The organism is Streptomyces sp. NPDC088794, from assembly GCF_044750545.1.
In the GTDB taxonomy this organism is placed as follows: domain Bacteria; phylum Actinomycetota; class Actinomycetes; order Streptomycetales; family Streptomycetaceae; genus Streptomyces.
This window is the reverse complement of record NZ_JBIVKB010000021.1, coordinates 113,562-171,232: the sequence shown is the minus strand read 5'-3', so window position 1 is coordinate 171,232 and position 57,671 is coordinate 113,562. Positions and strand designations below refer to the sequence as shown.

The window sequence follows — 57,671 nt, the reverse complement described above, 5'->3', positions numbered from 1 at the left end:
CGCCACCGCACTCGCGGAGCGGCTCGGGGTGACTCCCGAGTCGCTCCAGTCGGAGTACACGGACGTCCCGGAGCACGGAGCCGAGGGCAATGGCACCAGCAACGGGAGCACCGGCGCCGACGAGCGGATCGGCCTCATGGAACTGCTGCTCAGGGCACGCAGAGAGGAGGAGGAAGGCACCTCCGACATGGCCGCCGAGCTGCTCACCTCGATCCTCGACAGGGACGGCGGGAGCTCACACCGTGACGTGCTCTGGGAGGTCCGCTGGTCGCTGGCGCGCATCCACGAAAGCAACGGCCGCGTCGACGAGAGCCGGCTCCTGTTGCGGAGGCTCCTCGACGACGACTACACCCGCTCCTCGGCGGAGAGACTGGAACGGGTCGCCCGGCACCTCGCCGAGCTCAGCCTGAACAACGGCGGCCTCGTCGACGGCCTGCGGTTCGCCCATCTCGCATGGACTCTGGCCGAGCCCCGGCAGGACACCGCCGGCGCCGTGCGCGCGGGCACCGTGCTGGTGAACGCCTGCGCGTGGAGCGGACACGAACGCTGGGGACGCGAGGTGGCCGACGCGCTCGTCGCGCGGCTCTCGGACAAGATTCCCTGGCCGCAACGGAGTGCCGCGTACCGGGAGTCGGCCCGGCTGTGCCTGCTGACCGACGACTACCCCCAGGCGCGGACCTGGTTTGCGAAGGCCCTGGAACAGATCGACCCGCGGAAGGACATCAACGCCTGGGCGGAGGCGGAGTACTACCTGGCGATCGCCGAGTTCCTGGTCGACCAAGACCTCGACGACCAGGCGGTCGAGCGGGTGGGCAGGGCCCGGCCGGTGATCAATGTGCTGGGCCACACCAGCATGCTGGTCCACCTGGCCGTGCTCGAAGGGCATCTGGCCCTGAGGCGGGGTGAGTACGACCGGGCCCGGCTGATGGCCGACGCGTCGGTGGCGGCCGGGTCGTGGCCCGCGACACACGAGGTCGGCGTGAACCAGCTGTGGACGGCGCGGCTCTACCGCGCGCTGGGCGACACGGCCACCGCGACCGGGGTATACCGGCGGGCGGCCGAGCTGTGCGAGCAGGGCGGAGCGGCGTACTTCTGCGCGTACGCGTGGCGGGAACTCGCCGAACTCCTGGCCTCGGGATCCGGCGACGGCTGAAGCGGCGGTCGTGGCCACCCGCCCGGGACCCCGACGCCTTGACTTCTGACGGCATGCATGACTCAAACTGTCACATGTATGACTTCGAGCGCCGAGTGCTGTCACGGTCACCGCGTGGCCCCCGGGCTGTGTGGTCGACGGCTTCCGGACAGGCGTCGTAGACCGTGTCGCCCGGCTTGAGGAACCGGCCGCCCATCGCCTTGTGCCACCGGCCACCGGCCACCGGCCACCGGCCACCGGCACGAGCCGTCTCGATGGCCATGCGGACCGCACCGTTGCAGAAGAGCAGGGCATGCTGCTCCCGTTCGGCCTGCTCGCCGAGAACCCGGCCACGGCGGTTGGCGCGGAATGGGCTACGTCGTCCGTGTCCGCGTCCCCGCCGACGTGATCGGCCCGAGCGGCAGGTCGACGCGGTCGCCACATCATGCCGCCACGTACATCACCTCCTTCGTCATCGCCGGCGTCGTTGCCGCGCAGGGGACGCAGATCGTCGGGCAGGTCGGGAAAGTGGAACAAGTGGCGGCCCTGCATGGTGATGCCGCCGCACAGCGTGGCGGCCCGCCCCCTCATCCAGAGGGCGTCAGCTGTCAGACCGGCCACGGACCGCATCCGCACCAGCTGCCGTCCGTGCCGCGCAGGGCGTGACCGCGCCATGGGATGCCCCAGGTCCAGCGCCCTTATGCGGAATCGAGACCGTCGTACGCCCCTTCTTCCCGCAACCCCAGGGCTGCGCTGTGTGTCCAGGAACATGGCGTCTGGCGGGCGCCGGCGATCGCACTCTCTGTCGCAGGTCGTGGCAGAGGATTCAGCAGTCGAGAAGAGGAGGAGCCATGCTCGATCTCAGGGGTGTGCCGGTGACGGCGGTGATGGTCGGGATCCTGGTTCTGACAGGGTGCGAGAATTCCGCGGCTTCGCACGCCGACTCAGGTGCACGCTCCTCGTCACCTACTGAGACTCCTTCTGCACCGGCAGACCCGCCTCCGCCCGTCCCCGCCGACACCATGCCCACACCCCCGCCGTCGCGCAGCTCCGCTACCCCGACCGGGGCCACGGCATCTTCCACTCCCGCCGGGACGGCTACCTCCGGCTGCCACAACCTGACCGCCACCAGCACGGTGAAGGCCGCGGTGACCGCGGCGTACCAGCGCAGCTTCCCCCGCTTCACCCACATCCGGCCGGTGCCGCAGCAGTTCTTCTACGGTCGGTGCGGCGGTGTCCGCTACGCAGCCACCCGATTCGAGCCCACCCCCGGCGCCACCAACGAGCAACTCGTGGGCATGCAGGACGAGGGCAGCGCCACCAAGTACTTCCGCGGTACGCCCACGGGCGTGTGGAGCTACCTCGCCACTGACGGCTTTCCCCGTGCGCCGCACGGCTGCGGCGATGTCCCACAGATTCCCGAGTCCCTGGCCGCGGCCTGGGGGAACTGCTCAGTCGGGTAGCCGACCCCCGAGATCAGGGCCCCGTCACGCCGGGCCCGGTGACGGGCTGCGGTACCCGTGCAGCCCGGCCGCACGGAGACTGCCGGATTCAGGCAGTGACGACGGACCGTGCGCGGGGGCAGACTGCGCGCCGAGGAAGCGCGGAAAGGGCGTGGGACGTGGTGGTTTTCCTGTGGTGCTGGATCGGCCTGTTCACAGTGGTGCTGCTTCCTCTCGGCATCGCCATGCTCCGTGGCTGGGCGCCGAAGAGGGCCCGCGTGCGGTGGTCCCCCGCGCGGATCCGGGTGCAGGGTGTCTCCGCGCTCGTGCTGTACGTCGGCGCCCTGGTGCCGCCGGTGGCCGAACTGGCGGGCATGCCCGCTGAGGCAGCCGACATCCTGCGCTCCGCGACCTCACCCCATCTGCTGTTCCTGAGCCTGGGACTGCAGGGCGGCGCGGCCCTGACCGACTGGTTCGGACGGCGGGCCCAGCCGTGGACGCCCGCGCCCATGGCGCAGCCCCGGGAGTGCGGCTGACCGGCATCCGAAAGGCGAGGGCATACGGTGCTGAAGAGCCGGGTCAGAGCGAAGTACGCACACCTGTTCACGTCTCCCGCGCAGGCCCGGCGACGGGCGCGCCACTGGACCGCCTTCGCCGGCGCGCTCGTCGCGTCGCCCTTCGCCATGCTCGCCGTGGCGGCCACCGGCCTGATCCCCGCGGAGGCGGCGATCGCCCCGGCGCTGGTCGCCGGACCGGCCGGAATGATGCTGTTCACCGAGGTGAACACGGAGAAGCGGCAACAGCACCACTCCGGAACCCTGCTGACCGCGCGGACACTCGCCGGCGAGCGCACCGTGGACCTGTCCCGGATCGAGCGGGTACGGCTGCTGACCTACTTCTCCCGCAGCGGTGTCTCGCAACGCGTCCTGCTGGTCCGCGACGCCTGGGGCATGTCCCTCGGTCTCACCAGTCCGGCCTCCCACAGGGCGCTGCGCCAAGCCCTCGAACTCCTGCCCAGGCGCGGACCCCGGCCCCGGGTGAGCAGGGCGGCGCTGGCCCATCTCGACATGCCCTCCGCCCCTGGCCGCCTCGCCGTCCACACCGCCACCGTCTGGCTCGCCACGGTGCTCGGAATCTGCGGCTACATGGGCGCCATACTTGCACTCTCCGACTGAACCCCGAACCCTGAGCGCTGTGGATCGGTCACCGGTGCGGCTTCCCCAGGCCGGCCTCTTGCTGGCCGCGGGTCGGCGGCGGTGACCCGCCGCCGACCGGCACCCCGATGCGGGACTTCCCGCTGTCACCGTGCAGGTGAGAGGCGTTCAGGACTGCCGGGGTCCGGCATGGTGGCCGCCGCTGTGTGGCTCTGTCGTTCACGGCGTCGCACGGTGGTCGCGCCGTGCGACCGGACGAAAGACAGGGAGCGAGTTCGTGAACGGCAACCCGCAGTACCACTGGCTCGCGCTGGGGCCGTCAGCGTGCTCCTGCTCCCGCTGTCGACAGCGATGCCCCTCGGATGGGTTCCGCCGTGGATGCGCAAGCGCACCGGCGGCCTCCGACTGCGCGCCTTCGGACTGTTGCGCCTGGACGCGGGCGCGCTGGCCAACGGCGTACCCCGGCTCGCGAACGCCTCGTACGACACGATCATGGTCGGCATCACTGCCGGTCTCGGCTGCTCCGTGCTCGCGGGCCTCCTGTTCATCCTGGCCAGAAGCAGGGACGCCCGAGCCCGGGCGGATTCCGCGCTGCCAGAGCAGGCGGCGGTACTTGTCGTGGTCGTAGCCGCGGTCGGCCAGGAGGGCGTCCGGGCGTCGGCGCGGTCTGCCGACCCGGCCCCCGATCGACGGGATTTGTCGAGCAGCGGCAGGAGTTGGGTGACGTAGTTGCGGTTCCCGCCGGTCAGCGAAACTGCGAGCGGGATGCCCTGGCCGTCGACGATGAGGTGGTGTTTGCTGCCCGGACGTGCTCGGTCGACCGGGCTGGGCCCGCTTTGGGGCCCCTGCGAGCCGTGCGGACGTGCGAGGAGTCGATCACCGCCCGGGACCAGTCCAGCTTGCCCTTCGAGCGCAGCTTCTCCAGCAGCAGCACATGGAGTTGGTCCCAGACGCCGGCCTCGTTCCAGGCCGCCAGTCGCCGCCAACAGGTCATGCCGGATCCGAAGCCCAGTTCTTGGGGCAGGTACTCCCACTGGATGCCTGTATCCAGGACAAAGAGGATCCCGCACAGGGCCTGCCGGTCCGGCACCCGAGGTCTGCCCTCGACCAGCTTCAGACCTGGTCCGGGCAGCAACGGCTCGATCAGCCACCACAGTTCATCCGACACGATCCACGACTGCGACTGATGTTTCGCCACCACCAGACCAGCGAGCAGACAAGCCAACAGTTACATGATCAAGTGCTTTTGTTAGAGCCAGTACGTCCGTCTCCTGTGACGATGACGGTGAAAGCAACGGCGCCTTCGGCACGCCCGAAGATTTTACGGTTGACTATGTTGTGTCCGCCATTGCGAACAACCAGTGCGGGCGGCACAACACCGCTAAGCAGAGCCTCAAGCTCACTGGTCGAGGGGCTGCAGATTCCGCCGGACGCTTAACCCAAATACCTGGCTCCGACGGAGGCCGCGTTTGGTTGAAGTGACGTCCCCAGTCACACAAGAAGCAATGTGTCGGCGCGCCTCGACGGAGCGTCAGGACCCGGCCGTTCGCGCCTTGACCAGATGTGGGAAGGTCACCCTCGGCGGACGGGTGCAGCAGCTCACAGGGAGGCACACGCACCGGTCCTACAGGGAGGGAAGCCATGGGGTTGGCCATGTGCCCGCTGTGCAGCGAGGACGAGGACATCGAAGTGGTCCGGACGCTCGACGACGGGCGCCGGATCGTGAAGCACCGGTGCGGCTACGAATGGGCACACGGGGAGCCCATTGCCGCGCGGAAGGAGCAGTCGGACTCCTTTACAGACCTCAAGGCCCGCTTCCCGAAGCCCGAAGACCTGGAGCCTCAGTGGCTGGAGCGCGCGGCCCGGCTCAAGGAGCAGTACCTCGCCACCAAACCCGGCTTCGACCCCGAGGTGGCGGCCTACTGGGCCAGGTACCAGAAGATCTTCTCCCCCGACGGGCTGCTGACCTGCGACCCGAGAAGCCTCAAGGACTTCGCCAACTCCGATGTCGGCGCCCACCCGGGCAACCAGGCCACCTTCAACTCCGCCTGGAATGCCATGGGCGACACCGCAGCCGGTGAGTCGACCCGCCAGACGATCGAACACCTCCTGTACGGACCCGCCGAAGTACCCCTCGAAGACCGGCTGCAGGAGCTGCTCGCCGGCACCAGGCCATTCGCCATGACGGGTTTCAAGGAAGCCCTGCTCACCAGGGTGCTCTGCGTGGTGCAGCCCGACCGCTTCCTGTCGATCCTCAAGTACACGACGCAGGCGGGCGGCAAGCGCGAGATCGCACGGATGGTCTACGGCCTGGAACTGCCCGCACCCGAGTCGGTGAACTGGACCCTGGGACGGCTCATCCTCTGGAGCAACGACCTCCTGCACTCCCTCGTGGGCGAGGGCTTCGCCAACCAGCAGCACTCCGCCGCATTCCTGTGGTGGGCCAAGGACCAACCCGCAGACACTCACCGGTAGCCGAGTGCGCGACCGGGTCGGAAACGCTACGCCGGCAGGTGCCGGACCTGGTTGTCGTCCGTCACCTCGTACAAGTCGATGCGCAGTTGTCGTCGTACCCACGGCGGAACGCGCTCGGCGGCCTTGACGGAGGAGGACGGCACGACCAGCGCGTACCGAATGTCCTCTGACTCACTGGTCATACGGCGCAGGAGCTGCCCATACGCGATGTCGGCGGCGATGCCCTTGTCACTGGTTCGCCCCTTGGCTTCACAGATCAACCGCTCGCTCCCCCGCACCGCCTCGATGTCGGTCCAGCGGTCTGCCGGAGTCACCGGCGTCCAGCCCTCGGCCAGCAGCCAGGTGCGAAAGGCATCGGTGACCCGGGCCTCATCACTGTCGCGCGCGAGGATCCTCCTCAACACCGCACTGTCCGCCGCTCGGTTGCGACGCAGGCGGCCTCGGCCGTCCGCGTCGAGGTCGGCCGGTCGGATCACCACGAGCCGCAGACCGTGGGCCGGGATCTCGGTGTCGCGCCGAGCGTCGTACAGGGCCCGCTGCTCGCCCCGGTGGACGCCGCTTACCGTCAGTCTGTCCGGCTTGTCGAAGTGCGGTACCGGCTGGTCGTGCTGCACCTCCCGGTACTCGACCACGAGTTGATGCCCCTCCCAGTAGGCGTCGACGGGCAGCCTGACCTGCCGCCCACCGGCTCCCGGGTCGCCCAGCAACCAGTCGAACTTGTGCTGGGCACGGGCGGTCTCACCCAACACCTCGTTGCACAGACCGATCGCATACGCCTCGTCGCTCTCATCCCGCGTCTTCATGACCAGGCATGATGCCAGCCGGCACTGACAGTGACGAGGCGATCCCCAGCGCCGAGAACCGACGCCCTGCACCTCGCACCATCGGCAGGGCACCCATCCAGGCGAGTACCGTCTGTTGCCATAGGCGAATGACACACTGCGCGCCATGTCCTCTCACAATGCCTTTCGTACGTCGGCACCTCGGGCGCTTCGTGATCCTGACATGCTGCGAGACCGGTTGAACGCGGTCCGGACCGAACCGGCCGTGCGTCCCCTCAACGACTGGGTGGAGAAACTGCGCGGTCAGCTCGGCGACGGCGAGGCGGTGCCGTGGTTCGATCCCGCCAGCGGTGGAGTCGGCGCACGCAGCCTGTTCCTCCTCGAAGCCCCGGGCCGCAAGTCCATGGGTGCCGAGGCCGAACTGCGGCGCACCGGCAGCGGGATCATCTCCGTCGACAACGACGACCAGACGGCGCAGAACTGCTGGACGTTGCGTGCCGAGGCAGGTCTGCCGTACCGGGAGTCCGTCCACTGGAACGTCGTGCCGTGGTACCTGGGAACAGCGGACCGGATCGCCGCACCCGGGCGAACGGAGATACAGCGCGCGGCTCCGTTTCTCCACGAAGTGATCACCATGCTGCCGGCGCTGGAGGTGGTCGTCCCCATGGGACGTAAGGCTCAGGCCGGATGGGCGACCTACCAGGAGCGATATGCGCCCAAGGTCCACACGCTCCCCACCTGGCACCCCAGCCCCCGGGTGTTCGCCTCCCGGCGCAGCGCACGTCAGGAGATCCTGCAGACCCTTCAGGAGGCATCGCGGCTGCTCGACACGACGTGACCGTCGACCGACCGTCCTGGGCAGCACGCCAACTCGCCGGGCACCGGCCGCAAGTGCAGCATGCACTCCGCGCCGAGCCCGAACTGCAGCGGGCCGGTCGTGGCCGTCGTGACGTTCGACGACGCAGGAGGCAAGGACAACCACTGGTACGTGTGCCAGTGGTGGCTCACCAACAACCCCGACGCGGTCGCCTTCCGCCGGCGGAGTCGTCACAAGGATGCCTCGCACGGCTGAGGGCGCCTGCCCGCTCAGTGCCAGTGTGTTCCGGCGCAACGCCTCCCGCGGCAAGAAGACCTCCGTTGTCCAGGGCCTTGCGCCGAGCCCGGGACGCATCGTTCATGTGTACGCCACGTGACGAGGGTTGTACGCTGCAAAGGTGGAGGGGGACAAGTATCGTTTCGGGGAATTCGAGCTGGACCTGGCACGGCATCAGCTCAGCCGGGCCGGTGAGCCGGTGCACGTCGAACCCCGGGCCCTGGACCTGCTGTGTCACCTGGTCGAGCACCGGGACCGGGTGGTGCCGAAGAACGAGCTGCTCGACGAGGTGTGGGGGGATCGCTTCGTCAGCGAGGCCGCCCTCACCACGGCGCTGCGGACCGCGCGCCTCGCGGTGGGGGACACCGGGAGCCTGCAGCAGGTGATCCGCACCGTGCACCGGCGCGGCTACCAGTTCGTGGCCGCGGTGACGGCCGTCGCGGACGGCCCGTCCGCCGCCGATGACCGTGAGAGGCGCGTCGAACCGGCGGCCGGTGACGAGCCCGTCGGCGCCGACCGCCAGACCATCCGGTTCTGCCGGGCCGTCGACGGCACCCGTATCGCCCATGCCTCCGTCGGCTCAGGTCCGCCGCTGCTCAAGGCGGCCAACTGGATGACCCATCTCGACCTCGAATGGTCGACCCCGGTGTGGTCGCACTGGCTGCGCGGCCTCGCCCGCAAACGTCGGCTCGTCCGCTACGACGAGCGGGGGTGCGGCCTCTCGGAGTGGACGGTGCCCGGCTTCACGTTCGACGACTGGGTCGACGACCTGGAGACCGTGGTCGACGCCGTGGGACTCGACCGGTTCCCCCTGCTCGGCGTGTCACAGGGGGGTGCGGTCGCGGTGGCCTACGCCGTGCGCCACCCCGAGCGGGTCAGCCGGCTGATCCTCGCCGGCGCCTACTCACGAGGACGGCAGGTCCGGGCCCGTACCGAGACGGAGCGCGACGAGGCAGCGCTCGACCTGGATCTGGCGCGGGTGGGATGGATCCACGAAGACCCCAGGTTCCTGCGGGTCTTCGCCTCCCAGTTCCTACCCGACGGCACACCTCAGGAATGGGACGAGTTCACCGCCTTTCAGCGGCAGACCACGTCACCGGCCAACGGTGTGCGTTTCCTTGAGGAGTTCGCCCGGATCGACGTGTCCGACATCGCTCACCGGGTGGCCTGCCCGACGCTGATCATCCACTCCCGGGACGACGAACGCGTGCCTGTCTCGCAGGCGAGCGAGCTGGCCGCCCTCATTCCCGACAGCAGGCTGGTCGTACTCAAGAGCCGCAACCACCTGTTCACCGCGTTCGAGCCGGCGTGGGACGAGTTCCTCGCCCACATCGACGCATTCCTCGCCGAGTGACCTCGGCAGCGGGCACCGAAAAGAATCCCGGGCAGCCACGCTGATTGAACAACGCCCGACAAGATCGGTGCTGAGGATGCCCTCAGCTCCCCCTCAGGGAAGCCTCAGACCTCCCCCAAGCTCCGGTAGAGCGCAGGCCCGATGCTCGAAGTGCACCGGGCCGAAGGGCTCTCGACGGAGATCGTGCTCCGGTCCGGCATTCAGCCAAGAAGAGACACGAGAGAAAAGGACAGACGATGCGACTCGACAACACCAGGTATGCGGGCCCGATCCGGACCCGCCGGGGGCTGGCGCTGCTGATCGCCTCGGGAGCCGCCCTGGGCTCCCTGCTGCTGGGGACGGTTCCCGCCCAGGCCAACGACACCACCAAGCAGGTCGCGGCGGACGGCCAGTCGGTCACGTTCGCCACGAGCGACAGCAGCCGGGGTGTCAGCGGCAACGTCACGTTCGTGGTGAACGCCGACGGCAACTGGTCGGTCGAGGGTACTGGGAACAACTCCCACCTCCTCGTCCGCACCTTCCACTGGACCTGCGACCTGACGTGGGACGCGGCGAGCGTCACGCACGCGACCGGGAAGAAGGCCGTGCCGGGCAAGAAGACCCGCACCATCAGCTCGGCGGCCTACGACCCCGACATCCAGGCGGACTTCGTCGACATCGTCGACCACGGCCGGGCCGACTGCGACATCGTCATCGGCTGACGCGCCTGACGGGGGAAGAACATGGACGTCTACGGCTGGGACACGGTCAGCGCGTTGTCGCTCCATGCGGCGAACCGCGCTCTGTCGCAGAGCTCGGACCAGCTGATCACGGACTTCGAGATGACAGGAGACTCGCTGTCGACGCCGTACGTCCTCCGGGGAAAGCTCGGCCCCTGGCGCATCGCGCCAGGGGGTTCCGGAAGCATTCTCCGCCTCGCCGTCCCGGTGGAGAGCGGCACCATCTCCGGCGGTTCCGGGAGCGAGATCGGCCTCGACGGCAGCATCGTGGTGGTGGACGTGTCGCTGGAGCTGCTGCCCGTAAGGGGAGGAGGCGGCCAGGACCTGGTCTTCGCGCTGCGCGAGGCCGGCCGGGTCGGCGACCGGGCCGAGCCGGGCGTGGTGACCCCGGTTGTGCTCATCACATCCGCGGCAACTGAGAGCAGACTCGGGGCCGTCGGCATAGGACTGGTGGCGAACTGCGTGGCGGAGGTCCTCGCCGACCAGGCGGCCAACGTCTCGTTCGTCTTCGCGTCGCTCAACCTGGTCCGTCCGGACTCGGGAGGCTGGCTCACACCCGTGAGCTCAGCCTTCGTGTACCTGGAGACCCGGGCGGGCCTGGGCTATCTCTGCGTCCTCAGCGTCACCGACGGGCGCGGCGTCGCCGGGCTTCAGCACACAGTCGACCCGGAGTTGTTCGCTGCCGGCGGTGACCTCGCCTTCGCCATCTCCGAGGACCTGTTCCTCACCGGGATGGTCCGACCGGCGCTGCCACAGGTCTTCGGCGGCGGCGCCGACCCGAGTTGCTTCGCCTACGACGAGGACCGGCACGTGATCGTCGCCGCGCGCCGGTTCACCACCGAGCCCATCAAGGTGGGGGCCATCCGGTACACCCCATGGGTCACCTCTCTGCAGCTCGGGGTGGTCGGCGGGCAACTCACCCTGGCGGTGAGCGGGAACTGCGATCTCAAGGCCGGCATCTCCATGAACTGGTGGATCAGCAGCCAGTACGCCATGGGCTACGACGAGGCCGACCAGCGCATCTACTTCTCGGACGGCATGGGGACCCGCTCCGGCCACTCCGCACACATTCCCTGGTGGTTCTGGGCCGGCGGTCTGCTGGTCGAGACGATCACCAAGGTCGTCGTCAACGAGGTCATCCGCCGACTGACGGAGACCCTGAGCCACAGCCTCGCCTCGACCGGTCTCGGGGCCCTGGTCGTGCGGGACGTCGAATGGTGCGGTGTCGAGGCGGCGCCCGCGCCAGTTTCAACATCTCGCTCGAACGCTTCATGAGCAAGATGGCACTGCCGGTGCTTCCCGCAACGTTCCCGAAGGCCCCGGCGAACACCTTCGTGCTGGGAAACAACGACACCCGGATCGCGGCGACCAAGCAGTTCGACGTGGATTCCGTGCGCGTCGGCGCGGTGGACTACACCCCGACCATCACCACCTACACCATGACCCTCCAAGGGTCCACGGTGGAGACGTACGCCTACGTGCACACGCCGATCTCACCGGGAATCGACGCCTACTGCGAGATCACCTACGCGACTGGTCTCGCCCTGGGCACCAGGAGCGACGGCACCCAGTCCCTGACCTGGGTCCAACTGCAGAACCCGGTCAAGAGGTCCTGGTACACCGTGGCCACCTGGGTGACGATCACCGAAGCCATCGCCGACCTCATCCTCGCCGTCATCGCCATTGTGATCGGCGACGCCATCGCGCAGATCGAGCGAACGGTGGTGCGCGTCGTCGTCGCCGCTCTTGTCGGCGGTGTGGTCTCCGCCGTGGCCACGGTGCTCGAACACATCCCGGAGTGGATAGCGGGCGAGGCCCCCGACGGCGCACCCAGCCTGGACGCGCTGGTCTCCAATGCGACCGCGAACCAGACCTGGTCCGACTCGAAGGACTTCGAACTGACCCACATCAACCTCAACGGCGGCCTGCAGATGGGCGGTAACCCCTTCACCGGCTAGCCCCGCTCCGTCAGCTGCACCGGCGAGAAGAGCGGCCGGCGGGCCCGGAGCCGGAGCCGTCATGGAGCGAGCACAGCTCCAGCGGCCCGGCTCCGGGCCTGGCCTGAAGCATCACCGTCGCGGGCGGGCGCATCGTACTCGGGGCTGGGTCACTCACCCAGGAAGGTGTAGAGGTGCGACAGGAAGGTCGGCCAGGCGGGATCGGCGGCCGTGAACAGGTGATTGCGGCTATCCAAGAGGACCAGCCGGCTGTCCGGGATCAGCGTGGCCAGTTCCAGGGCCTGCGCGACCGGGACCCGAGCGTCGTCGCGGGCATGGACGATCAGCGTCGGGCAGGTCACCTGGTGGGCGATGCCGGAGACGTCGATGCGGGTGAAATCCTCGATGAACCGCAGGCCGTTGGACGCCGAGGTCGTCTGCCGTTGGTAGGCGGCGAACGCGTCCCATTCCGCGGGAGTGGCGTCGGCGAGGAACTGGGAGGCGAAATAGCGCAGGAAACTGCTGTCCTGGGAGCGCCATCCCGCGCGGGCGATGTTCAGGTCGACCTCGGCCGCATCGCGCTCGTCGTCACTGCCCGCACGGATCTGCTGCCCGCGAGCGTAGGCCGAGGTGAGGACCAGATGACTGACCCGCTCGGGGCGACGCGCCGCATAGGCGACCGCCACCGCGCCTCCCTGTGACACGCCGAGCAGGGGGAACCGGTCGAGCCCGGCGGCGTCGACCACGGAGTCGAGGTCGTCGACCAGGTCGTCGAGGGTGAAGCTGGACACCGTCCACTCGGACAGGCCGCAGCCCCGTTCGTCGTAGCGGATGAGTTGGCGGCCTCGGGTGAGGCCGTCGAACCAGTGGGCCCACATCGGGTTGGTCCGGTCGAGGTCGAGGTGGGTCAGCCAGTTGGCGGTCTTCACGAGCGGCGGGCCTTCGCCGGTGAGGGCAAAGGCGATGCGGGTGCCGTCGGTGGAGCGGCAGAAGCGGATGACCTCGTGATCGGCTTCCGTGGTGGGCGCGGTCGCGGGAGGGGAGAGCGGCACGCTGGAGTCCGCTGTCGTAGTGGCGACGAACTGGTACCCGTGCGGGCTCACGGTGCGAATGACGTGTTGTCCGGTGTCGCTGTCACCGATGGCGAGGCGAGCGGTGCGCAGCCAGGCCGCGAACGTGGCCCCGCTGACGGCGTGTCCGCGCCCCATCCTGTCGTACAGCTCGTCCTCGGACACGGTACGGTCGCGGTGCTCGACCAGGAGGCACAGCAACTCCAGGGCCCGGGGCTCGACATCGACCCACTGTCCGTCATGACTGAGCCGACGGCGGTCCGCGTCCAACGCGTACTGCCCGAACCGATAAACCACTCCATCCACACAAAAACTTTACAACATCCTTTTAACTTAAGGGAGTTGGGCGCCCGTGCGGGCCGGCCCGAAGGCCGGGCCGGCGAGCACGGCCGACGCCTCAGGAGCGCACCGCCTCCCGATCCCGCAACTCACGCCGCAGGATCTTGCCGGAGGGCGCCTTCGGCACCGCCTCGATGAACTCGACCCGGCGGATCTTCTTGTACGGGGCAACCTGGGCCTCGACGTGGGCCATCACCTCGGCGGCGGAAATCGACACCCCGGTCATCGGCACCACGAACGCCTTGGGTATCTCGCCCCCGTCCTCGTCACGGACACCGATCACGGCCGCGTCGGCGATGCCGGGATGCTGCACCAGGATGGCTTCGAGTTCGGCCGGCGCCACCTGGTAGCCCTTGTACTTGATGAGTTCCTTGACCCGGTCGACGATGAACCAGTTCCCGTCCTCGTCGACCCGGCCGATGTCTCCGGTGTGCAGCCAGCCCTCGGCATCGACCGTCGCGTCGGTGTCCTCCGGCCGGCCGAAGTAGCCCTTCATCACCTGCGGCCCACGGATCCACACCTCGCCCGGTTCGCCCTCCGCCACATCCAGCCCGGTGAACGGATCGACCAGCCGCGCCTGCGTCGACGGGAGCAACTGCCCCACGCATGCTGCGGGCTCGCCGAGGTCGCCGTCGGCGTGGAGGTGCGAGACGGGAGACAGCTCCGTCATGCCGTACCCCTGCCCGACCTCCACGCCCAGCCGGTCGGCCACGGCCGTCTGCACCCCGGCGTCCAGCGGCGCCGCGGCACAGATGATCCGCCGCAGGTGCGAGAGGTCCAGGTTCCCGACCGCGGGGTGCTTGGCCAGCGCCAGCATCACGGGCGGGGCGACATACGCGTGGGTGATCCGCTCACGCTCCAGGCTGGTCAGGAACGCGTCGAGATCGAACCGCGCGTGCACGTACACGGTCGCACCACGCATCAGCGCGCCGTTGAGCAGCGCGGTCAGCCCGAAGATGTGGAAGAACGGCAGGATCGCGATGACCCGGTCGCCCTCGCCCAACCGGTGCAAGGCGGCTATCTGTTCGAGGTTGGTGCACAGGTTGCGGTGGGTCAGCATCACCCCCTTGGGCACGCCCGTCGTACCGCTCGAATACGGCAGCACGGCAACGTCGGCGGCCACATCCGTCTCGTACGCCGGCACGTCGCCGTCGTTGAGCAGCCCGAGCACCGAACGGTGACCGTCGACCTCGTCGCAGACCAGGATCTCGATGTCCCGCCCGGTCATGCGCCGGACCACCGCGACCGCTGCCCGCGCTGTCTCGACCAGCGCCGACACGCTCACCATCAGCCGCGCCTCGGAGTCGATCAGCTGTTTGGCGATCTCGGGCGGCGAGGCCAGTGGCGACAACGGGGTCACCGTCCCGCCCGCAGTGGTGGTGGCATACAGGACCACGGGGAAAAGGATCGTGTTCGGCGAGTGCAGCGCGACCACGTCTCCCTTGCCGATGCCTTCGGCGGCAAGGCCCGCCGCGAGCCTGCGGACCAGCTCGGCCAACTCGCCGTAGGTGAGTGTCCGTCCACTGGACACGTCCACCATGGCGGGCCGCGAGCCACGCCGGGCGGCATCGCCGAGCACCTGTTCGTGGAGGGGACGGTCGACGTGAGGGATGTCCGGGTACTTGCTCTGGAGGATCACGGGATCTCCGTTTCTCGGTCTGTGGCGTCGGGCGGAACCGCCGGTCGTCGACGCGGTGGGCGACGACCGGCCTGAATCGCGGTCCACGTGAACCGGGGCGTCCACCCCACAGGCCCGGCCGGAGAGGGAGCACGCAAGAGATGTCAGTCGCCAAGCCTCGGCATCATCCGGCGGCCGGGCCGGTCCACGTTGGACAGCTCGATCATCGGCCCTGCCGCCGGTTTCTCCTTGGCGGAACTCTGAGCCTTTCCTGAGGACGCGCTGAGGGCGACGCATTCACTGCCCGCAACCAGCGCAACAGCCACCCGGCACAGGCTCCCCACACCAAACAGGCGGCACCGCGCAGCCGGAGCGAACTCCGTTGCCGGGCAGGGGACTTGTCAGTGGCCGGTGCGAGGATGCCTGGCATGGCAGAGACGACCTTCGACTGGCCGTCCTTCCTCGCACGATGGAGTGGGGAATGGGCGGACGCGGCGGCCTCCGAGGACCGGCTGAGCGAAGCGGACGAGGAGGCCCGGCAGCAGCGCCGGCTGGGCTTCGCCCCCGCATACCCGGAGCGCATCGCGGCTCTGGAAGAACGGCTGGGACGGCAACTGCCTCCCTCCTACCGGGCGTTCCTTGAGGTGAGCGACGGCTGGCGGCATGCGGGCGCGTTCGTGTGGCTGCTCGCTGGTACAGAACGGGCCGGGTGGCATGAGGACGCGATGGACATGGCCGAGGTGTACCGGGAGGAGTTGGACGAGAACGCGACCGACGAGCAGGTGCTGCTCGCGGGCATGTGGGAGCGCGCGCTGCAGGTGGACGCGGAGTCGGACATCACGTACGTGCTGCTCGATCCGCGAGACGTGAATGAGGACGGCGAGTGGGCGGTGTACTACTACCGCGGCTGGGCGGGTGAGCCGCCGGACCGGTACGCGTCGTTCCGGGAGTTCATGGAGGCGATGTACCAGTCGTTCCACAGCCTGACCGCGCACCGTCTGGGCCCGGCGTTCACCAACGCCACGACAGAGAGCAGGTGCTAGATCGCCCGGTTTCCCGAAGACCGCTCCAGGTTTGCTTCCTTCGCCGAGTTAATCCAGTCCGTACGGGACTTAATGTGTCTGCCGTCGGCGAATCTGTACGGACCCACCCATGAGTGGACCTCTCGGAGGCCAGGAAAGTGAGAACAGGGCAGGCGTCCTCTAACTTCGAACTTTCGTGATGGGCTGCCGCCGGAATCGGGGGTCCATTTCGCCACACTCCGGGCGATGCCTCTGACCAGGCCAGACAGTGAAGTCCTGCTGGCGTATTAGGACGCATTTTCGTGTCAACGGCGCCAGCTCAGAGGAATCCGGGAATCGGTGATCAGCGTTCCGCTTGGCGGTCGCCAGGCGTGCCGGGCTCTTTGCCGGGCAAGCTCAGGACTGTGTCCGGCGGCAGGTCCCGCAGTACGGGTGACTCGGCGCGGGCCCACCGCCACCACCGCCCGGCGTCGGGCGCGAGGAGCAGCAGCCGGACGGGGGCGGCGGGGCCTGTGAGAGTGCGGCGAGCCAGAGCGTCCAGCAGATCGAGCAGGACCACGCGCCGGGTGTCGGCCCGGTCGAGGACGACGAGCAGGGGCACGAAGGTGTCCGTGACGATGCCCAGGGCGTGCCGGTCGGCGTCGGCGACGACGCATCCGGCGGCCCACTCCCTGCCGCTCATCCGGCGGACCAGGGAGCGGGCGAGGTGGCGGCGCCGGTCGTCGTCCGTGCCGACGACGAGGCGCACCGAGAGCGGGTTCGGTGCTTCGCACCAGCGCGTCAACGCGTCCGTCTCACTGGGTTCCGGCTCCTGGGCCACGGTCGGACCCTCGTCCAGCACCGGCTGGAGTTCGGCCGCCTCCACCGGTCCGGCGGCGGTCGCGGCGCGGAAGGCGGAGTCGCACAGCAGCCTCTCTGCGGGCACCACGCTCAGCCATGCCGTACCGGGTTCCCTGACCGCGTCGGCCACGACCCCGAGCACCAGCCTGTGGCACAGGACGGCGGCGCCGGGCACTCCTGGCCACGCCTCGGGGCCTCGCCGCGAGCCCGGGTCGGGGAGGGTCACCCGGTAGCGGCCGGCCTTGACCGCCGATTCGGCGCTGACCGTGCCGCGCACGACCAGGGCGTCCTCGCCGCGAAAGGCGGTGAGGCTGACAGGGACGGAGGCGCGGCGGGTGGCGAGGCGGCCCCAGCGCAGCGGTGGCGACGGTGGCTGTCTCAACGCCCGGATGCCGTCTCGGTGTTGGTCCCAGTCCGCGTCGAGTACGCGGAGCAGCGCCGCGTCCAGCCTCCTAGCTCGCGGGAGCGTCGGGTCGTACCGGTGCCAGATCAGGGCGCACCGCCAGTGGCGGTCGGATCCGGGGAACCGGAATGTGACCGTGCCGGGGGCGGTGCCGGAGGTGGCGCCCGCGGTCTCGGCCGAGGTGAGCAGCAGAGCGCCGTCGAGGAGGTAGCCGGTGCCTCGGCCCGTGGGGCCGATGACTCGCACCGCGCGGGCGTCGGCATCCAGTTGTGCGGGTGATCCTCGTGCGGGAGTGCGGTGGGCGTGGGCCGTCACTCGTCGGGGAGTTCGTCGGCTTCGTCGCCGACCTCGGTCGTCGTGAAGGCGTGGTCGCTGAGTTCGGCGCCGGGCGGGGGTGATGGGGGTTGCGGGGCAGCAGGGGGCGGGGCCGGAGTCGCTTGCTGCTGCTCGGGCTCGTCTGGCTTCGCCGACGATTCGGGCACGGTGCCTCCCCTCACATCACCTGTGAGCGGAGTCTACTGGGCCGTCGGTGCCCACGTCGCGCAGCGCCGCCGCGCAGCGCTCGGCCAGCCGGGTCGCACCGCAGCCTGCCGCTTCCTGCGCTGCACGACGCAGAATCCCACGGGCGGCTGCTGGATCGCGGGCCGCGAGGGCCAGGCCCCGATGCAGCAGGATGTGCGCGCTGTCCCGTCCGGGCGGGCTCCATCTGGCCGAACGCGCCTCCCCGAGAAGGCGCATCGCCTCGTCGGTGGCGCGCTCGGAGTCCGCCAACCGGCCGGTCTGCCGCAGCAGTACGGCGTGATCGGTGAGAGTGACCGCGAGCAGTCCGGTGGCGGCGCCGTCCGCCGCGAGGGTACGGCGCAGGGCGACGGCCTCGGCGAGTACGTCGACGGCGGACGCGGTACGGCCGACGTCGGTCAACCGGGCGGCCAGGCCCACCAGTACGAAGGCCAGGTCCGACATCCGGGGTGCCGAGGTGCCGTCCCCGGCCAGCCTGCGGTGAATGGCCGCCGCTTCCTGGGCGCAGGTCAGCGCCAGTTCGGGCGCGCGCAGCGCGGCGTAGAGGCGGCCCTGGTCGTGCAGGGCCCTGCCCAACGCGGCCAGATGACCGTCCGGCGACTTCTCGGCCAGCTCGCGCAGCGTGTCGACGGCCTCGCCCAGCGGCTCGACGGCCTTCTCCGGGGCGCCTGCGGCCTGGAGGTACACCGCGTAGCCCAGCAGCGAGCCCGCCAGTTCCTCGGGCGGGCGGTCCGGGTCATGGGCCGCGAGGTGTCTGCGGATAGCCACGCTGCGGGCGCCCGCGTGCAGCGCGTCGGCGGCGCGGTCGGCCCCGTGGCACCAACGGGCGTGGTGGTGCAGGACCTTGGCCAGTCGTGCCGCTCCCTCGGTGTCGTCCACAGCGTGGGCCGGGGAGCCGGCGCCCTCCCCGGTCAGGGCCAGCAGCCGGTCCCCGGTCCGTGCCGCGTCGTCGAACCGTCCTGCGTCGGCGAGCCGGGCGCCGTAGCCGAGGAGCATGTCGATCAGCTCGGCCGGTGCGGCGTCTTCGCCGCGCAGTCGTACCGCCTCCTCCGCGGCCTCGACGGCCTCCTGGTGGCGCCCGGTCGCGGACAGCCGGTAGGCGAGGGCGAGCAGGGCGTCGGCCAGCGAGCCCGGTGCGGTGTGCGTCGCGGCACGCAGCCTGGCGACGTTCTGCCGGGCCATGGCCAGGGCGGGGCGGGCGAGGATCTCGGTGTAACGGGGTACGGCGGAGAGCAGATCGGCGGGGAGTGCCGCGTCCGAGGAGGTGGCCGCGGGGTTTGTTGTGTCCACCGTGTTCGTCAGGGCCGCGTCGAGGGCGGTGGTGAGTGTGGTGCTGGGTTCCTGGATCAGCAGATCCACGGCGGCGAGGGCAAGCGGGCGCGGGCGGGCCGTCACGGCGGCGACGATCCGCTCTCGCAATTCCGGGAACGGCTCGCTCGCCCGGCACAGCACCCGCAGCAGATGGGCGGACTGGTCCCGGGTGGTGCGTGCGGCGATCTCGGGCAGGAGTTCCGGGAAGTCCCGGAGCGTGGAGCCCACTTGGTGGGCACCGAGGGGGTCCGGGGACAGGCCCGCCCAGTAGGTGTCCTGTCCGCCGTACAGCTCGTGGAGCCATACGGCGGCGGCGAGCCGGGTGTTTCCGGTCTCGCCGGTCATGCAGTCGAGGCAGGCCAGGAGGGCGCGGGCCTCGGTCAAGGTGGCCGCCCGGTGCAGGGTGGCGGTGGCGACCAGTTGGCGGAGGGTGGCGGGGTGCAGATGGCCGATGCCGTGGGCGGTGGCGGTCTGGGTCCAGTAGTGCTCCTCGTGCAGGAGCAGGATCTCTTCCTCGAGGGTCGCGGGGTCGGTGCGTTTGGGGGTGGGACGGGCGCGTTCCAGCAGGCTGGTGAGCGCGGCCATGTTGAGGGCGAGCGCACCCGAGTAGCGGGGACCGGCGAGGTGCGGCGGGCCCGACGGGGGTTCGGTCTCGGCACTGTCCGGCAGTCCCGTGAGCGCCGCGAGTGCGGGTGCTAGTTCGTCGGCAGCGCGCCGGAACGCCTCGGCCCGGCTTCGCGGGTCCTGAGCCAGCGGTTCCAGGTCCAGTACCGCGTCCGGCGGAAACTCGCGCAGCGCCCGAGTCGTGACCTGGGCGTGCCGCCACCACTCGCCCGCGCCCCGTGCGAGCAGCAGCAGCCGGACGGGGGCTGCGCCGCTGGCCGGGCGCAGGGCCCGCAGACAGGCGCGTAACTGTTCGGGGCGGGTCTCGGCATAGTCCAGCACCAGCAGGAGGGGATCCGACAGGGTGGCGAGCAGACCGAGGCGGTCGTCCGGGCACTGGTCGTCCAGAAAGCCGGCCGCCCAGCCGTGATCCGTCATCCGTTCCACGAGTTCGCGAGCCAGTCGGGTCTTGCCCTGGCCGCCGGGTGCCGCCAGTAGTCGCAGGGAGAAGTCCCGTGGTTCCCGGCACCAGTCGGTGAGGGCGGTGAGCCAGTCGTCCCGGCCGTGGCAGCCGACCGGGCTGACCTCGGCCCGCAGCAGTCCCGCGGGGGATCCGGGCGGCGCGGACGGCGAGAGCAGTACGGGGGCGAGTTCGACGCTGCGGGGACGTACGCGGCCGAGGAGCCGTATCACCTCCGGGTCGGCGAGGACCGACTCGACGGGTACGGCGGTGAGCGCGCCGCCGGCCGGATCGCCCGGGTCGACGCAGACGAGGCCGACCAGCAGCCCCTCGCACACCACGCCCGCTCCGGACATCCCGCTCCAGCGGGTCGGCGGGCGGCGGCGCGGACTGGTGGCCTGTGCCGCGGACGGTGGCGCGGGCCGTGCGGGCGGGACCGGGGTGCGGACCGTGATCTCGTAGCGGCCGGCCTTGAGGCGGCTGCCCGGGGTGATCTCCCCGGTGATGTGGGCGCTGTCGCGGAAGGTGAGCGTGCCTTCGGTGATCAGGTTCATCCCTGCCGGGAAGCCCACGGCCTCGGCCGCGCGGGTGCCGCGGGTGCCGGCGAGCCGCCCCCAGCCAAGCGTCGGCAGACCGCCCGGTGGCCCCGGGACCGCGCCGCCGTCGAAGCGGAGCAGCGCCGCGTCGACGCCGGTCCCGGGCGGCTTGTCGTGCCGGTGCCACAGGACGGTGGTCCAGCGGTCGTTACGGCCGGGCATCCGTACCAGCGCCCTGCCGCCCGCGGGACCGGCGACATGACCGGCGGTCAGTACGAGTCCGTCGTCCAGCAGGAAGCCGGTCCCGGTGGCGTATCCGCCGGTCTCCCGGGGCCGGTAGACCTCGACCGCCCGGCCGGCGGCCAGCGTCCGGGAGTCGATCACTGTCCGGGGATCTGATCAGTGCCGCCGGAGACCTCCAGCGGGCCGCCCGCCGGATCCTGGGGTGTGAGGGTCAGCCGTACGGAGTGTGTGGTGCGGTTCTCCACGGACCGCCGGCCGCCGGCGGTCAGCACATAGAACTTGGCGCCCGCGTTCGCCTCGGCTCCGCTGACCAGCTCCACCTGGAACTCCAGTTCGACGGGACCGACCTCGAAGCGCAGGCTCCCGGGTGGTGCGAGATGCCGGGCGGTCTCCAGTTGGGCCCGCAACGACTCGATCGCCTGGGCGAGTTCCACCGCTGCTCCGCTGCCACCGTGCTCGGTCATTCCCCCTCCTTCGTACGGTTGCAAAACAGCCTTACCCACCGTCAACCGGTCCTACCGCTGCCAGAATGCCCGCCTGGGAGCACGCCTCGGGTGCACAACTTGTCCGGGCGGGAGGGGACATGCGTATGGCGGTTGGCTGGCAGCGGCTGGACGCGGGGGTTGTCGAGGTCGCCGCGCGGCTGCCCGGCAGGGCCCGGCTGGTGCTGGGGTCGGGCCGGCTGCTGCCCGATGGGTACGTCTTGACGGCGGGGCATGTGGTGCCGGAGCCGGGGACCGGTGAGACCTGGGTGCGCTCGGTGTCGGGAGGCGATGACCGGGAATGGCTCAAGTGCCGGGTGGTCCACCGCCGTTACATGCCCCGGGAGAAGGCCGCGCCCGGCCGGGAGGCGGTGGATCTGGCGGTGCTGCACTGCGCGGATCCGCGCCTGGCCGAGCTGCCCGGTCTGCCGCCGTACCGCTGGGGGAGGCTGGTCACCGATCCCTGCCGGGCCCGGGTGTCGGCGACGGGTTTTCCCAGTGGCTCCGCTGTGCTCCGCCTCGACGCGATTCCCGCGTTCCGTGACACCGCGCAGATCGACGGCGTCATCAGCACCCCTGTCCCCGGCCTGGGGTGGCGAGAGGTACGGGTGCACGGTCCGGTGCCGGCGCTGTTCGGTGCCGGCAGTGGCGGGGGCAGCGACGGCGAGAGGGCTTCTCGGTGGAAGGGGATGTCCGGGTCGGGCGTGCTCTGCAACGATCTGCTGGTGGGCGTGGTGGTGAGCGCCCGGCCCGAACCCGACTCCGGCCGACTGTACGTCCAGGACCTCGCCCCGCTGTGGGACGACCCAGGCCTGCGGGCCCTGCTGCGGCTGCCGCCCGAAGGGCCGCACACCGCCGAACTCCAGCCGCTGCTCCACCCGCACACCGGGCACGCGATGAACTCCCCGATCTCGCTGCTCCGCCCGGAGGCGGGTGTCGTCGAGTTCCATGGACGGCGCTGCGAACTCCGTCGGATCGCCGACTGGCGCGACGGTGATCGGCCCGCGGCGGTGCGTCTGATCACCGGGCCGGGTGGGCAGGGCAAGACCCGGCTCGCGCTGAAGACCGTCGAGAAGGCGCGCCGGGCCGGATGGGCGGCCGCGTTTCTCGCCGAGCGGGCCGACCCGGACGAGCTGCGCGCCTTCCTCTCCTCCCGTACCGTGCCGCTGCTGCTGGTCCTGGACTACGCCGAGGCCAGGACGGGGCAGGTCCGCTCCCTGTGCGAGATGCTGCGCGACGAGACGGCGCACGACGAACCGGGCCGACCGCCCGTGCGCATCCTGCTGCTCGCCCGGAAGGCCGGCGAGTGGTGGACCACGACCGCCCAGTACGCCCGTACCCTCGGGCTGCTGGAGGACGGCTCCGACACGTTCGCGCTGCCCGTCCTCGACCCGTCGCCCGAGGAGCGCGGCAAGGCTGCCCGGCTCGCGGCGCACGGCCTCGTCGCCGGGCTGCGGAGGCAGCGGCCCGGAACCGACCCGCTCGACGCACCCCTGCCGGACGTCACCGACGAACGCTTCGCCGCGGCCCTGAACCTCCAGATGGCGGTTCTGGTGGCCCAGCTCCAGCATCTGGACCCGGTGCCGGTGACGGGCGGCGAGCCCGACGAGATGATCCTGCTCCGGCACGAATGCAAGCACTGGCAGCGGACATTGGCGCAGTTCGGCCTCGACGATCTGCCGGAGAGGGAGCTGCCCCTCATGGTCGCGGCGGCGACGCTGTGCGGAGCCGACGACATGACGGAGGCGGTCAACACCCTGTGCCGACTGCCCCGGGAGGAGGACGGTGCGAGCGCCGACCCGGCCGCGGCGGCACGCTGGCTGGCCGGGCTGTACCCGTCGGACGGGCGGTACTGGGGCGCGTTGCAGCCGGACCGGCTCGGTGAGTTCCTGGTGGGCAGCGTTCTGGCGGAGGAACGGCGGCTGCTGGACTGGCTGCTGCCGACCGCGAGCCGACGGCAGGTCGAGTCGGCCTTCCATGTCCTGTCCCGCGCGGTGCCGCACCAGGCGCCGGTGGCGGAGCGGCTGCGCGAGGTCGTGATCCGGCACCCCGCTCAACTCGCCCCGGCAGCCGTGCGGACGGCCACGGAGGTGGCCGAACCGGCCCCGCTGCGCGAGGCGTTGGACGCCGTACTGGAGGAACTGGAGCGGCGGTCCGGCGGTGACACTGCCCTGGCCGGTGAGCTGTACGAGGCCGTCCCGTTCCCGACCCTCGCGCTCGACCAGTGGGCCGCGGACCTTGCCGGGCTCCTCACCCGCCGGGCGCGCGAGACCCCGACCGGCGAGAACGCGACCGGCCAGACCGCCGCACTGGCCGGCCGACTGCACCGCTACGCCATGCGGCTGGGCGAGGTCGACCGGGCCGAGGCGGCTCTGACCGCCATCGAGGAGGCGATCGGCCTGCGCAGGAAACTCGCGGCCGACGGTGATCCGGGCGCGCAGGAGAGCCTGGCCCTCTCGCTCAACACCCGCACAGGTCTGCTCGCGGACGACGGCCGCACGCTGGAGGCCCTGGCATCGGCCCGGGAGGTGATCGAGTGCTACCGCCGGCTCAGCGAAGCCGATCCGGAGCGTCATCTGCCCGATCTGGCCATGGCGGAGACGAACCTCGCCAACCAGCTCACTGACACGGGGGCCCGGCCGGAGGCCGTCGAACCGGCCCGTACCGCCCTGGAGCGCTATCGGAGTCTCGCGGCGCACGATCCGGTCTACGCGCCCGATGTCGCGCTCGCCTGCCACAACCTGGCGCACGCACTGGCCTCGGCGGGACGCAGGAGCGAGGCGGTCGCGGCGGCGACGGACGCCGTGGCGGCCTACCGCAATCTGGCGCGGCAGACGCCCGACAGCCATCTCCCTGACCTCGCGGACGCGCTCGCCAATCTGGCCAACCAGCTTCTGGAGGCGGGCGGTTACGACGAGGCCGAGGCCGCCATGGACGAGGCGCTGGACATCTACCGGAAGATCGCCGATCGCTCCCCCGCCCGCCAGATCCCCAACCTCGCGGCGACCCTCTCCAACGCGGTGGTGATCTTCCGGGCCTGCGGAAACGGGGCGCGGGCCGTCGCCACCGCCGAGGAGGCGGTGACGCTGCTGCGGCCGCAGGCCCGACGGCAGCCGCTCGCCCGTCAGTCCGTGCTGGGCTCGGCGCTGAACAACCTGGGCATCCAGTACTCCGAGGAGGAACAGCCGGAGGACGCGGTGACCGCGGCGGAGGAGGCGGTACGACTCTTTCGGGAGGGCTTCCGGACGCTGCCCGACGCCTATCGCCCGCTACTCGCCAACGCGTTGTGCAACCTCGGCAACTACCTCGGCGACCTGGGGGATACCGAACGGATCCCCGAGGGCCTGCGGAACGTACGGGCTTCGATCGCGCTGCTGCGGGAACTGACCGCAGCGGAACCGGAGGCTCACGCGCCCCGGCTGGCGGTCGCCGTCGACGTACTGGGCAACTCGCTCCACGACCTCGGCAAGACCGAGGAGGCGCTGCCGCACTACGAGGAGGCGTACGAACTGCTGGTGCCGTTCGCCGAGACGGAACACCGTTCCCATCTGGAGCAGTTGGCGGACGTCGGCGCCAACTGGTCGGCGGCCCTGGTGGTCCTGGAGCGGTGGCGCGACCTGCTGGCCCTCACCGAGCGCACCATCGGGCTGCTGCGCGCGGCACGCCAGGATCCGGTGCCGCACCGCGGTTCGCTTTCCAAAGCGCTGAGCACCCGCGGCATCGCACTCGCGGAGCTGGGGCGGCCGCACGACGCGGTCGGTCTGTTCCATGAAGCCGTACTGCTGTCACGACAGTTGACCGAGGAACAGCCGGACCATCTGGAGGTCCTGCTGCACGATCTGGAGCACCTGGCCCAGGCCCTGCACAACGTCGGCCGGCGGTCCGAGGTCGCCGCGGTGACCGCCGAGGCCGTCGCCGCGTACCGCCAGCCGGCCGCGGCCGCATTCCGGCCCGAGCACCGGGCCGCATCGCTCGTCGCCCATGCGGAGGCGCTGGTACTGGCGGGCGATCACCGGGGACTGGAGGCGGCCGAGGAGGCCGTACAGGTGTGCCGTGAGCTGGCCGCGGCAGACTCTGTCGAGGCCGAGGCTCTGCTCTGTCCGGCGCTGGACTGGTATGCGTCGGCCCTGTTCCGGGAGGGGATGCGGGAGGCGGCAATCGAGGCCGGTGAAGAGGCGTTGCGCCACAACCGGGAACTCTCCCTCGATGTGGCGTCGGCGGCGCTGTCCCTGGCCTGGGCACTGGTCGAGGGCGAGTCGGCCCCGCGGGCGATCGAACTCGCCGAGGAGGCGCTGACACTGCTCGACTTCGAGGAGGCCGACGACTGGCAGGGCGAGGTGGCCCTGGCGCACGAGGTGATCGCCAAGGCGCAACTCGCGCTCGACCGGGCCGAGCGGGCGCTGGAGTCCGCGCTGCGGTCGGTGGACCTCCACCGCCCCCTCGCGGACGCGGTTCCCGAGGTGTACGCGTCGGCCCTCGCCCAGGCGCTGGGCTCGTACGCCCTCGCCCTGCACGCGACCGGCCGCCACCCGGAGGCGGTGACCGCCGCCGAGGAGGCGGTGACGGTGACCCGGGGCCGCTTCACCGCCGAGCCGATGGCGTACGCCTTCGACCTGGCCTCCGTACTCATCGTCCGGGGCCGGGTAGGCGGCGGATCGCCGGCGCTGGGAGAGGCGGCGCGGATCGCGGAACGGTACGGCTGGCGACGGCTGGCGGAGGAGGCCCGTCAGGGCTGACGGCACTCCGTTGCCGCCCGCCTGCTCTCTCGCTCCCCCAGTCAGTCGACGTATCTGGTCGTCGATCCTCACCCGCGAGCTCAGAATGGTCGCCACCAGGCTCGACCAAGACGGCGGCGGCCGCATGTGCCCTATTTCACCAGGTCAGCGGCGTGGTGGAGTTCATGCACTGAAGCGGACTCCACCACGTCGTTGACTCAGCGACTGTCCATATCCTCGAGCACCAGGTGAATACAGTCCTCAACTGCCGCCACCGTGAGAGAGCAGGCGCCTTCTAAGCGCTTGGCCGCAGGTTCGAGTCCTGCCGGGGGCGCCAACAGCATCTGTACGGGCTGTGACTCTCTGGACCTTCGGCCTCGCAATGGCAGGCATTGAATCTTGCGTCCTTTCCGCCGTCATGGCGATGTCGGGCAGCACGTCGGCGGGCAGCGTGATCTGGATCGTCGCCACCTCCGGGTCGTAGTGCAGCCGAATGGTGAGCTGAACGACCTCGAAGAGTCGTCTCAGCAGTTGCTCCGGGGCGTGCACGAGGTTGAGCGCCAGGTAGGGCAATCCGTCGAGCAGATCCGCGTCCTCCGCATTCGGACGAGCAGGTTCAGCCGCGTCGGCTGCGTCCAGCCTCGCGATGCCGGCGAGAGCGGCCCCTCGTTCGGATTCCAGCCGGTTGTAGCTCTCGCGCAGTCCCTTGGTGAAGGGGTCGTCGGGACTGGAGGTCTCGGCCTGACGGAGGATGTTCGCCTGCCTGGTCGAGAGTCCGTCGAGAGCATGCTGGAGCTTGTCTCGCTCGGTCTCTCGCTGTCTCGCTGCCCGGTCATCGACGGACGCGAGTTCCGCCGCGAGCAACTCTCGCCGCTCTGGGCCAAACACTCGATCCGAGAGGAAGGCCGAGATCGCTTCGAGGATCGCATCCTCCCGTAGATACACGGTCTTGGGATGGCCCTCGTAAGCGTCGGGACGGCCCCGGTTGTTGGCCTGAGGCTGGCAGCTGTAATAGGTGATTCCGTCGCGGTGTTTGCCGAACATCCGCCGGTCGCAGGCATGCAGCAACATGCCACGCAGGACGTAGGTGCGGCGGGTCTCCGGATGAACGTTGAGGGCGTTGCCGTCCCGGGAGCCGCGTTTGGCATGCCGCCGCTCGGCGAGTTCGTCGTACATCCACTTCGGGATCAACGGTTCATGCACCGGTTCGGAGGACCAGACCCACATCACCGGGTCGTTGTGGGCGCCGCTACGGCTTCGGCGAGCACGCCGGTTGAAGACCTGGTAGCCGGTGTACTTGGGGGCGCGCAGGACTTCGCACACTGACGACTTGCTCCAGGCACCCCGCGCCTTGGCAGCGCCCCCGGGTGGAATGGGCGGCGGGTATTTCTCCGGCTCGGTGTTGAGGCGGTCGACGATGGCCGCGTAGCTGAGTCGTTCGTAGTAGCGCCAGTGGGCGATCTGAGTGACGGTCTCGGCGCGGATGCCGTCCGGCTCCAGGCGTGACTTGGTCGCGCCCCGTTCCGCTTTCATGGGATTGGGGTGGCGGTAGTGCTTGGCGCGGTACCCGTACGGCGGCTTGCCGATGTTCCAACCCTCGCGCACGTGCGTGCACAGCCCGCCCCAGGAGGTTTCGAGGGCATTGAACACCTCGTACTCGGCGACGGACTGATTGATACGGCGTTGCAGGATCTGCTGGGCCCGTCCGCCGTCGAGTTTGATGGGCTCGTTCCAGGCGAAGAGCGGAACGCCGGCACGCTCAAGTCCCCGCTCGACGGAGAGGTTTTCAAACATGCGTCGGGCGACCCGTGAGGTGCTTTCACAAATCACGGCATCGAAGCGTCGGTTGGGGTGCGCGGCCTCCGCCAACAGGTCGGTGATCCCGCCGTCACGCGCGATGGGGATGTCGAACCGTTCGTAGTGCGTCCCGCGCCCGCGATCGGCGAGCTCCATGCGGCCGGATTCGACGTCGTAGAAGTGGCACACGATCGCCCAGGAATCCGGTAACGCAGTTTTGCTGCGCTCCAGTTGGCGTATGAGCGACTGCCGCGGATCCTGCTGTTCCTCGGTGGATGTCCGCCCGACCCAGGCCACCCGGACCTCGCCACTCAACAGGGCGGTGGGCGTGCCGAAAGGGGAGACGGCGAGGTCGGAAAGGCCAGAACCGGGCACTGCCGGCGCCGAGCGGGGCGATGGGGTTCGCCGGGCGAGTGCTGGCGCAGGTGGGTTCTGTTCGGGGACGTCATTGAAAGATGTGGTCACGCCGCGTCGTCCTTGTCCTGCTCAGGAGGATCCCCGGCGGCGTTCCGGACGGCTGCAGCCCACACGAGTAGATCGTGGATGGCTGCGGTTAAGTCGCCCTGCAAGCGCTCCCCTTCGGCGCCACCGAGGTACGTCACGTGTCCGAAGTACCGACGGACACGGCCGCGCTCGCTGCGACCATCGTACTGCCAAATCGCCTGTTCAGAAGGGATATCGGGCGAGCTATGCTGGTCGGCCTCCAACGCGGCCGTCGCCCGGTCGTCGCGGCCTTCGCCAAGTTGTTCGGCCTTTAGATCGTCTGAATGCACGCGTACGCCTCCATGGGTGTGGCGTGATCAGGCGGCGTCTTCCTCAAGCACGCGGCCTCAAGGGCCGGGCAGCAGGACGTGCGTGGCTCGAAGACCGGCCGGCAGAAGCTGAGTTGACCACTTCTACTGCTGGGTGTTCCAGATCGTGCCGGTGCGGCCATCGGGAGCATATGGTGCCCAGTCGTGGCGTGGGTGGTAGCGGTCCTGACGATGACGATCAGGCGCCATTCCGGGATACTCCGTGCCTCGGGATGACTTTGCCGGGCGACCAGCCTTGCGGAGATCTGGCAAGCGGGGCGCCTGCAGCAGTGTGGCGACACCGGACGGGCAGCACAGCGATCGGGGCGCGATAGAGGCATACGGATCCTCATGGGGGCGAGACATGGACTCCACTCACCTCAAAAGGCCGGGATACGACGCCGTTTTGGCCACGGGACCACGAAGATTCTTTTGAGAACCCGCCACCCCCGACTCGCAGGACAGAGGACCTCTTTTCATCCAGAAAGATCCGATTCGCCAAATAGTACTCTCGCGACGGAAGTAATTTTGGCACGATACTCCGCGCACTGAATCCACCAAGAGGCGTCTAGATCATTACTAAACTCGCAGGTCAGCCACTACCAAAGCGCTTGCCCAGCGCTGCGGCACGCCAAGCCTGACGACCCACCGAGACAGCCCCTCCACACTCCTCTTAAGTCATTTTTAGTGGACGGAATCAGCGGACTAAAACCACAACCTTGTTCTTCTATTGGTCTTTTCTTGTCGCGTGTCTGGCTTCCTGAGGCGTCATCTCATTCCATTCGAGGAGGCGCCTGATCATGGCTGTTCACCATTCCGAGCGCAGCCGCGCCGACCGCACCCGGGAGAACCCTCTTCCGCTGGACACAGCCCGCGAGTGTTTCGCCCTACTGGTCACCGGGCCCCAGCCGTTGTCCCTGGATGGCCGTGCTTTCCGCAGTCTGCCGCACCGGCCCATCCCATTGGATGAACTGCGAGACCGGTTGCTGCGGCGCAACTGCCCGCGCCGTACGCGCGACGCGGTCTGGGCACACCTGGTACGCCGTTCCCGGCGCGAGGGGGCCACATGGACGCTGGCGTGCGCCGGCATGGCGCTTCCCGCACTGGCCGGTGTGGCGCGTCGGCTGGCCGAACGATTCCCCGGCGACCCTTTCGATGTCCACGCCGAGGTGCTGTCCGGGTTCCTGGGAGCGCTGGAGGCCATCGACGTCGCCCGCCCTCAGATCCTGCCGCGCCTTCGGTGGGCCGCATACCGGCAAGGATTCGCTGCGCTCGTAGACGCGCTTGACGCCCCCACACCGGTCGCTCCGGGGTTCCGGTCAACAACTCCACGACCGCCCTGGGGACACCCGGATCTAGTACTGGCCCGTGCGATCCGAGAGTTGGTCCTGACACAGACCGAAGCGGACTTGATAGGCGCTACCCGACTCGACGAAATCGCCATCGCCGACTGGGCCTCCCAACATCAGACCACACCCAACGCGGCCTACAAGGTCCGCCGCCGCGCCGAGGCTCGCCTCATTGCCTTTCTCCACAACGAGGCCCGGGACACAGACCTCGATGATCCTGTGTCCATCTCCGCGATGGGCGGCTTGCCCTCCGCTCCGGTGCTCCCTGCCCGCCGCAACGCCGTTCTGGCGCTCACCAATTCATCGACTTCGGCAACCGGAACCGAATGGAGCCGATTGCAGGGACGGACTGGACAATCCGCGATCGGCGTGGCCAAAAAGGCCGCAGAATCCGGCCTTTTGAAGCGCGGGAGTTGCCCGCCCGCCGCGACAACCCTGCCGACTCCGGAGGTGCCCTGATGCACCGGCCATACCTCCCCCACCGCTGCGAGCGAACCGCCGCCCGCGTCCGTGCACGGTTGCACCACACCTTCGTCGTGAGCCGACTGGCCCGCATTCTGAGCTGCTGGCTACTGCTCACCGGAGCGGCCCTGCTACTGGTGTGTCTCCTGGGCGCGTCTTCAGCGCAAGCGGCCGAGTCCGGACAGGTCCTGGCGCTGGCAAAGTCGGTCAACGCCGTCCTGGACAACATCCGTAACTGGATCATGGGCATTCTGGCCGGTCTCGCCACCGTGTTTCTGTCCCTCGGCGGAGTGCGCTATGTCATGGCTGGCGGCGATCCCGGTGAGGTCGAGAAGGCCAAGACCTCCTTCAAGAGTGCCGGTTGGGGCTACGGGTTGGCTGCGCTCGCGCCTCTCGTTGTCCAGATCCTCAAGGGGATCGTGGGGGCCTGATGACCGCCCTGGCTCCCGCGCCCCTGGCAGCCCGGTTCTCCGTTCCGACCGCCCTCGGTCGGAGCGGGGCCAGACGCCCGACGGCACCGCGCTCTTCGCGTACGGCATCGCGCAGCTGGTGGCACCGCTGGCGAATCGCCCTGGTGCTCACCACCGTGACCCTGGCAGTCCTCGCATCTGTGTTCTCCGCTCAGGCCGATCCGAGCCCCAGCCCCGGGCCAGCGCCGACGGCCACCGCGTCCACCGAGCCCACATCCCAACCGTCAGAAACGGCATCGCCCTGCGTGGAGTCGGATTGCATCCCTCAGCCCAGCACGGCGGCGAGCCCGACCCCCACCGCAGGGACCTTGCCCCCAGCCCAGGTCCCCAGTGGCGGAACTGGAGGCGTGTCCGGGTGGATCGCCAAGGGCATCGCCAAGGGCATCGCCAGCGCGATCACGGGCTTCTTCAAGTCGGTGATCAAGTTCGCGCTCAACCCGCTGCTGAACATGATCAGTGACTCGCTGCTGACCACGCCAAGTCCGGCGTCCCTTCCACGCGTTGGCGAACTGTGGACGAACTCCTGGCAGATCGCACTCGCCTGCTACGCCCTACTGGTCGCCATCGCCGGGATTGTGGTGATGAGCCACGAGAGCGTGCAGACCCGCTACTCGATCAGGGACATCGCGCCGCGGATCCCTCTGGGGTTTCTCGCCGCCGCCCTGTCGCTGTTCTTCGCAGGCAAGGCGGTCGACTTGGCCAACGCTCTCTCCTACGCGGCCATGGGTGGCGGCGTTGACGAGGACTCTGCCGGCCCCGCACTGCGCGACTTCGTGTTGAGCAGTTTCGTCGCCTACGACGGCAACCTGTTCGGCATCTTGATGTGGGTCGTGGTCGTTGGCGTCCTGGTGGCCCTGCTGCTGACCTTCGTGGTTCGCGTTGCCCTGACGGTGATGTTGATCGTCGCGGCTCCCCTGGCGCTGATCTGCCACGCGCTGCCACAGACGGACGGCATTGCGCGGTGGTGGTGGAAGGCCTTCGGCGGGGTGCTGGCCGTCCAAGTAGCCCAGTCCCTGGCCCTGATCACTGGGGTCCGAGTGTTCTTGACCCCCGGCGGATTCGGGCTGACCGGGCTGTTCGGGGTCACCACCCGAGACGGGCTGGTCAACGTGCTCATCACATTGGCGCTGATGTACATCGTCTTCAAGATCCCGTTCTGGATTCTCGGCTCGCTCCGCTCCAGCGGCGGTCGCTCCTTCGTCGGCCGCATGGTTCGCGCCTACGTGATGTACAAAACGTTCGGCCTGCTGCGCAGTGGGGGTGGTGGGGGTACCGCGTCGCACGGTGGAGCGCGCCGCCCACCGTCCTCGACGGGGTCCGGCGGAACATCCCGTCGTCCACGGCTACCCGGGGCGGGGCCGCCCTCAGGCAACTCGGGCCGACAAGGCCGCGGTGGCAACCCCGCGTCTGCGGGGCCCGGTGGACCCCCAGGGCTCCCGCAACGCCCGCCGGGGCTGCCGCTGTTCCAACAGCCGACCCTCACGGTCCCCGCGCCCAATCAGCCGACCGGCCCGGCCGCCGGACCGCCGCCGATGCCTCAATTCCGGGCTCCCGGTGCTTCCCCATCAGGCACCGCCCCAGCCTTTGCGGCCATACCGCCGACTCGGCCTGCCCGTCCACCCGGCCCTCCGGTATTCCAGGCTCCCGGCGGCACCCGGCCCACTCCGCTGGCCAGGCCAACCGGCAGGCCCCCGGTTCCCTCCCGGCCTCTCTTCCAGCAGCCCACTCCGCAGCCTCCCACCCCGCCGCGGCGCACCACAGGACCTCCCGCACCCGCGACTTTCCAGCCGCCAGTGCCCCAGTCCCGGACAGCCCGGACGCAGCACCCGCGCACCAACGTCCCGCCGTCTGTTGTCTTCAGCTCCCCGCCGACCCGACCGACCGGCAACACCCGCTGCGGAGGTGATCCGTCATGACCCAGCCCATACGCATCCCCGCTGACGTCGACCGCGAGGACACCGTCCTCGCCAACCTGACTGCCCGCCAGCTGATGGTCCTGGCCGTCGCCGGAATCGTGCTGTACGCGGGTTGGTCCTTCACACACGTCTTCGTACCGCTGCCGGTGTTCCTGATTCCCGCCGTCCCGGTCGGGGCCGCCGCTGTCTTCCTAGCGCTGGGCAGGCGGGACGGGTTGTCGCTGGACCGGCTGATGCTCGCCGCCCTGCGCCAGCGCCTGACGCCGCGCCACCAAGTCGCCGCCCCGGAAGGGATCCCCCCGGCACCGGCATGGCTTACTCACCAGGTCACCGAATCCGAGCAGCCCACCGGCGACATCGCCCCGGCTGCGCTGCGATTGCCGGCCGAAGGAGTGAGCGAGACCGGCGTGATTGACCTCGGCACCGACGGGGTCGCGGCGGTGGCGGTGTGCAGCACCGTCAACTTCGCCCTGCGTACTCCCACCGAACAAGACTCCCTGGTAGCCGCGTTCGGCCGCTACCTGCACTCGCTCACCGCTCCCGTCCAGGTCCTTATCCGCGCCGAGCGCCTGGATCTGTCCGCGCAGATCGACGAGTTGCGCCAGTACGCCCCGTCGCTGCAGCACCCCGCGTTGGAAGCCGCCGCGCGCGAGCACGCCGACTACCTCGCCCAACTCGGCCAGCGCACCGACCTGTTGCGCCGTCAGGTCCTGCTTGTCCTGCGCGAACCCCTCGGGCCGAGTCTTCCCGCCGATGTGCTGGGCGGCGGTTCGCCGCTGGCCGCGCTCGCACGCCGCCGCAGGCAGGGGACGTCCGGCAGCGAGCACCAGGATCAGGCCGTGCGGCGCGCTGTTGAAGCGCGCTTGGTGCGCCGCCTCGGCGAGGCGATCGAGCTCCTGGGCCCGATCGGCATCGTGGTCACACCCCTGGATGCTGGCCAGGCCACCGCCGTACTGGCCGCCGCGTGCAACCCCGACAGTCTCCTGTCGCCGTCCTCCGCGCTCGCCGGCGCCGACGACGTCATCACCACGGCCGCGCCCGAGGAGAACTGGCCCGCTGTGCCTCCTTCCTGGGACGAGCCTGACGGGAGGGGCGCGTTGTGAGGCGCTCCCGCACGCACGCAGGACGCCCGGCTTCTCCGGCACGCGACCGCGGGCGCGCCGGGGCGTTCGCCCCGGACTCCCTGGCCGTCGCGCCCCGGCATCTGCAGGTCGGGGCGGAGTGGGTGGCGTCCTTCGCGGTCACCGGTTATCCGCGTGAGGTGCACCCAGGCTGGCTCCAGCCGCTGATGGCCTACCCCGGCAGGGTGGACGTCAGCCTGCACATCGAGCCGATCGATCCGGTCACCTCCGCCAACCAGCTCAAGCGGCAACTCGCCAAACTCGAATCAGGTCGCCGTTACACCCAGGACCACGGGCGGCTCATCGACCCGCAGGTCGAGGCCGCCACCGAGGACGCCTACGACCTGTCCGCCCGCGTCGCCCGCGGCGAGGGCAAGCTCTACCGACTCGGCCTATACCTCACCGTCCACGCCGTCAGCCACGAGGACCTGGCCAACGACGTCGCGGCCGTACGTGCACTGGCCGCAAGTCTGCTGATGGACGCCAAACCCACCACCTACCGCAGCCTCCAGGGCTGGGTCACCTGCCTGCCCATGGCACTGGACCTGGTACGAATGCGCCGCACCTTCGACACCGCCGCACTGTCCGCAGCATTCCCCTTCACCAGCCCCGACCTGCCCCCGCCGGACCCCACCTCGGTCGCCGCCCCCTCCGGCGTGCTCTACGGCTACAACATCGGCAGCCAAGGGCTGGTGCACTGGGACCGCTTCGCCCTGGACAACCACAACTCCGTCGTCCTGGGCCGTTCCGGCGCCGGCAAGTCCTACCTGGTCAAACTGGAACTGCTGCGCTCGCTCTACCGGGGAATCGAGAACTACGTCATCGACCCCGAGGGCGAATACGCCCGCCTCGCCTCAGCAGTCGGAGGCACCTACATCCACCTCGGCGCCCAGGACGTCCGACTCAACCCCTTCGACCTGCCCATCCACACACGGCCCGACGGACGCCGTACCGCCCCCAAAGACACCCTTGTTCGGCGCGCACTGTTCCTGCACACCGTCCTGTCCGTACTGCTCGGCTCCGCTCTCGCTCCGACCGAGCGGGCAGTAATCGACAAAGCGATCGCCGCGACGTACCAGCGGGCCGGCATCACCGCAGACGCGCGGACCTGGACCCGTCAGGCCCCGCTGCTGTCCGACCTCACCGACGTCCTGCACCATACGAAGAACCAGACCGCCACGGACTTGGCAGCACGGCTGCACCCCTTCACCCAGGGTGCCTTCTCAGGCCTGTTCGCCGGCCCGACCACCACCCAGCCAGATGGCCACCTCGTGGTGTTCTCCTTGCGCGACCTGCCGGACGAACTCAAGCCCATCGGAACCCTGTTGACGCTGGATACGGTCTGGCGCCGAGTGTCCAACCCGGCGCTGCGCCGCCCGCGACTGGTAACCGTCGACGAGGCGTGGCTGCTCATGAAGGAACCAGCCGGCGCACAGTTCCTGTTTCGCATGGCCAAGGCGTCCCGCAAACACTGGGCCGGGCTGACCGTGGCCACCCAGGACAGCGCTGACGTGCTCGGCTCCGACCTGGGCAAGGCAGTAGTGGCCAACGCCGCCACCCAGATCCTGCTCCGCCAGGCCCCGCAGGCCATCGACGAGATCACTCAGACCTTCGATCTGTCCGAGGGCGAGCGGCAGTTCCTGCTCACGGCCGACCGAGGCCAGGGACTGTTATCGGCCGGAACTCAGCGGGTCGCCTTCGCGTCCGTGGCCTCGCCCACCGAGCACTACCTGGTGACCACGGACCCAGCCGAGCTCGTCGCCTACGCCGAGGCCAGCGCCTCCGCCCCGGGCGACGAGTCCTACCTGGACCTGGAATCCGCAGATCCGGATCCGGAGGCATTCGAGGCCGAATCCGGCGGCCAGGTCGATCTGGGCACCTGACCCGCTCCTCGACCGCGACGAGCCTGGCCCGCTCTCAACACCCTCTGCCCGGCGTCGCCCTACATCACATTCCTCTTCCCGAGGGGAGTCCCCATGTCGCCTCCCGACTCCACTCCGCCCCACTCATATCCTCGTCCCTCGCGGCTGCTGGCCCAGAACCGGGAGATGCGCGCGATCGGTGTGTGGAACTGGTCCCTACCCGCGTGGGCGGGCCGACTTCCCGATGGCCGTAGCTACAACACCTGTCCTTCCGCGGGTATTTGCCGCCACGTCTGCTACGCGCGCCACGGCACCTACACATGGCCAGCCGTGAAAGCCAAGCACCAGTCCAATCTGCAGTTCGTGCTCGACGACCTGTCCGGCTGGCGACAGTCCCTGATCGCGGAGCTCGGAGCGCGCAAGTTCCTCGGTGCCTGGGTCAGGATCCACGACAGCGGAGACTTCTTCTCCGACGACTACCTGCTCGCCTGGCTCCACGTCATCCGCGCGCGGTCCGCAACGAACTTCTACGCGTATACCAAAGAGATCGGCAGGTTCCGCGCCTTGGTGGAACCGAACCCGCCGACCAACTTCCTTTGGGTCTACAGCTTCGGCGGCACCCAGGACGCCGCGCTCGACATCGACTGCGACCGCGTGGCTGATGTCTTCCCCAACGAAGAATCCATCGCCGCCGCCGGATGGAACTCGCAAGAAGCCAGCGACCTGTTGGCCCTCCTCGGACCGCGTCTGGTGGGAATCCCCGCCAACCGCATTCCGCACTTCCTGAAGCGGCTCAAGGGCCGCACGTTCCGCGCCTGGCAGGCCGAAGTCGACGCCGAACGCCGAACGCGCCGCCCTCAACTCGGCGATCTACGACTCGCACACGGCGTCCCCGGACCAATGACGCCGGCATCGGCTCCGTCCAGCGATCTGGCCCCTGCACCGCACCGGGACCCTGCCGCCTGACCTGCTACGTCGTCACCTCACGTGGAGACCCCTGACATGCTCACCCGCCACCTCCTGCTGGCTGCATCACGCCTCGCAGGTCCAACGGACTCCGATTCACCACTGGGGAACTATCTGCGCGATCCCAGCGGCACCTTGCACGCGGCACTGGGTCACATCACGCGATGGGTCATCCTCTGGTGGCCCGTGGCGAGCCCTGTACTGGTGTTCGCCGCGGTCGGCGTGGGCGCGGCGCGCTGGTGGTGGCACCGGTGCTGCCGCCGGATGCTCAACTCGGACGCCCGGATCGTCACAGTGCTGCCGCCGCCCACCGCCGACCCGGCTGGCGCCGAAGCACTGTGGGCGAATCTGCTGGGGCTGCTGCGGCCGGCCTGGTCGCCGCCTGACCGGCCAGCCGCACCTGGCCTGGGAGTACGTCTTCGACCGCGAGACCATCCGCATTCAGCTGTGGGTGCCCGGCGTAATCCCGCCCGGGATGGTGGAGCGAGCCATTGAGGCCGCCTGGCCGGGAGCCCGCACCCGTACCACTCCCGCACCACCGCTAGTCGTTTCGGCCCCCGGCCAGGAGGTCGAAGTGGCCGGGGGCGAGATGCGCTTGGCCCGGACCGAAGCCCTGCCCATCCGCACCAACTTCCCGGCCGACCCGATCCGCGCTCTGCTCGGCGCCCCCGTCGGCCTCGGCCCGCACGAGCAGGCCGTCGTCCAAATCCTGGCTCGCCCGGTGACCGGACACCGCGTGATCAGAGCTCGCCGAGCAGCTCGGCATGCACGCGCCGGTCGCTCCACTCGTCCTGTCGGCCTCCTGCTGGACCTGCTCACCCCCGGCCAGCACCCGCGCTCGCGCCACCGTCGTGCCGCCCCGGTGGTCGACCGGCAGACCATGCTGGAAACCTCTGCCGAGGACAAGGTGATCGTGGCCAAGCAGCGCGGCGCCTCCTATGAGACCCGGGTGCGCTACGTCGTCACTGCGGTTGTTGCTGAAAGCCTGGGCGCCGAGCAGCGTGCTGCCTTACGAGGCCGGATGCGTGGCCGGTGTCACGCGATCGCCTCAGCGTTCGCCACGTTCACCGAGCACAACTACTACCGTCGCGCCCGGCTCCGCCGCCCACTGCGGTATCTCGCCCAACGGCGCCTCGGCGGCGGTGACTTACTGTCCATCCCGGAGATGGCAGCCGTCGCCCATCTGCCGTGGGACGAGGCCATCCCCGCCCTGCAACGCGCTGGTGCCCGTGCCGTGCCACCGCCACCCGGGGTGGCTACAACTGGCCTGGCAGTCCGCCCAATTGGCCTCACCGACTCCGGACACACCCGCCCGGTCGGCGTACGAGTGCCGGACACCCGCCATCACCTGCACATCCTCGGCGCCACCGGATCAGGCAAATCCGAACTCATGGCCCGCATGATCCTGGCTGATGCCGACGCGGGACGCGGCCTGATCGTCGTCGACCCCAAGGGCGACCTGATCACCGACGTCTTGATGCGCCTGCCGGAGGAACTCGGCAACAAGGTGGTGCTCTTCGACGCCGACAGCCGGAGCCGGCCTCCCATCCTCAACCCGCTCGAAGGCGCCGACGCAGCGCGGACCGTCGACAACCTGGTGAGCATCTTCTCCCGGGTCTACGCGAGCAGCTGGGGACCACGCACCGACGACATCCTGCGCGCCGGCCTACTCACCCTGCGCGAGTTGCCCGGCACTCCCGTCCTGACCGACCTGCCCAAACTGCTGTCGGCCCCCGCCTTCCGGCAACGCGCTGTCGACCAGGTCCGCGACCCCGTCCTTCGTGGCTTCTGGTCCTGGTACGACGATCTATCCGGCCTAGCCCGCGCCCAGGTCACCGCCCCGTTGATGAACAAGCTGCGCGGATTCCTGCTGCGCCCCTTCGTCCGCGACGCACTCGCCGGCGGGCCCTCCACCGTCGACATGGACCAGGTGCTCGACGGCGGAATCTGCCTGGTGCGCATCGCCAAGGACGCACTGGGCACCGAGACCGCACACCTGATGGGCTCCATCGTCGTCGCCCGCACCTGGCAGGCCGCCACCCGCCGAGCCCGCATCCCCCAGGGGAAGCGGCAGGACGCCGGGCTCTACCTGGACGAGGCACACAACTTCCTCAATCTGCCGTATCCGCTTGAGGACATGCTCGCCGAGGCCCGCGGCTATCGGCTCTCGATGACGCTCGCTCACCAGTACTTGCGGCAGCTGCCCAAGGAACTGGAGGAGGGCATCAGCACCAACGCCCGCACCAAGATCTTCTTCAACGCCTCCCCCGAGGACGCCCGCCACCTCGCCCGGCACACCGAGCCACGGCTGAACGCTCACGATCTGTCCAACCTCGATGCCTTCCACGCCGCAGTACGCCCCGTTGTCAGCGGTGCCGAAGCGCCCTCCTTCACTGCGGTCACTGAACAGCTTCCCCCGCCGATACCTGGCCGGGCAAAGCAGATCCGCGCGGCCGCCCGCCGCAATGCCGTGCCCCAGCCGGTCTCCACACGCAAGAAGTCCAGCGGACAGCCGGTCACCGACCCGCGCCGCACCTCCTGATTCCCGAAGGAGCTCAACTCGTGATCACCAATCCCACTCCGCAACGGGCCCTACGCGGGCACCGGCCCGAGCGTCCTGGCCAACGCCCGGCCACCACCGGCGAGTTCATAGCCCAGCTCGCCCAGCACCTCACAGACCGCGACCGCTGGCTCGCTCGCATGCTCTACGAGCACAAGGTGCTCACCACCCACCAGATCACCGAGATTGCGTTCCCCTCCGCCCGCGCCGCCAACAGCCGCCTCCTCCAGCTGTACAAGTGGCGTCTGGTCGACCGGTTCCAGCCGTTCATCACCTCCGGCACGGCGCCCATGCACTACGTCCTCGACGTCGCCGGCGCCACTGTCCTGGCCCGCGAAGACGGTCTGGATCCCCGTACCCTCAACTTCCGCCACGAACGTTCCATCGGTATCGCCCACTCCCTGCGGTTGGCCCACACCGTCGAAACCAACGCCTTCTTCACTGCTCTCATCGCCTCTTCCCGCACCCCCAAGGCCTCGGGGCAACTCACGACGTGGTGGTCCGAGGCCCGCTGCGGCACACACTTCGGCGACATCGTGCGTCCCGACGGCTACGGTCGTTGGCACGAACAGCACACCGCGTTCGAGTGGTTCCTGGAGTTCGACTTCGGCACAGAACGCCCCGACCGCGTCGGCGCGAAACTGCCCGGCTACGCAAAACTCGCCGCCACCACCGGCATCACCACACCGCTCCTGATCTGGGTGCCCACCGTCCGTCGGGAAGCCCGCATCCGTCGCGCCCTGGTCGCGGCTCTCGGCACACTCGACGATCCCTCGCTGGTCCCGGTGGCTACTTCCAGTGCCGACTTCCACGACGGCCAACAGCATGACCCCTCCGCCGCCCGCTGGCAGCCTCTGGACTCCCAACAGCCCGCCCCGCGGCGTCTCCGACTCGCTGAACTCGGCAATTTCTGGCCGCAGTTGACACCATTGAGCTCTGCCTCTTCACCCTCGACCACCGTGGGCGGAGATCCCTCCCACGACCTCACAGCGCCACATCCATTGGCGCCCAGGCCCACGCCCCGCCGCCCCGGCCGGTGATCCAACATGGCGAAGGTCGCCTCCGCGGTCCTAGGAGCCGTGATCCTGCTATTCGTTCTGGCCGCGGCCGGCGCGGGAGGCATGTTGTCGGCCTTCGGAAGCAGTAGCACCCAACCCAGCTCCGCCGCGATCACGGACATCCCAGGTGACTACCTCGGGCTGTACATGAACGCCGCCGCCACCTGCCCCGGGCTGGAGTGGTCCGTCCTGGCGGCCATCGGCAAAGTTGAATCGGACCACGGACGTTCCCCACTCCCCGGTGTACGCAACGGCACCAACGACGCCGGTGCCCGTGGCCCAATGCAGTTCCTTCTCTCCACCTTCCGAAGCGTCGTCGCCAAACACCCACCGCCCGAGGGCGGGGCCAACCCGCCCTCTCCCTACGATCCGCACGACGCCGTCTACGCGGCTGCCGCGTACCTGTGCGACGCCGGCGCCCGAGACGGCAAGGACCTACCCGGCGCCATCAAGGCCTACAACCACGCCGACTGGTACGTCGCCGATGTCCTCGCCCAGGCCCAGACATACGAAAGCAGCGAGGGATTCGGCGCGAACACCGCACCGAGCTCAGCCGCCCGGGAAGCGATCAACTACGCAGAGGGGCAGCTCGGCCTGCCCTACGAATGGGGCGGCAACGGTCCCGGCACCGGCGACACCGGTTTCGACTGCTCCGGACTGACCAAGGCGGCCTACGCTGCCGCGGGCATCTCCCTGCCCCGAACCGCCCAGGAACAGTTCGACGCGGGCCCGCAGGTACCTTCCGGGCAGCTCCTCAGAGCTGGAGACCTCGTGTTCTACGGCAGGCCGAACGGCGGCATTCATCACGTCGGCCTGTACGTCGGAGACGGACAAATGATCGATGCGCCCCGCCCTGGCAAGCCGATCCGGATCGAGCCCTATCGGTATCGGGGAGACGACTACGCGGGTGCGACACGACCAGCCGACCGGCGACCGTAGTCGCTTCGAGTCATCCTGCGTCTGGCATCAATCGTGGTTCCTCCCAGAACTCAGGTGTTGCCTCAAGTTCCACGAGGAAGTCCTGCGGCTTCTGATAGCGAAGTTCGGGATCACGAGTCAGGCACCTGCTCAGCACGTTTCGCAGGGCGGGCGACCCCGCCGGGCCGTCCACCGAGATGTCCTCAGTGATGAGCCTGTGGAGACTGGCAACGGCACTGGAGCTCTCGTAAGGCGATCGGCCGACAAGGCACCGGTAGAGCACCATGCCCAGTGCGAACAGGTCGGCCCTGATGTCTCCCCCACCGTCAATTACCTGCTCTGGCGCCATGTAGCTCGGCGTTCCGATCAACACGCCGATCTGTGTCAACTCCCTGCCGCTTTCTTCCAGAGCTCGGGCTAGGCCAAGGTCGACGATCACAGCACCGCGAGTCGGGTGAAGGACGACATTCGACGGCTTGATGTCGATCCGGTACAAGCCCACGGAATCCATGTACCGCAAAGCCTCGCCCAGATCCTTTCCGATGTGGGCGGTCTCCGCAGGAGACAACACACCCACCTCATTGAGATAATCGGCAAGTTGACGTCCCTCAATCAACTCCATGATCAGCGCGTGTTCCGGAGATTCGACGAACTGAATCGTGTGGGTGATGTTGGGATGCCGCATCTGCATCCCGATGCGGGCCTCTCGATGGAACCTGGCCAACATGGTCTCGTCCGTCGTTGTATTGTCGTGGGCGTCTCCAGGTTCAGGTGGTGTCCCCGAGAAGACGTCTTGCTGCCACCGGCCGGACGCGTAAAAGACGCTGATCACCGAAGCCCCCAACTTTTCCGGCGGAGTACCTGCGGGGTCCCGGCAGCCGCGAGCAGGCCATCGCATGGGGTGAGCAGGAGGCGCCCGAGCCGGACAGCTGCGACAGCCTGGACCAGATCTTCGTGATCCGCGTCCACGACGACCACATCCATCTACCGAGATACCCGGGCGTCGCTGCAGCGCCCCCACACGAGGAACAGCCGGGGAGCTGGTACGCGGTCCGCGCCGACGGAGGTGTTCGCGCACACCCGCGCCGTGTCTACTTCCGCGAACGGGCATGCCATGACCGGGGAATGCCCGGAGTGTCCCGTGGAGACCATCGCCAGCGGAGACTTCACCGAGGTCCTCGAAGCTGCGCTGGCCGACGGCGCCGACACCACTCCGCTGACGACGCCCGATGTGTGGACCCCGTTCGCCGACGTGGTGGCTCCTCGGTCAGTCGCCCTCTCGCTCTGATGTGAGGTGTCCGGCTCGGATTCATCGCAGGTCAGTCTTCGAACAGGGCAGCTTGAGGGCGGGTTGGCAAGCAGTATGAGGGGCCCGGTTCCCCGGCGGAGAGTCTGCTGGGCGTGAGAAAGTGGGCCAGAAGCCCGACCAGTAGTGGCGGCTCGCACACGGCCTACACCATGACTGCGACCATTGCCGCAGCCACAGTGACTGCGGCGAAGACGACTATGGCGGCCCGGCAGCTCCGAAGCAGATCGGTGACGTGTTCGCACCCCACCGCATCGCGCTGATCATCGAACGCCGGTTCCAGCCAGTAGCCCCCCCCCAGCAGAGCCGCGAAGGGCACAAGGTCGTCATCACGATCCTCCACGGCCTGGCTAACGACCGATCGAGGAATCAGCAACACCTGTTCAGCTGTGCGATGTGACGGCGGTGGGGCACGGCACGACAGCCGCCACCGTCTTGCCCGCCGCACGGACCTCGACCCGCACGTCCACCGTCAGCTCCTGCACCAGAAGCCAGCCGAAGCCGCCCTGCCTGGTGAGATCCGGAGGCAGGGAGCGCGGAGAAACGGTGCTGGCATCGTGGACCGCTACGGTCACCGTTCCCGGTCCGGCCTCCAGCCTGAACCCGGTCGCCCCGCCGGCATGCCGCACCGCGTTGGTGAACAGCTCCGACATCACCAGCAGCACGGTATCCACCGCGTCCTCGCCCTCCGGCGCGGCCAGGGCCAGGAACCCACGGGTCACATTTCTGGCCTGCCCAACCGCCCGCAGGCCGCTGTCGTCGCCAAGGGGCCAGAGATCTTCTTCGGAGGGATGCGTCATCACGGTCTCCGATGGCTCAGTCGTCGAGTTTCCTACCGTGCCCTGAACATGTCAGATCATCTGGCGAATATGCAGCCGTCACTCTCAAGGGTCATAAGGGCGTCCCAGGGGTCGAACGCCAGACCGAGGACTCAACCGCCAGTTCGAAAACGGGCACCACGATGGGCCAGTGCGTGGTCGTACCCCGCGGCCGCGACCCGGTCCTCCTGGCCACCGTGCTGAGGATCAGCCGCATGTGCTGACGAACCGCACTCGCGACCCGTACTGCACCCGTACGAAAGGGTAGCCAGCCGTCGGGCACGGGTTCGAGCCGCGCCGCCGCGCGCGTCCGCCCGAATGTCGCCGCGCCCCAGGATCCTGGCCTCGGCCCCCATCAGCAGCCGCCGCTGCCTCTTGTCCAGATGTGGGAACAACACCCAAAACTTCACAGCGAGTTGGCCACGGACGGGTCTGATGCAGGTTTGGGTGACAGATGCGGCATCTGGGTGGTAGTGCGCCTGCGTGATGGCCATCCGGTGCAGGGCTGCGTTGAGTTGGCGATTGCCGGTCCGGCAGAGTCGATGCGTGCGCGGTTGCCCGACCATACGGGGAGCGGCACGGTGCCGTTGTAGCGGGTGTAGGCGCTCTTGGCCCCGAATCGACGGATGTCGGCCGTCTCTACGAGGATCTTCGCCGCATTGAGAATGCCGCAGCCGGGGATGGCCAGCAGGCTGGGCGCTGAGTCGGTCACCAAGACGCTGATTTCCGCTTCGAAAGAGCGGATTCTCGGCGGTGAGCCGAGAGCACTGCTCCAGCAGGCACCGGGCCAGGCAGGCCACGGTTCCGTCCCGAACGGCCAGCTCCTTGGCGAGCGCCTGGAGCTGCTTGGTGCGGATGAGACAACGGGCTGGCGGGTCCAGACTGGGGTCGATCTCGCGCAGGTGCCAGCGCAGTCGCTTGATGACCCTGGTTCGCTCGGCAATCAGGTCATCGCGATGGTCGACGAGCAGGCGGATCTCCCGGGCGGGACCGTCCAGGCAGGCAACGGGCAAGTCCGGCCACCGTTGGGTGTGACGACTGTGGAAATCTTCAAGCCTGTGCCGCCGCACACATGGGGGGTTCGCCGGACACGGGGGCGGCCATCGTCTGATCCTGCACTTTGACCAAGGTGCGCGTGACAGGTCGTTCGGGCTGACGATGCGTTGGCAAACGCGCTGCCTGCCAGTTCCCTGGCTGTCGACTACAGCCTACGGATGCGCGCAGACGGGGACCATCGCCACACCAAGACGTCTGTTCGAACCGCGCGTTCCATGATCAGTTGAGATGCGACTACCTCACTCTGAAGCCGGCCCCCGTCCCGACAGAGACCATCTGGCTGCTACGCGGAGAACGGGCAGATCGTCCACGCCCGGCGAAGGGATCGCTGACGCCCCCGCCAACGCGTCCACTTGCCTGCCGTATCGACCGCCTGTCCGGATACGAATGCGCTTCGGTGAGCCCGATGTGCGAATACAGCCCGCGGCCGAACGATGTCCGCCGCTGGGATGCTATGGTTCTTCAACCTACCAAGTAGATAGGGGAACCAATGCCCGATCCCGTCGGGGAGTGATATGTCCATGCCTGAGACACCCGCACGGATCTTCCGCGGGCGAGTCGCCGACCAAATCGTTGAGGACCTGCGCGGACAGATTCTCGACGGCACGCTGCCCGACGGCTCACGACTGCCGTCCGAGCGCGAACTCGCCGCCTACTACGACGTCAGCGGACCCACCATCCGTGAGGCGATCCGCGTCCTGACCGCGATGGGCTTGGTCAACACACGCAACGGCAGCCGGGCGGTGATTACTGCCCAGGGCGACACCCTTCTCGCAGTGTCCATCGCCTCGCTGGTCCAGGTGGAGAAGGTCAGCGGAAGTGAAGTCTTCGGTCTGCTCGGCGCCCTCAACGCTTACGCAGCCGAACTCGCCGCCACTCAAGCGAGCGACCAGGAGGTCACCCGACTCCGGGAGGCGTCACACGCAATCCCTGCCAGCGAGGGCGTGGCCCCGACCGCCACAGCCCTGCGTGAGTTCTTCAACACGCTCGCCACAATCTCGCACAACCCCCTGCTTGCCGCACTGTGCCGGTTCATCACCGAGATGCAGATCGAGCTCGCGGTGAAGCTTGCCGAAAGCGACAACCGCGACTTTGTACAGGTTGTGAACTCGCTGCACACTGAGCGCATGCGGATCGTCGCCGCCATCGCCTCCCGGGACCCACAGCACGCGGCCGCCATGGTTCGTAACTACCACCGACTGACCGTCGAGCAGATCGTCGAGGCCCGCAAGGCCGCTGGCGACAGTCCCGTTTCAGGGACCGGGCTCACCGAGGCACTGACCACATGGCTCAGGACAAATGTCACCTTGAGCGGCCAGGCAACCAGCCCTCGGGGCAGTCTTCCGTAATACCGCCCCCACCCGCGAGGCCGCCTCGACTGCAACGGCGTTGTCGTATACAGGCCTATCCGTACAGTGCCTGATTCACTCCATAATCTATGAAAAGCCGATCACAGCGGTTCAGTTACCGCCGATCGGCTATTCGCGTTACCTTGCATCAAGCATTTCCTGAACACAGGGAACTCTTAAGTAATTTCAATTCGTCTCACATTTTCGGAAGGAATGATTCCCCTGGTATCAAACCGACCGAGGAGCCAACTCATGAATGCGACTAACCCGGCAAGCCCGTCCGGCGACGGCGACGCAAGCGCCACCACCCGCCGCACACACCGAAAAGGCGGACTGCAACTGATGAACAAGAAGACCGCCCTGATTGCCGGTGCGGTACTTACCTGTGCCCTGGCCGGCTTTGCAACGGTGGGTACCTCTTTGGCCTCCACGCCGTCGGCGGATCCGTCCGTGTCCCCGTCGGCCCGTCCCACGGACGGTGGCCAGCGAAGCGATCCCTCCGACGGCGGAGCGACGGGCATTGTCCAGTCCGTGTCGTCGTCAGGATTCACCTTGAAGACGGCCACCGGCGTCACTGTCACGGTGAGCGACACCGCCTCCACGACATTCACCAAAAACAGTCACCGCACATCGGCCAAGGAGTTGAAGGACGGGGCGAGCGTCCTCGTCTTGGGGCTGGTTGACAGTGCCGACATCACGGCGTCCAAGGTCATCGTCCAGCCGCACGGCGACGGCGGAGCAGCAGCCGCGGAGGCGGCGGGAGTGATCGCGTTCCAGCAGGGCTCGCCCTCCCCCACGAAGTCGGTAGGCAAGATTCCCGACTACACCGAGGGTGAGGGCACGATCGTCAGCGGCTCGACCGCCGACAAGGCCACCAAGGCCGCGCAGGCCGTCGTGCCCGGTGGTATCGCCGACCGCGTCGTCAAGCTCGACGACGGCGAGTACGAGGTGCACAACATCAGCATCAACTGGCCGCACCACGTCTTCGTGAACAAGGATTTCAAGGTCGTCGGCTGGGAATAAGCGGCAGGCCCCACGGGCCTCGCCACCACTGACGGGCCGCCCCTGACATTCCCCCGGACGGGGGCGGCCTGCGCCCGCCCTCTGCTCACAACGGCACCCATCTCACACACACAAGCCGTGATGTAACCGTGACCCGCAGGCCGGATTGTTACCCCCTTTCCTGCATTCCCGAGTGGTCGGCGCCCTGTGCCGGACGTACGTTGGAGCCGACTGGCACAGCGGAAGGAAATGTAATGAGTACAGTCAGCCGTAAGCATTATTTCTGGATCTGGGGAGGGCTCGTCTTCATTTTCACGACTCTCCAGTATTTCGCAGCGCAGATCCTTGTTTCGGCTGCCTGGAAGGACCCCTCTTACAGCTGGAATCGCAATTATATCAGCGACCTGGGGAACACCGCCTGCGGTGACTTCTCGCTCGCGGGGCATGTCTCCCGAGTCTGCTCGCCCAAGCATGGCATGATGAACGCGTCATTCATGGTGTCCGGTGTTCTACTCATTATCGGCGCACTGCTGCTGTGGCGCCTGTGGCCGCACACCAAGCCTGCCCGGGTCGGTGAATTCCTGCTGCTGCTCGCCGGCCTGCTGAAGATCGTGGTGGGCCTTGCCCCCGAAAACAAGAACCTCTCGCTGCACACCCTCGGCGCCACCAACCTCGTGATCGGCAGCGTCGCGGTCCTGCTGCTGAGCCTCTCGGTGCGCCGCAGTCACCCCGTGGTGCACTGGCTGGGCATCCTCACCAGCGTCGTCGGCCTCGTCGGCGGCACCCTCTTCACCATGTCCCAGCGCGCTGGGCACAGCCCGATCCCGGGGCTCGGCGTAGGCGGTCTGGAACGCTTGGCGGGCTACCCGTTCAACCTGTGGATGGTCGGCATCGGTCTGCTCGCCATCGTGCGCGCCAGTGGGGAGCCCCTGCGGTCCCGCTCGCAGGCAGACGGCGCAAGCGGCGTTCCCGTCGGCCCCGAATCGCGGCACGCGCACCGCGCAGCCAAGTAGCCTCCGGCACCCGACCGGTTCGCGCAGAGCCATTGCGCGATCCCGGGATGAACCGAGTGCCGGATGCCGGGCCGGTTGACCAAACCCCCGAGTCAACCGGCCCGGACACACCTGAACAGAAAGGAGTTCCGTGAGCGTTTGGCTAGTCACAGGAGCCTCTCGCGGCCTCGGCGCGGAGATCGTCGCCGCCGCTCTGGCAGCAGGACACCAGGTCGCCGCGACAGCGCGCGACGCCGCCGCAGTCGAGGCGCGCTTCCCGGACGCCGGCTCGTCCCTGTGGACGGCTTCCCTGGACGTCACCGACGGCGCCCGGGCCACCACCGTGATCGAGGAAGCCGTCACCCGCTTCGGCCGTATCGACGTGGTGGTCAACAACGCCGGGCGCGGAATCCTAGGTGCGGTCGAGGAGGTCTCGGACGAGACCGCCCGCGCGGCCTTCGACACCAACGTCTTCGGCACCCTGAACGTGCTGCGCGCCGCCCTGCCCGTTCTGCGTGCCCAGCGGTCGGGGCATGTCATCAACATTTCGTCGGTCGGCGGGTTCGTCGGCAGCGCGGGCTGGGGCGTCTACAACTCCACCAAGTTCGCGGTTGAGGGCTTCAGCGAGGCCCTGGCGCGCGAGGTCGGCCCCCTCGGTATCTCCACCACCATCGTGGAACCCGGATACTTCCGTACCGACTTCCTCGACGGTACGAGCCTGCACACCGAGACTCGCGTCATCGACGACTACACGGACTCGGCCGGTGCCATGCGCCGGACCGCTGAAACCGTCAACCACGACCAGCCCGGCGACCCCGCGAAGGCGGCGGCGGCCATCGTGCGGATCGGCGGGAAGGCGGACGCCCCACTCCGTCTGCAGCTCGGCCCGGACTGCTACGCCCGTGTTTCGGAGAAGCTCAGTTCCGTGGCGGCCGAGCAGGATCGTTGGAAGGACGTCGCGTTCTCCACGGACCACGACCCGTCCTGACCTGCGCGGCCGCGCTCGCGGCCCCGCGAACCGCTGGCCCCTCGTGGCCCAATCGGGGGGTTGGCCATCCGCCTCGCTTCGGGCCGGTCCCCGCCGGCTACCGGCGCGAAGCGCTGCACGCAACCCGAAGTACAGTCCCGCTCGAACCGAGCCGCATCGGTCCGCCCACCGCGAACGTTCACATTCAGTTCCGGATAGCCCTTCGTCGGCCCGGCGCAGGTGACCGTCCCCCCTGTGGCGGGCGGAACGTACCGAGGCGCCCGACAGACGGAGAACCCGCGTTGAGCATCACCCGCCACAGCATCGCCGTCGACGTGACGGCGGCGATGCCGACAGACCGACCCACGGCCGAGCCGATATATATCACTGCCACGGTGGTGGCGGACCGCCACGCCCTGGCCGAGCGGCCGGTGATCGTACTGGCCGTCACCGGCGGCACCTACCACCGGCGCTACTGGGACCTCCAGCCGCCCGGGCGGGCTGGTTACAGCCAGGCAGCCTCGCTGGCCGCCCACGGTGTCGTCTTCGTCGCCTGCGACTACCTCGGTGGCGGCGACTCAACCCGGCCGGACGACGGCGACTTCATGACTCTGGAAGTAGCGGCCGACGCCTCCCACGCGGTTTACGAACAGGTGCGGGCGCTCGCGGAGCGAGGTGAACTCACCGAGTCGCTACCGGCAGTGCCGGACGCCACGTATGTCGGCATCGGCCAGTCGCTCGGCGGCCTCATCAGCATCATTCAGCAGGGCAAGTACGGAGACTACCCGGCTCTGGGGATCTTCGGCGCCTCCCCGCGGGTCATCACCAACATCCCCGAACACAAGGAAATCGCTGGCCTCCGCGATGCGCCAGCCGCGGCCCGCCACGCCCCGGCCACGCCTGACGTCTCCGCACTGCCGATGTACCACGGCGCCCCACGTGAAAACTTCCGCGGTGTCTTCCACGTCCCCGACGTCCCCGACGACCTATGGACCTACGACGAGGACGCCTGCCACACACTCATCTCGCGAGCCATCGCCGCCGACGGCATGGTCCCGGGCCTCACCGCGCCGTTCGCTGACCTGATCGACGTCCCGGTCTTCCTCGCGTTCGGCGAGTACGACGTCTCAGTCCATCCTCGCAGCGAGCCCGCGGCCTACCCTCGCGCGCCCGAAGTCACGGTCGTCGTAGTTCCCGACATGGCGCACATGCACAACTTCGCCGACACCCGTACGCAGTTGTGGCGGCGCTTCGCCGACTGGCTGACCGTCACCGCCCGCTGACGGTCCGACCGCACCGGCCGCGTTCCCCGAAGTCGGCCGTACTTACCAGCGCTGTAAAAGTAGTTACTCTCCACACCCTACCGGAAGGCACCATCAGCTTTTCGGCCGATGGGACGTCCCTGCCGTGCGACGTCAGTTCACACCGCCCCCATCTGCACCTCGTTGGAAGGTCACAAAGTTTCCTCCCGGAAAATCGCGCCGCGCGAAGCAGTCCAGGATGTTGACAGCGAACAATCCACCGAATTTGCTACGTCTGGCACTCGCTTGAGACCGCCCCGAGTCCCTACGTAAACGTTCCGACATGCTCTAACCGAGCCACGTACCGCCCGACAGCTTTATCCCTCCCTCTCATTCCTGAGGACTCGCTGTGATATCACACCTATCCAGGCGTGCGGAAATTATCGACGGGGTGTTGGGGACTAGCAGATTAGCCATCCGGGAACCTACAGGGGAACCATGTCGCCTCATCGCCCACCACTGCACCGTCGGCTTCGGTGGGTCTACCTACAACCGGCCCGCTGAGCTGCGCGATCATGGCCAAAACGGCCACTGCTGCTGCAGTAGCCAAGATCATGACGTCGCGAACACCCGGCCCGTTGCTCGGTCTCGATCGACCGCATCCTGGAGGTCAGGCCGGAGAACGGTTCTTCGACGCGACCGTTGCCCCGCAGTTCAATGCCGGCCTCCAGGCACGGACCGTGGCGTGCAGCGCCGAGTGACCAACGCTGTCCGCGATAAGGGCACCTATATGTCCACCTGGTGAAAATGTAGGACGCACTGCCCCCGTCGGCCTCGCCTAACGGCATTCACCCTGCGCAGGCCGGCTACGACGAATGGCGCGATCTGATTCCATGCCCTCTGGTCGGCTCCTGGGCCCCTTCGTCGCCTGCATTCCCGGGATACCAGCGCGCAGCACTGTCGGTTTCCGTCCCTCCGTTCCAGCTTCTCGTTTCGACACACCACCTTCAGATCTAGGAGCACGTGTGAGCAAGGCACCTCATAGTCGCCGGAATTTCCTTCGTGGTGCGAGCGCGCTGGGCGTAGGAGCCGCAGGCGTCCTGGCCGGAATCGGCGGTACCTCTCCCGCCTCCGCCGACCCGGCCAAGAAGCCTTCGCCGAGGCACCACAGAACGGCGCCGCGAGTCAAGGGCAAGGTGTACGCGGGCTACCAGGGCTGGTTTGCCGCCGCCGGTGACAACTCCCCGCTCAATGCCTGGACCCACTGGGCCAGCGGCACTCCGAAGGCGGGCAACCAGACCTTCGAGCTGTACCCGGACATCTCGGTCTACCCCGACGCCGGGCTATACCAGACCGGCTACGCGAACCTCGGCAACGGCGAGGCCGCCAAGCTGTTCAGCTCGTACTCAACCGCTGTGATCGACCAGCACTTCAAGTGGATGAAGAGGTACGGCATCGACGGCGCGGCGCTCCAGCGCTTCGGCAGCGACATCGTCAACATCGGCAAGCCACGCCTGCAGCAGCGCAACGACATCCAGTCCAAGGCCCGGGACGCCGCCGAGAAGCACGGCCGTGGCTTCTACATCGAGTACGACCTCAGCGGTCTCAACGACACCAACATGGTGGCCACCGTCCAGAATGACTGGACGGGCACCATCACGGGCACCTTGGACCTGACCTCCTCGCCGTACTACGCGCGGGAGAAGGGCAAGCTAGTGGTCCATCTGTGGGGCCTCGGCTTCACTAACAGGCCTGGCACCGTGGACAGTTCAGTGGAACTGATCAATTGGTTCAAGGCACAGGGGTGCTATGTCATCGGCGGCGTGCCGCGTGGCTGGCGCACCGACGCCAACGCCAAGCCCGGCTACGGCCCGGTGTATGCCGCGCTGAACATGGTGTCTCCGTGGAACGTTGGCAACCCGACCGTCGACCAGCAGTTGTTCATCGACGACCAGGCGGCCCTCAAGGCTAATGGCCAGGAGTACCAGCCGGTCATCTACCCGGGCTTCGCGTGGTCCAACTGGCACGCTGGCTCACCGAAGAACGAGATCCCGCGCCGCACCGGCCAGTTCATGTGGGATCAGGCTGTTGCGGTCGCCAACTGCGGTACCACGACCGCCTTCATCGCCATGTTCGACGAGTACGACGAGGCCACGGCGATCGCGCCCGCCGCGACGGACATCTCGCAGATCCCTTCGGACCAGTACTTCCTCACGCTGGACGCCGACGGTACGCACGTGTCGTCGGACTTCTACCTGCGTCTCGCGGGCGCGGCCACAAAGATGATCAGCGGTAAGACGAGGATCCGCAGCACTATCCCGATCCCGTACACGCGCTGAGCAGTTACGCCATAGCGCGGCCGCGGGCAGGCCTGGACATGATCCGGGGCCGTCCGCGGCCGTTCCCATTTCAGGACCGGACGGGCCAGGTCTCGGCCAGGAAGCCTGTGAGCACCTCGGACACCTCGCCGGACCGCTCAAGACCGGGGAAGTGCCCGGCCCAAGGGAGTTCGAGGTGGCGTGCGCGATCGACCCGGCCCGGAAGACGGCCGGCGATATCCCGGAAGTCCGCCATGTCGTGTGCTCCCGACACAGCCAGGCAGGGCGCGGTAATCCGTGCCAGGTCCACGCCGGCCGGCGCAGAGGTGTACTCGGCGGCACGCTGGACCTCGTACGCGTGCCGCTGCATGTCACGGACTCGGTCGCGGACGCTGTCGTTGGCCTGCGGCCCCAGCCAGGTCGTCAGGCTCAATTCCACGGCGCCAGGGATGTCACCCGCGGCCAGCAGTGCCTTCTTGCGCCGGGTGTAGGCGCTGAGCGCGGGACCCGGCGCGTGCCCAGGCATTCCCGCGCACAACAACGCGACGGCGGTGACCGCAGCTGGGCGCAGCGCCGCCACCTCGAGGGCGACCTCTCCACCGTGCGATGAGCCGATCAGGGCGAACTGCTCGAGGCGCAGGTGATCGAGGAGGGCGCAGACATCCGCGGCGTCGCTGAACGGGCCGTCCGCCACCGGGGTTTCGCCGAACCCACGGAAGTCACATCGCATCACGCGGTAGCCCGCCTTGTGTAGTGGCGCCAGCTGCGGGTCCCACATGCGGCGGTCACATACGGACGAGTGAAGCAGCACGACGGTGGGGCCGTCCCCGCTGATGTCGTAAGAGAGGGTCACCCGCCGGAGGGTAGCCCAGCCGCCCCCTACCTACCTGATCCTGTGCGTTTACCCAGAAACTTGTCTACCTGCTTGTCAGGTGTCCTTACGGCCCGGTATTCCTTTCAGGCCATCAAGTGGACCTCTCCCCCGTGACGATGTGGCAGCGACGGCGCCTGAGCGACTCGGTCTCCAGACCGGGAACCCGCCCTCACATCGTCCCCGGCGCTCGCCAGCTGCGCCGTGCGAAGGACTCATGCTGGAGCGGCGGTTCGTAGGCCGCGGCGCCGGCCTGTCATCCGCGTTCCCAGGGCGCAGCCGCAGCAGCGCCTTGGCCGCATCCGAATGCTCCCAGGACGAAGGAGCCACGATGTCATCCGACCTGTCCCACAAAAAGCCCGATCCCACCCGCCGCAGCGTGCTGCGCGGTGCCACCCTCGCGCTGAGCGCTCCGGCCCTCGTGACCCTCGGCGCCACGGCACCCGCATGGGCCTCCTCCCCGGCCGCGGACTTCAAGGGAATCACGCTCAAAGTCCTTGCCAACAGTCCGCACGCGTCGATGTACACGACTGTTCTGGCGCCCGCTTGGAAGAAGAAGACGGGAGGCACTCTTGAGGTGACCGCCGTCGACTACGCGTCGATCACCGACCGCGTGATCCAGGACGTGACCAGTGGCAAGGGCGAGTTCGACATATTCGATTACTACTACTACGGGCTCGGCGCGATCGCCGAGGCTGGCGCTCTGGTCGATCTGACCGACTGGATCCGGGCCCGTGCGGACCTGCACACCCGTGACTACCTGCCGTCCCTCTATGACGCGTACACCCTTCACAAGGGGCGCCGCTACGGGCTCCCGTACGACGGGGATCAACAGCTGGTCTTCTACAACCGGGAACTGCTCGACGCCTACGGGCTGCGCCCGCCGCAGACCTGGGACGCCTATGACGCCATAGCCAAGGTGATCACGAGAGGGGGTGGCGGTCAGCACTACGGAGCGGTGGTGACGGGGCAGACCGACCCCATGGTGCTGGGGTGCGCCTTCATCAACCGACTCGTCGGCTACGGCGGTGACTTGGTGGACCGTTATGGCAGGCCAGTGCTGACCAGTCCGGCCGCGCTAGCGGCGGCGCAGCATCTGGTCGGCATCGCCCCGAACGCCCTGCCCACGCCTACGGCGACCGGCCTCGACGCCTCCACGGCCTCGTTCCTGAGCGGGAAGGTGGCGCTGGTCGAGACATGGACTGGCATCGCGCGACGGGCCGATGACCCAACCCTGTCGGAAGTCACCGGGAAGTGGGGGGCTGTTGCGATCCCGCGCGGCGGCGCTAACCGAGGCCGGCGCACCCCTCTCAACGGGGGCTACGGGCTGGGCGTGTCCGCGCTGTCGAAGAACCGGCAGGCGGCACTGGAGTACATCGCGTGGGCAACGGGGGCCGACGAGATGCTGCTGGAGACGACCCGGAAGAACAGCGCGATCGACCCGAACCGCGAGAGTGTGCTGCACTCCGGTACCTACGCGACAACCACGCCGACCGCGTACCCACTGATCCGGCAGGGCCTCGAGGGGACCCCGCTGGTGTGGCCGAAGAACGCGTCCGCGCCTGCCAACCTCCAGCAGCTGGTGGAGCATCTGGCGTCAGCCATCGAGGGCAAGCAGAGTGCGGTCACCGCGCTGCGCAAGGCGCAGGCGGGCTGGCAGTACTGACCCCCAAAGGGCCGCCGCACGGCTAGGGTCCGACGATGTCGGCAGCCCGCCCCTCCTGGGCTGTCCTAGCGGGGTCCGGGCAGCCGGATGGTGTCCTGGTTGCCATCGGGCCAGCCGACGTCCACGAGGAGGTCGTTCCCCTCAGCCCTGGTGGTGACGACCGGCGGGGTGCCGCCATTGCCGAGACGGATCAGGGCGACGTGGACCGTGCCGTGCTCGACGGGTCCCGCAGTCTCCAGGAAGGGGATCGCCGACCGCTCGCCGATCGCGTTTCCGCCGCTGGAGACGGCGATCCGTGCGTGCGGGAGGCCGGTGGCGCCGGTGATGCCGGAGACCAGGCCGCCGGTCCCAGTGATCTCGGCCGTGGCAGCGGTGGTGGCATCTGGTGCGGTGCCGGAGTCGATCGCCACGGGCCAGCCGCCCACGCGCAGGACGTGTCCGGCGTTCGTGCGTTCTTCTCCTGGCGCCGGGTCGACCCGGACCGCCCGTACCTCGAAGGCGCCGCGCAGTGCGGAGCCCACGGTGATCCAGGGCCCGGGGGCGTACCGTGTTCGGGGGCCGCCGAAGGGGTCCCAGGTGGCGTTCTCGGGCCAGTGCGCGCGGGACCGGGAGACGGCGGTGGCACCGTCGACGGAGATCCGCGCAATGGGGCGGCGGTGCGAGGTGCGTCCCGCCGCATCAAGCAGGGCGACCGCGTTGTCGAGAGGGTCGGTGGCCGCGCACGACGCGGGTCCAGCGGTGGGGTCTCCGGGGGTCTCGGGCGCGGTGTGCGTGGAGTATGCGAACCGGGCGTAGCAGGGGTCGTCTGCATGCGGGCGGGACGGGTCGGCGTGGTCGCCGCCGTGGTTCACGATGCGTACCACTCCGTCCGACGCGGTTCCGGAGACGAGCCATCCGGGTGCCGCCAAGGTATGGGTGTAGTCGCCCCTCTCGACCGCGAGTGGCTGCTGCGGCGCGGTCCAGACGGGGTGCTCGGGCGGCAGGGCGAGGCCGATGAACCCCTTAGACGCCCAGTACGGCGATGCGGGTCCGGAGTACACCTGGAGCACGCCGCGGAAGGGGCGGTGCCAGCCGAGGGTGAGCAGACCTCGGTTGTCGGTCGCCCCGTGCCGCTCGAAGTGGTCGAGCATGCGGTTGGCGGCGGCCCGGGTCTCCCCCGGTGCCAGCGGGGTGGCGTCGAAGAGGGCTCCGGTCCACAGCGGGGCGAGGGCGGCGTGCCGGTAGGTCAGCGAGCGGCCCTGGACGAGCGGGGAGCCGTTGGCTCCGATCAGCAGCCGCTGGTCGGCGAGGAAACGGCGCAGTCTGGCGCGGTAGCGGTCGAGGAGGCCGGTGGGGGCATCGGCGCCGAGGATGCGGCAGAACCACAGCGGGTACAGGTGCATGGCCCAGCCGTTGTAGTGGTCGTAGTTGCGCCGCTCGCCGCCGGTCAGCCCGTCGGAGTACCAGCCGTCGCCTGCGTACCAGCCGTCGTTGAGGGCGATCACGCGGTCGAGGTCGTCCTGGCTCCAGGTGCCCCCTGTGGTGCGGGCGAATGCCTCGGTGACGGCCTGGAACCAGATCCAGTTGTTGCCGGGCATGACGTTGCCGACCATCGGCGCGAGCCAGTCAAGGACTTGGCGGCGGACCCGGTCGTCGAGGCGGTCCCAGACCAGGGTCCGGGTCTCATGCAGGGCGAGGGCAATGGACGCGGCCTCCACCTTGGCCTGGTTGCATTCGGTGAAGGTGGGCCAGCGGTTGGAGTTGTGCGGGTCGGTGCCTGCGGCGAGCCCGGCGGCGTACCAGCCGGCGAGGTCGTGTGGGTCGTGGCCGCCCGCTCCGGCGAGCCGGAAGCCGGCTAGCAGGAAGGTGCGTGCGAACCCTTCGAGGCCGTCGCTGAGCCGGCCGTTGAAGCTGGCGGTGCCTGGCAGGTGGATGAGGGCGTGGTCGTCGGTCGCGTATGGCCTTACGGAGAGCAACAGCCGGTCGGCGGTCTGCTCCCAGTGGGCGCGGTCCTCGGATGGGGTGCGATTCACTGCTGTGGATCTCCTGGACGGGAGGGTGCTGCTGTGCTGGGTCAGGCCAGGCGGGGCAAGGTCTGCCGGGTGACTTCGCCGCGCAGGGGTTGTCCTGCCACCCAGCGTTCGACCTCCTCGACCGCGTAGCGGCCCAGGCGGGCGACCTCGTCGCCCTGGGTGCCCGCGATGTGCGGGGTCACGAGCACGTTGGGCAGGTTCAGCAGCGGGTGGTCGGCGGACAGCGGTTCGGGGTCAGTGACGTCGAGATAGGCCTCAAGGCGTCCGCTCGCACACTCCGCGGTAAGGGCGTCGGTGTCCACGATGGAGCCGCGTGCGGTGTTGATGAGGGCGCCGCCGTCGGGGATGAGGGCGAGCAGATCGGAGTCGAACAGGCCGGTCGTCTCGGACAGCAGGGGCGCGTGGATGCTGACCACGCCGGAGCGGCGGCACAGGTCGGGAAGTTCGACCCGTTCCGCGCCCAGCAGACGGGCATCTTCGTCGGTGAGGTAGGGGTCGCTGACCAGGACGTGGTACGCGGCGTCGGCCGCGACGAGTTCGGTGATGACGCGGCG

47 protein-coding genes and 1 pseudogene (2 of these 48 cut by a window edge) are annotated in these 57,671 nt (G+C 68.8%); 31 read left to right on the top strand and 17 right to left on the bottom strand.

Annotated elements, in window-relative coordinates:
• Nucleotides 1-1,153, top strand: the 3' portion of a protein-coding gene (locus tag ACIP6U_RS42685; RefSeq protein ID WP_401728321.1) for a helix-turn-helix domain-containing protein. It extends 149 nt beyond the left edge of the window; the window shows 1,153 of its 1,302 coding nt (coding positions 150-1,302); its start codon lies beyond the left edge, outside the window; the stop codon is at nucleotides 1,151-1,153.
• 70 nt (nucleotides 1,154-1,223) lie between these two features.
• Here the strand turns inward: ACIP6U_RS42685 and ACIP6U_RS42680 are convergent, their stop codons facing one another.
• A complete protein-coding gene (locus ACIP6U_RS42680; protein WP_401728320.1) occupies nucleotides 1,224-1,415 on the bottom strand; it encodes a hypothetical protein in 192 nt (63 codons plus the stop codon).
• A 739-nt stretch (nucleotides 1,416-2,154) separates the two neighbouring features.
• On the opposite strand from ACIP6U_RS42680, the gene ACIP6U_RS42675 reads away from it, so the two are divergent.
• The 3 genes from ACIP6U_RS42675 to ACIP6U_RS42665 all read left to right on the top strand — a co-directional run bounded on the left by ACIP6U_RS42675 (nucleotide 2,155) and on the right by ACIP6U_RS42665 (nucleotide 3,749).
• Nucleotides 2,155-2,595, top strand: coding sequence for a hypothetical protein (locus tag ACIP6U_RS42675; RefSeq protein ID WP_401728318.1), 441 nt, complete (start codon nucleotides 2,155-2,157; stop codon nucleotides 2,593-2,595).
• 158 nt (nucleotides 2,596-2,753) lie between these two features.
• A complete protein-coding gene (locus ACIP6U_RS42670) occupies nucleotides 2,754-3,110 on the top strand; it encodes a hypothetical protein (protein ID WP_401728316.1) in 357 nt (118 codons plus the stop codon).
• A gap of 27 nt (nucleotides 3,111-3,137) precedes the next feature.
• Complete coding sequence (locus ACIP6U_RS42665; protein ID WP_401728314.1) at nucleotides 3,138-3,749, top strand: hypothetical protein; 612 nt, start codon at nucleotides 3,138-3,140, stop codon at nucleotides 3,747-3,749.
• Between the two features lie 555 nt (nucleotides 3,750-4,304).
• Here the strand turns inward: ACIP6U_RS42665 and ACIP6U_RS42660 are convergent.
• Nucleotides 4,305-4,926 (bottom strand): annotated as a pseudogene (locus tag ACIP6U_RS42660) (IS5 family transposase); the annotation flags it as partial.
• 443 nt (nucleotides 4,927-5,369) lie between these two features.
• Here ACIP6U_RS42660 and ACIP6U_RS42655 point away from each other — a divergent pair.
• Nucleotides 5,370-6,203, top strand: a complete 834-nt coding sequence (locus ACIP6U_RS42655) for a hypothetical protein (RefSeq protein WP_401728312.1) — start codon at nucleotides 5,370-5,372, stop codon at nucleotides 6,201-6,203.
• 26 nt (nucleotides 6,204-6,229) lie between these two features.
• Here the strand turns inward: ACIP6U_RS42655 and ACIP6U_RS42650 are convergent, their stop codons facing one another.
• Complete coding sequence (locus tag ACIP6U_RS42650; protein WP_401728310.1) at nucleotides 6,230-7,006, bottom strand: hypothetical protein; 777 nt, start codon at nucleotides 7,004-7,006, stop codon at nucleotides 6,230-6,232.
• A 202-nt stretch (nucleotides 7,007-7,208) separates the two neighbouring features.
• Here ACIP6U_RS42650 and ACIP6U_RS42645 point away from each other — a divergent pair, with 202 nt between their 5' ends.
• The 6 genes from ACIP6U_RS42645 (at nucleotide 7,209) to ACIP6U_RS42620 (ending at nucleotide 12,109) form a co-directional block, all read left to right on the top strand.
• Entirely contained in the window at nucleotides 7,209-7,823 is a 615-nt protein-coding gene (locus ACIP6U_RS42645) for a uracil-DNA glycosylase (RefSeq protein WP_401728309.1), read from the top strand.
• Nucleotides 7,824-7,883: 60 nt separating this feature from the next.
• Nucleotides 7,884-8,057 carry a hypothetical protein gene (locus ACIP6U_RS42640; RefSeq protein ID WP_401728308.1) on the top strand — a complete coding sequence of 58 codons (174 nt, stop codon included), beginning with the start codon at nucleotides 7,884-7,886 and terminating at the stop codon, nucleotides 8,055-8,057.
• A 142-nt stretch (nucleotides 8,058-8,199) separates the two neighbouring features.
• Nucleotides 8,200-9,432 (top strand): alpha/beta fold hydrolase, encoded by a 1,233-nt coding sequence (locus ACIP6U_RS42635; protein WP_401728307.1) that lies wholly within the window; start codon nucleotides 8,200-8,202, stop codon nucleotides 9,430-9,432.
• Between the two features lie 236 nt (nucleotides 9,433-9,668).
• Nucleotides 9,669-10,133 (top strand): hypothetical protein, encoded by a 465-nt coding sequence (locus ACIP6U_RS42630; protein ID WP_401728306.1) that lies wholly within the window; start codon nucleotides 9,669-9,671, stop codon nucleotides 10,131-10,133.
• A 21-nt stretch (nucleotides 10,134-10,154) separates the two neighbouring features.
• Nucleotides 10,155-11,426: a TULIP family P47-like protein gene (locus tag ACIP6U_RS42625; RefSeq protein WP_401728305.1), complete on the top strand. Its 1,272-nt coding sequence runs from the start codon at nucleotides 10,155-10,157 to the stop codon at nucleotides 11,424-11,426.
• Nucleotides 11,423-12,109 (top strand): TULIP family P47-like protein, encoded by a 687-nt coding sequence (locus ACIP6U_RS42620; RefSeq protein WP_401728303.1) that lies wholly within the window; start codon nucleotides 11,423-11,425, stop codon nucleotides 12,107-12,109. The genes ACIP6U_RS42625 and ACIP6U_RS42620 overlap by 4 nt, the downstream gene beginning before the upstream one ends.
• A gap of 149 nt (nucleotides 12,110-12,258) precedes the next feature.
• On the opposite strand, the gene ACIP6U_RS42615 is transcribed toward ACIP6U_RS42620, so the two are convergent.
• Nucleotides 12,259-13,464, bottom strand: a complete 1,206-nt coding sequence (locus tag ACIP6U_RS42615; protein ID WP_401728302.1) for an alpha/beta fold hydrolase — start codon at nucleotides 13,462-13,464, stop codon at nucleotides 12,259-12,261.
• Between the two features lie 91 nt (nucleotides 13,465-13,555).
• Nucleotides 13,556-15,136 carry an AMP-binding protein gene (locus tag ACIP6U_RS42610; RefSeq protein ID WP_401728300.1) on the bottom strand — a complete coding sequence of 527 codons (1,581 nt, stop codon included), beginning with the start codon at nucleotides 15,134-15,136 and terminating at the stop codon, nucleotides 13,556-13,558.
• 407 nt (nucleotides 15,137-15,543) lie between these two features.
• On the opposite strand from ACIP6U_RS42610, the gene ACIP6U_RS42605 reads away from it, so the two are divergent.
• Nucleotides 15,544-16,158: an SMI1/KNR4 family protein gene (locus ACIP6U_RS42605; protein WP_401728298.1), complete on the top strand. Its 615-nt coding sequence runs from the start codon at nucleotides 15,544-15,546 to the stop codon at nucleotides 16,156-16,158.
• 322 nt (nucleotides 16,159-16,480) lie between these two features.
• Here ACIP6U_RS42605 and ACIP6U_RS42600 read toward each other — a convergent pair whose 3' ends face one another.
• The 4 genes from ACIP6U_RS42600 to ACIP6U_RS42585 all read right to left on the bottom strand — a co-directional run bounded on the left by ACIP6U_RS42600 (nucleotide 16,481) and on the right by ACIP6U_RS42585 (nucleotide 21,516).
• A complete protein-coding gene (locus ACIP6U_RS42600) occupies nucleotides 16,481-17,626 on the bottom strand; it encodes a hypothetical protein (RefSeq protein WP_401728297.1) in 1,146 nt (381 codons plus the stop codon).
• A gap of 65 nt (nucleotides 17,627-17,691) precedes the next feature.
• The gene (locus tag ACIP6U_RS42595) at nucleotides 17,692-17,862 is read right to left on the bottom strand and encodes a hypothetical protein (RefSeq protein WP_401728295.1); all 171 of its coding nucleotides are present in this window, start codon (nucleotides 17,860-17,862) and stop codon (nucleotides 17,692-17,694) included.
• A gap of 16 nt (nucleotides 17,863-17,878) precedes the next feature.
• Nucleotides 17,879-21,193: a trypsin-like peptidase domain-containing protein gene (locus tag ACIP6U_RS42590; RefSeq protein ID WP_401728294.1), complete on the bottom strand. Its 3,315-nt coding sequence runs from the start codon at nucleotides 21,191-21,193 to the stop codon at nucleotides 17,879-17,881.
• The gene (locus ACIP6U_RS42585; protein WP_401728293.1) at nucleotides 21,190-21,516 is read right to left on the bottom strand and encodes a trypco2 family protein; all 327 of its coding nucleotides are present in this window, start codon (nucleotides 21,514-21,516) and stop codon (nucleotides 21,190-21,192) included. Before ACIP6U_RS42585 ends, ACIP6U_RS42590 begins: the two co-directional genes overlap by 4 nt.
• 119 nt (nucleotides 21,517-21,635) lie before the next feature.
• On the opposite strand from ACIP6U_RS42585, the gene ACIP6U_RS42580 reads away from it, so the two are divergent.
• Nucleotides 21,636-26,270 (top strand): tetratricopeptide repeat protein, encoded by a 4,635-nt coding sequence (locus ACIP6U_RS42580; RefSeq protein ID WP_401728292.1) that lies wholly within the window; start codon nucleotides 21,636-21,638, stop codon nucleotides 26,268-26,270.
• A gap of 240 nt (nucleotides 26,271-26,510) precedes the next feature.
• On the opposite strand, the gene ACIP6U_RS42575 is transcribed toward ACIP6U_RS42580, so the two are convergent.
• Together ACIP6U_RS42575 and ACIP6U_RS42570 are read right to left on the bottom strand one after the other, a co-directional pair.
• Entirely contained in the window at nucleotides 26,511-28,511 is a 2,001-nt protein-coding gene (locus ACIP6U_RS42575) for a recombinase family protein (protein ID WP_401728289.1), read from the bottom strand.
• Nucleotides 28,508-28,819: a hypothetical protein gene (locus ACIP6U_RS42570; protein ID WP_401728288.1), complete on the bottom strand. Its 312-nt coding sequence runs from the start codon at nucleotides 28,817-28,819 to the stop codon at nucleotides 28,508-28,510. Before ACIP6U_RS42570 ends, ACIP6U_RS42575 begins: the two co-directional genes overlap by 4 nt.
• A gap of 818 nt (nucleotides 28,820-29,637) precedes the next feature.
• Between ACIP6U_RS42570 and ACIP6U_RS42565 the strand changes: the two genes are divergently transcribed.
• From ACIP6U_RS42565 to ACIP6U_RS42525, 9 genes are all read left to right on the top strand, one after another.
• Nucleotides 29,638-30,645 carry a hypothetical protein gene (locus ACIP6U_RS42565; protein WP_401728285.1) on the top strand — a complete coding sequence of 336 codons (1,008 nt, stop codon included), beginning with the start codon at nucleotides 29,638-29,640 and terminating at the stop codon, nucleotides 30,643-30,645.
• 77 nt (nucleotides 30,646-30,722) lie between these two features.
• On the top strand, nucleotides 30,723-31,079 hold the full coding sequence (locus ACIP6U_RS42560; protein ID WP_401728283.1) for a pilin: 357 nt from the start codon (nucleotides 30,723-30,725) through the stop codon (nucleotides 31,077-31,079).
• A gap of 386 nt (nucleotides 31,080-31,465) precedes the next feature.
• On the top strand, nucleotides 31,466-33,034 hold the full coding sequence (locus tag ACIP6U_RS42555; protein WP_401728282.1) for a hypothetical protein: 1,569 nt from the start codon (nucleotides 31,466-31,468) through the stop codon (nucleotides 33,032-33,034).
• On the top strand, nucleotides 33,031-34,137 hold the full coding sequence (locus ACIP6U_RS42550) for a PrgI family protein (RefSeq protein ID WP_401728280.1): 1,107 nt from the start codon (nucleotides 33,031-33,033) through the stop codon (nucleotides 34,135-34,137). The genes ACIP6U_RS42555 and ACIP6U_RS42550 overlap by 4 nt, the downstream gene beginning before the upstream one ends.
• Nucleotides 34,134-36,038 carry a VirB4 family type IV secretion system protein gene (locus tag ACIP6U_RS42545; RefSeq protein WP_401728277.1) on the top strand — a complete coding sequence of 635 codons (1,905 nt, stop codon included), beginning with the start codon at nucleotides 34,134-34,136 and terminating at the stop codon, nucleotides 36,036-36,038. The genes ACIP6U_RS42550 and ACIP6U_RS42545 overlap by 4 nt, the downstream gene beginning before the upstream one ends.
• Before the next feature lie 93 nt (nucleotides 36,039-36,131).
• Nucleotides 36,132-36,983, top strand: a complete 852-nt coding sequence (locus ACIP6U_RS42540) for a hypothetical protein (protein ID WP_401728276.1) — start codon at nucleotides 36,132-36,134, stop codon at nucleotides 36,981-36,983.
• A gap of 574 nt (nucleotides 36,984-37,557) precedes the next feature.
• A complete protein-coding gene (locus ACIP6U_RS42535) occupies nucleotides 37,558-39,525 on the top strand; it encodes a type IV secretory system conjugative DNA transfer family protein (RefSeq protein ID WP_401728274.1) in 1,968 nt (655 codons plus the stop codon).
• 20 nt (nucleotides 39,526-39,545) lie between these two features.
• Nucleotides 39,546-40,583: a replication-relaxation family protein gene (locus ACIP6U_RS42530; protein WP_401728272.1), complete on the top strand. Its 1,038-nt coding sequence runs from the start codon at nucleotides 39,546-39,548 to the stop codon at nucleotides 40,581-40,583.
• Nucleotides 40,584-40,589: 6 nt separating this feature from the next.
• Nucleotides 40,590-41,540, top strand: coding sequence for an NlpC/P60 family protein (locus ACIP6U_RS42525; protein WP_401728270.1), 951 nt, complete (start codon nucleotides 40,590-40,592; stop codon nucleotides 41,538-41,540).
• A 10-nt stretch (nucleotides 41,541-41,550) separates the two neighbouring features.
• Here the strand turns inward: ACIP6U_RS42525 and ACIP6U_RS42520 are convergent, their stop codons facing one another.
• On the bottom strand, nucleotides 41,551-42,417 hold the full coding sequence (locus tag ACIP6U_RS42520; protein WP_401728269.1) for a serine/threonine-protein kinase: 867 nt from the start codon (nucleotides 42,415-42,417) through the stop codon (nucleotides 41,551-41,553).
• 243 nt (nucleotides 42,418-42,660) lie between these two features.
• On the opposite strand from ACIP6U_RS42520, the gene ACIP6U_RS42515 reads away from it, so the two are divergent.
• A complete protein-coding gene (locus ACIP6U_RS42515; RefSeq protein WP_401728268.1) occupies nucleotides 42,661-42,807 on the top strand; it encodes a hypothetical protein in 147 nt (48 codons plus the stop codon).
• A 401-nt stretch (nucleotides 42,808-43,208) separates the two neighbouring features.
• On the opposite strand, the gene ACIP6U_RS42510 is transcribed toward ACIP6U_RS42515, so the two are convergent.
• The gene (locus ACIP6U_RS42510; RefSeq protein WP_401728266.1) at nucleotides 43,209-43,625 is read right to left on the bottom strand and encodes an ATP-binding protein; all 417 of its coding nucleotides are present in this window, start codon (nucleotides 43,623-43,625) and stop codon (nucleotides 43,209-43,211) included.
• Between the two features lie 424 nt (nucleotides 43,626-44,049).
• On the bottom strand, nucleotides 44,050-44,355 hold the full coding sequence (locus ACIP6U_RS42505) for a transposase (protein ID WP_401728264.1): 306 nt from the start codon (nucleotides 44,353-44,355) through the stop codon (nucleotides 44,050-44,052).
• Here ACIP6U_RS42505 and ACIP6U_RS42500 point away from each other — a divergent pair.
• The 7 genes from ACIP6U_RS42500 (at nucleotide 44,324) to ACIP6U_RS42470 (ending at nucleotide 52,589) form a co-directional block, all read left to right on the top strand.
• The gene (locus ACIP6U_RS42500; protein WP_401728334.1) at nucleotides 44,324-44,767 is read left to right on the top strand and encodes a hypothetical protein; all 444 of its coding nucleotides are present in this window, start codon (nucleotides 44,324-44,326) and stop codon (nucleotides 44,765-44,767) included. The two genes, ACIP6U_RS42505 and ACIP6U_RS42500, sit on opposite strands and share 32 nt — an antisense overlap.
• A gap of 453 nt (nucleotides 44,768-45,220) precedes the next feature.
• The gene (locus ACIP6U_RS42495) at nucleotides 45,221-46,048 is read left to right on the top strand and encodes a FadR/GntR family transcriptional regulator (RefSeq protein WP_401728262.1); all 828 of its coding nucleotides are present in this window, start codon (nucleotides 45,221-45,223) and stop codon (nucleotides 46,046-46,048) included.
• A gap of 252 nt (nucleotides 46,049-46,300) precedes the next feature.
• On the top strand, nucleotides 46,301-47,071 hold the full coding sequence (locus tag ACIP6U_RS42490) for a hypothetical protein (protein ID WP_401728260.1): 771 nt from the start codon (nucleotides 46,301-46,303) through the stop codon (nucleotides 47,069-47,071).
• Between the two features lie 233 nt (nucleotides 47,072-47,304).
• Nucleotides 47,305-48,063 carry a DUF998 domain-containing protein gene (locus ACIP6U_RS42485; RefSeq protein ID WP_401728259.1) on the top strand — a complete coding sequence of 253 codons (759 nt, stop codon included), beginning with the start codon at nucleotides 47,305-47,307 and terminating at the stop codon, nucleotides 48,061-48,063.
• A gap of 130 nt (nucleotides 48,064-48,193) precedes the next feature.
• On the top strand, nucleotides 48,194-49,030 hold the full coding sequence (locus tag ACIP6U_RS42480) for an oxidoreductase (protein WP_401728257.1): 837 nt from the start codon (nucleotides 48,194-48,196) through the stop codon (nucleotides 49,028-49,030).
• Between the two features lie 281 nt (nucleotides 49,031-49,311).
• Nucleotides 49,312-50,292 carry an alpha/beta hydrolase gene (locus ACIP6U_RS42475; protein ID WP_401728255.1) on the top strand — a complete coding sequence of 327 codons (981 nt, stop codon included), beginning with the start codon at nucleotides 49,312-49,314 and terminating at the stop codon, nucleotides 50,290-50,292.
• Between the two features lie 983 nt (nucleotides 50,293-51,275).
• Nucleotides 51,276-52,589, top strand: coding sequence for a glycoside hydrolase family 71/99-like protein (locus ACIP6U_RS42470; RefSeq protein ID WP_401728253.1), 1,314 nt, complete (start codon nucleotides 51,276-51,278; stop codon nucleotides 52,587-52,589).
• 70 nt (nucleotides 52,590-52,659) lie between these two features.
• Here ACIP6U_RS42470 and ACIP6U_RS42465 read toward each other — a convergent pair whose 3' ends face one another.
• Nucleotides 52,660-53,421 carry an alpha/beta fold hydrolase gene (locus ACIP6U_RS42465; protein WP_401728251.1) on the bottom strand — a complete coding sequence of 254 codons (762 nt, stop codon included), beginning with the start codon at nucleotides 53,419-53,421 and terminating at the stop codon, nucleotides 52,660-52,662.
• 349 nt (nucleotides 53,422-53,770) lie between these two features.
• Between ACIP6U_RS42465 and ACIP6U_RS42460 the strand changes: the two genes are divergently transcribed.
• Nucleotides 53,771-55,105, top strand: a complete 1,335-nt coding sequence (locus tag ACIP6U_RS42460) for an ABC transporter substrate-binding protein (RefSeq protein ID WP_401728250.1) — start codon at nucleotides 53,771-53,773, stop codon at nucleotides 55,103-55,105.
• A gap of 65 nt (nucleotides 55,106-55,170) precedes the next feature.
• On the opposite strand, the gene ACIP6U_RS42455 is transcribed toward ACIP6U_RS42460, so the two are convergent.
• Together ACIP6U_RS42455 and ACIP6U_RS42450 are read right to left on the bottom strand one after the other, a co-directional pair.
• A complete protein-coding gene (locus tag ACIP6U_RS42455; protein WP_401728249.1) occupies nucleotides 55,171-57,117 on the bottom strand; it encodes a DUF2264 domain-containing protein in 1,947 nt (648 codons plus the stop codon).
• Between the two features lie 41 nt (nucleotides 57,118-57,158).
• A protein-coding gene (locus ACIP6U_RS42450) for a hydroxyacid dehydrogenase (RefSeq protein WP_401728248.1) crosses the window boundary here: on the bottom strand, nucleotides 57,159-57,671 show its 3' portion. 504 nt of this gene lie beyond the right edge of the window; the window shows 513 of its 1,017 coding nt (coding positions 505-1,017); the start codon falls outside the window, past its right edge; it ends in the stop codon at nucleotides 57,159-57,161.

Coding starts and splice junctions, on each gene's coding strand:
- ACIP6U_RS42680 (WP_401728320.1), bottom strand. CDS start 1,415: ATGGCCATCGAGACGGCTCGTGCCGGTGGCCGGTGGCCGGTGGCCGGT.
- ACIP6U_RS42675 (WP_401728318.1), top strand. CDS start 2,155: ATGCCCACACCCCCGCCGTCGCGCAGCTCCGCTACCCCGACCGGGGCC.
- ACIP6U_RS42655 (WP_401728312.1), top strand. CDS start 5,370: ATGGGGTTGGCCATGTGCCCGCTGTGCAGCGAGGACGAGGACATCGAA.
- ACIP6U_RS42650 (WP_401728310.1), bottom strand. CDS start 7,006: ATGAAGACGCGGGATGAGAGCGACGAGGCGTATGCGATCGGTCTGTGC.
- ACIP6U_RS42645 (WP_401728309.1), top strand. CDS start 7,209: ATGCTGCGAGACCGGTTGAACGCGGTCCGGACCGAACCGGCCGTGCGT.
- ACIP6U_RS42640 (WP_401728308.1), top strand. CDS start 7,884: ATGCACTCCGCGCCGAGCCCGAACTGCAGCGGGCCGGTCGTGGCCGTC.
- ACIP6U_RS42630 (WP_401728306.1), top strand. CDS start 9,669: ATGCGACTCGACAACACCAGGTATGCGGGCCCGATCCGGACCCGCCGG.
- ACIP6U_RS42625 (WP_401728305.1), top strand. CDS start 10,155: ATGGACGTCTACGGCTGGGACACGGTCAGCGCGTTGTCGCTCCATGCG.
- ACIP6U_RS42620 (WP_401728303.1), top strand. CDS start 11,423: ATGAGCAAGATGGCACTGCCGGTGCTTCCCGCAACGTTCCCGAAGGCC.
- ACIP6U_RS42605 (WP_401728298.1), top strand. CDS start 15,544: ATGGCAGAGACGACCTTCGACTGGCCGTCCTTCCTCGCACGATGGAGT.
- ACIP6U_RS42585 (WP_401728293.1), bottom strand. CDS start 21,516: ATGACCGAGCACGGTGGCAGCGGAGCAGCGGTGGAACTCGCCCAGGCG.
- ACIP6U_RS42580 (WP_401728292.1), top strand. CDS start 21,636: ATGCGTATGGCGGTTGGCTGGCAGCGGCTGGACGCGGGGGTTGTCGAG.
- ACIP6U_RS42565 (WP_401728285.1), top strand. CDS start 29,638: ATGGCTGTTCACCATTCCGAGCGCAGCCGCGCCGACCGCACCCGGGAG.
- ACIP6U_RS42550 (WP_401728280.1), top strand. CDS start 33,031: ATGACCCAGCCCATACGCATCCCCGCTGACGTCGACCGCGAGGACACC.
- ACIP6U_RS42540 (WP_401728276.1), top strand. CDS start 36,132: ATGTCGCCTCCCGACTCCACTCCGCCCCACTCATATCCTCGTCCCTCG.
- ACIP6U_RS42525 (WP_401728270.1), top strand. CDS start 40,590: ATGGCGAAGGTCGCCTCCGCGGTCCTAGGAGCCGTGATCCTGCTATTC.
- ACIP6U_RS42520 (WP_401728269.1), bottom strand. CDS start 42,417: ATGCGATGGCCTGCTCGCGGCTGCCGGGACCCCGCAGGTACTCCGCCG.
- ACIP6U_RS42510 (WP_401728266.1), bottom strand. CDS start 43,625: ATGACGCATCCCTCCGAAGAAGATCTCTGGCCCCTTGGCGACGACAGC.
- ACIP6U_RS42500 (WP_401728334.1), top strand. CDS start 44,324: ATGGCCAGCAGGCTGGGCGCTGAGTCGGTCACCAAGACGCTGATTTCC.
- ACIP6U_RS42495 (WP_401728262.1), top strand. CDS start 45,221: ATGCCTGAGACACCCGCACGGATCTTCCGCGGGCGAGTCGCCGACCAA.
- ACIP6U_RS42490 (WP_401728260.1), top strand. CDS start 46,301: ATGAATGCGACTAACCCGGCAAGCCCGTCCGGCGACGGCGACGCAAGC.
- ACIP6U_RS42485 (WP_401728259.1), top strand. CDS start 47,305: ATGAGTACAGTCAGCCGTAAGCATTATTTCTGGATCTGGGGAGGGCTC.
- ACIP6U_RS42460 (WP_401728250.1), top strand. CDS start 53,771: ATGTCATCCGACCTGTCCCACAAAAAGCCCGATCCCACCCGCCGCAGC.